This window comes from Curtobacterium sp. ME-Dv--P-122a, assembly GCF_030209645.1.
GTDB classification, from domain to species: Bacteria; Actinomycetota; Actinomycetes; order Actinomycetales; family Microbacteriaceae; genus Curtobacterium; species Curtobacterium flaccumfaciens.
In genome coordinates, this window is record NZ_JARVRO010000008.1 from 57,672 (window position 1) to 113,610 (window position 55,939).

General features: G+C 72.0%; 55 protein-coding genes (2 of these 55 only partly in view). 37 read left to right on the top strand and 18 right to left on the bottom strand.

What is annotated here, in order from left to right; translation table 11 throughout:
• Both QRN49_RS09475 and QRN49_RS09480 read left to right on the top strand, forming a co-directional pair.
• Window positions 1-40, top strand: the final stretch of a protein-coding gene (locus QRN49_RS09475; protein ID WP_017886377.1) for a DnaJ C-terminal domain-containing protein. The gene continues 965 nt to the left of window position 1, outside the view; the window shows 40 of its 1,005 coding nt (coding positions 966-1,005); its start codon lies off the left edge, out of view; its stop codon occupies window positions 38-40.
• A 126-nt stretch (window positions 41-166) separates the two neighbouring features.
• Entirely contained in the window at window positions 167-577 is a 411-nt protein-coding gene (locus QRN49_RS09480) for a heat shock protein transcriptional repressor HspR (RefSeq protein WP_027464889.1), read from the top strand.
• 63 nt (window positions 578-640) lie between these two features.
• Here the strand turns inward: QRN49_RS09480 and QRN49_RS09485 are convergent, their stop codons facing one another.
• A complete protein-coding gene (locus QRN49_RS09485) occupies window positions 641-2,563 on the bottom strand; it encodes a hypothetical protein (RefSeq protein WP_284755337.1) in 1,923 nt (640 codons plus the stop codon).
• Window positions 2,564-2,830: 267 nt separating this feature from the next.
• Between QRN49_RS09485 and QRN49_RS09490 the strand changes: the two genes are divergently transcribed.
• Window positions 2,831-4,147, top strand: a complete 1,317-nt coding sequence (locus QRN49_RS09490; protein ID WP_284755338.1) for a right-handed parallel beta-helix repeat-containing protein — start codon at window positions 2,831-2,833, stop codon at window positions 4,145-4,147.
• 78 nt (window positions 4,148-4,225) lie between these two features.
• On the opposite strand, the gene QRN49_RS09495 is transcribed toward QRN49_RS09490, so the two are convergent.
• A complete protein-coding gene (locus tag QRN49_RS09495) occupies window positions 4,226-6,280 on the bottom strand; it encodes a hypothetical protein (protein ID WP_284755340.1) in 2,055 nt (684 codons plus the stop codon).
• A gap of 120 nt (window positions 6,281-6,400) precedes the next feature.
• Here QRN49_RS09495 and QRN49_RS09500 point away from each other — a divergent pair, with 120 nt between their 5' ends.
• A complete protein-coding gene (locus QRN49_RS09500; RefSeq protein ID WP_071404391.1) occupies window positions 6,401-7,546 on the top strand; it encodes a class I SAM-dependent methyltransferase in 1,146 nt (381 codons plus the stop codon).
• Between the two features lie 118 nt (window positions 7,547-7,664).
• Here the strand turns inward: QRN49_RS09500 and QRN49_RS09505 are convergent, their stop codons facing one another.
• Both QRN49_RS09505 and QRN49_RS09510 read right to left on the bottom strand, forming a co-directional pair.
• On the bottom strand, window positions 7,665-8,495 hold the full coding sequence (locus QRN49_RS09505; RefSeq protein ID WP_284755344.1) for an aldo/keto reductase: 831 nt from the start codon (window positions 8,493-8,495) through the stop codon (window positions 7,665-7,667).
• A gap of 87 nt (window positions 8,496-8,582) precedes the next feature.
• A complete protein-coding gene (locus QRN49_RS09510; protein ID WP_284755346.1) occupies window positions 8,583-9,002 on the bottom strand; it encodes a pilus assembly protein CpaE in 420 nt (139 codons plus the stop codon).
• 239 nt (window positions 9,003-9,241) lie between these two features.
• On the opposite strand from QRN49_RS09510, the gene QRN49_RS09515 reads away from it, so the two are divergent.
• The 17 genes from QRN49_RS09515 (at window position 9,242) to QRN49_RS09595 (ending at window position 29,735) form a co-directional block, all read left to right on the top strand.
• The gene (locus tag QRN49_RS09515; RefSeq protein WP_284755348.1) at window positions 9,242-11,956 is read left to right on the top strand and encodes a glycoside hydrolase family 2 protein; all 2,715 of its coding nucleotides are present in this window, start codon (window positions 9,242-9,244) and stop codon (window positions 11,954-11,956) included.
• A 151-nt stretch (window positions 11,957-12,107) separates the two neighbouring features.
• On the top strand, window positions 12,108-12,392 hold the full coding sequence (tatA, locus tag QRN49_RS09520; protein ID WP_209049720.1) for a twin-arginine translocase TatA/TatE family subunit: 285 nt from the start codon (window positions 12,108-12,110) through the stop codon (window positions 12,390-12,392).
• Between the two features lie 104 nt (window positions 12,393-12,496).
• On the top strand, window positions 12,497-13,915 hold the full coding sequence (locus QRN49_RS09525; RefSeq protein ID WP_284755351.1) for an MFS transporter: 1,419 nt from the start codon (window positions 12,497-12,499) through the stop codon (window positions 13,913-13,915).
• Between the two features lie 53 nt (window positions 13,916-13,968).
• Window positions 13,969-16,137: an ATP-dependent Clp protease ATP-binding subunit gene (locus QRN49_RS09530; protein ID WP_084740532.1), complete on the top strand. Its 2,169-nt coding sequence runs from the start codon at window positions 13,969-13,971 to the stop codon at window positions 16,135-16,137.
• A gap of 74 nt (window positions 16,138-16,211) precedes the next feature.
• Window positions 16,212-16,766 (top strand): DUF2231 domain-containing protein, encoded by a 555-nt coding sequence (locus QRN49_RS09535; protein WP_071404319.1) that lies wholly within the window; start codon window positions 16,212-16,214, stop codon window positions 16,764-16,766.
• A 45-nt stretch (window positions 16,767-16,811) separates the two neighbouring features.
• Entirely contained in the window at window positions 16,812-17,465 is a 654-nt protein-coding gene (locus tag QRN49_RS09540; protein WP_111022742.1) for a response regulator transcription factor, read from the top strand.
• The gene (locus QRN49_RS09545; RefSeq protein ID WP_282820103.1) at window positions 17,462-18,670 is read left to right on the top strand and encodes a sensor histidine kinase; all 1,209 of its coding nucleotides are present in this window, start codon (window positions 17,462-17,464) and stop codon (window positions 18,668-18,670) included. The genes QRN49_RS09540 and QRN49_RS09545 overlap by 4 nt, the downstream gene beginning before the upstream one ends.
• Entirely contained in the window at window positions 18,667-19,185 is a 519-nt protein-coding gene (locus tag QRN49_RS09550) for a hypothetical protein (protein WP_284755353.1), read from the top strand. The genes QRN49_RS09545 and QRN49_RS09550 overlap by 4 nt, the downstream gene beginning before the upstream one ends.
• The gene (locus QRN49_RS09555) at window positions 19,182-20,294 is read left to right on the top strand and encodes a peptidoglycan-binding protein (RefSeq protein ID WP_284755356.1); all 1,113 of its coding nucleotides are present in this window, start codon (window positions 19,182-19,184) and stop codon (window positions 20,292-20,294) included. The genes QRN49_RS09550 and QRN49_RS09555 overlap by 4 nt, the downstream gene beginning before the upstream one ends.
• The gene (locus QRN49_RS09560; protein WP_284755358.1) at window positions 20,291-20,965 is read left to right on the top strand and encodes an ABC transporter ATP-binding protein; all 675 of its coding nucleotides are present in this window, start codon (window positions 20,291-20,293) and stop codon (window positions 20,963-20,965) included. Before QRN49_RS09555 ends, QRN49_RS09560 begins: the two co-directional genes overlap by 4 nt.
• Window positions 20,962-22,149: an ABC transporter permease gene (locus tag QRN49_RS09565; RefSeq protein ID WP_284755360.1), complete on the top strand. Its 1,188-nt coding sequence runs from the start codon at window positions 20,962-20,964 to the stop codon at window positions 22,147-22,149. Before QRN49_RS09560 ends, QRN49_RS09565 begins: the two co-directional genes overlap by 4 nt.
• A 287-nt stretch (window positions 22,150-22,436) precedes the next feature.
• Complete coding sequence (locus QRN49_RS09570) at window positions 22,437-23,762, top strand: sugar ABC transporter substrate-binding protein (RefSeq protein WP_284755362.1); 1,326 nt, start codon at window positions 22,437-22,439, stop codon at window positions 23,760-23,762.
• Between the two features lie 165 nt (window positions 23,763-23,927).
• A complete protein-coding gene (locus QRN49_RS09575) occupies window positions 23,928-24,791 on the top strand; it encodes a carbohydrate ABC transporter permease (protein WP_284755364.1) in 864 nt (287 codons plus the stop codon).
• Complete coding sequence (locus QRN49_RS09580; RefSeq protein WP_241660478.1) at window positions 24,788-25,675, top strand: carbohydrate ABC transporter permease; 888 nt, start codon at window positions 24,788-24,790, stop codon at window positions 25,673-25,675. Before QRN49_RS09575 ends, QRN49_RS09580 begins: the two co-directional genes overlap by 4 nt.
• 112 nt (window positions 25,676-25,787) lie before the next feature.
• Window positions 25,788-26,576, top strand: a complete 789-nt coding sequence (locus QRN49_RS09585; RefSeq protein ID WP_284755368.1) for a DeoR/GlpR family DNA-binding transcription regulator — start codon at window positions 25,788-25,790, stop codon at window positions 26,574-26,576.
• The gene (locus QRN49_RS09590; protein ID WP_111022750.1) at window positions 26,573-27,568 is read left to right on the top strand and encodes a 1-phosphofructokinase family hexose kinase; all 996 of its coding nucleotides are present in this window, start codon (window positions 26,573-26,575) and stop codon (window positions 27,566-27,568) included. Before QRN49_RS09585 ends, QRN49_RS09590 begins: the two co-directional genes overlap by 4 nt.
• Window positions 27,569-27,647: 79 nt before the next feature.
• The gene (locus tag QRN49_RS09595) at window positions 27,648-29,735 is read left to right on the top strand and encodes a PTS fructose transporter subunit IIABC (RefSeq protein WP_284755370.1); all 2,088 of its coding nucleotides are present in this window, start codon (window positions 27,648-27,650) and stop codon (window positions 29,733-29,735) included.
• Between the two features lie 96 nt (window positions 29,736-29,831).
• Here the strand turns inward: QRN49_RS09595 and QRN49_RS09600 are convergent, their stop codons facing one another.
• Entirely contained in the window at window positions 29,832-30,866 is a 1,035-nt protein-coding gene (locus QRN49_RS09600) for a UDP-N-acetylglucosamine 4,6-dehydratase family protein (RefSeq protein WP_110864239.1), read from the bottom strand.
• A gap of 61 nt (window positions 30,867-30,927) precedes the next feature.
• Entirely contained in the window at window positions 30,928-32,625 is a 1,698-nt protein-coding gene (locus tag QRN49_RS09605) for a beta-N-acetylhexosaminidase (protein WP_284755371.1), read from the bottom strand.
• Window positions 32,626-32,669: 44 nt separating this feature from the next.
• Here QRN49_RS09605 and QRN49_RS09610 point away from each other — a divergent pair, with 44 nt between their 5' ends.
• Complete coding sequence (locus QRN49_RS09610; protein WP_284755373.1) at window positions 32,670-33,824, top strand: ROK family transcriptional regulator; 1,155 nt, start codon at window positions 32,670-32,672, stop codon at window positions 33,822-33,824.
• Window positions 33,825-33,875: 51 nt separating this feature from the next.
• Window positions 33,876-34,646 (top strand): DedA family protein, encoded by a 771-nt coding sequence (locus QRN49_RS09615; RefSeq protein ID WP_284755375.1) that lies wholly within the window; start codon window positions 33,876-33,878, stop codon window positions 34,644-34,646.
• 3 nt (window positions 34,647-34,649) lie between these two features.
• Here the strand turns inward: QRN49_RS09615 and QRN49_RS09620 are convergent, their stop codons facing one another.
• Window positions 34,650-34,853, bottom strand: a complete 204-nt coding sequence (locus QRN49_RS09620) for a hypervirulence associated TUDOR domain-containing protein (RefSeq protein ID WP_071404335.1) — start codon at window positions 34,851-34,853, stop codon at window positions 34,650-34,652.
• A gap of 198 nt (window positions 34,854-35,051) precedes the next feature.
• Between QRN49_RS09620 and QRN49_RS09625 the strand changes: the two genes are divergently transcribed.
• Both QRN49_RS09625 and QRN49_RS09630 read left to right on the top strand, forming a co-directional pair.
• On the top strand, window positions 35,052-36,104 hold the full coding sequence (locus QRN49_RS09625; RefSeq protein WP_111224826.1) for a serine/threonine-protein kinase: 1,053 nt from the start codon (window positions 35,052-35,054) through the stop codon (window positions 36,102-36,104).
• A gap of 55 nt (window positions 36,105-36,159) precedes the next feature.
• Complete coding sequence (locus QRN49_RS09630) at window positions 36,160-36,780, top strand: phosphoribosylanthranilate isomerase (RefSeq protein WP_071404336.1); 621 nt, start codon at window positions 36,160-36,162, stop codon at window positions 36,778-36,780.
• Between the two features lie 104 nt (window positions 36,781-36,884).
• Here the strand turns inward: QRN49_RS09630 and QRN49_RS09635 are convergent, their stop codons facing one another.
• The 3 genes from QRN49_RS09635 to QRN49_RS09645 form a co-directional block, all read right to left on the bottom strand.
• Window positions 36,885-37,643, bottom strand: coding sequence for an HAD-IIB family hydrolase (locus tag QRN49_RS09635; protein ID WP_071404337.1), 759 nt, complete (start codon window positions 37,641-37,643; stop codon window positions 36,885-36,887).
• Window positions 37,644-37,725: 82 nt separating this feature from the next.
• Window positions 37,726-38,160, bottom strand: a complete 435-nt coding sequence (locus tag QRN49_RS09640) for an acyl-CoA thioesterase (RefSeq protein ID WP_017886352.1) — start codon at window positions 38,158-38,160, stop codon at window positions 37,726-37,728.
• 82 nt (window positions 38,161-38,242) lie between these two features.
• A complete protein-coding gene (locus QRN49_RS09645; protein ID WP_027464865.1) occupies window positions 38,243-38,839 on the bottom strand; it encodes a nitroreductase family protein in 597 nt (198 codons plus the stop codon).
• Between the two features lie 84 nt (window positions 38,840-38,923).
• Here QRN49_RS09645 and QRN49_RS09650 point away from each other — a divergent pair, with 84 nt between their 5' ends.
• The gene (locus QRN49_RS09650) at window positions 38,924-39,847 is read left to right on the top strand and encodes an AEC family transporter (protein WP_284755383.1); all 924 of its coding nucleotides are present in this window, start codon (window positions 38,924-38,926) and stop codon (window positions 39,845-39,847) included.
• A 139-nt stretch (window positions 39,848-39,986) separates the two neighbouring features.
• Here the strand turns inward: QRN49_RS09650 and QRN49_RS09655 are convergent, their stop codons facing one another.
• On the bottom strand, window positions 39,987-40,136 hold the full coding sequence (locus QRN49_RS09655) for a hypothetical protein (RefSeq protein WP_284755385.1): 150 nt from the start codon (window positions 40,134-40,136) through the stop codon (window positions 39,987-39,989).
• Between QRN49_RS09655 and QRN49_RS09660 the strand changes: the two genes are divergently transcribed.
• Window positions 40,135-40,482, top strand: coding sequence for a four-helix bundle copper-binding protein (locus tag QRN49_RS09660; RefSeq protein WP_284755387.1), 348 nt, complete (start codon window positions 40,135-40,137; stop codon window positions 40,480-40,482). The two genes, QRN49_RS09655 and QRN49_RS09660, sit on opposite strands and share 2 nt — an antisense overlap.
• Before the next feature lie 33 nt (window positions 40,483-40,515).
• Here the strand turns inward: QRN49_RS09660 and QRN49_RS09665 are convergent, their stop codons facing one another.
• Window positions 40,516-40,764 carry a hypothetical protein gene (locus QRN49_RS09665; protein WP_027464862.1) on the bottom strand — a complete coding sequence of 83 codons (249 nt, stop codon included), beginning with the start codon at window positions 40,762-40,764 and terminating at the stop codon, window positions 40,516-40,518.
• A gap of 152 nt (window positions 40,765-40,916) precedes the next feature.
• Window positions 40,917-41,753 carry an exodeoxyribonuclease III gene (locus tag QRN49_RS09670; RefSeq protein ID WP_110864246.1) on the bottom strand — a complete coding sequence of 279 codons (837 nt, stop codon included), beginning with the start codon at window positions 41,751-41,753 and terminating at the stop codon, window positions 40,917-40,919.
• 140 nt (window positions 41,754-41,893) lie between these two features.
• On the opposite strand from QRN49_RS09670, the gene QRN49_RS09675 reads away from it, so the two are divergent.
• From QRN49_RS09675 to QRN49_RS09700, 6 genes are read left to right on the top strand one after another with little or no spacing between them, the layout of a single operon-like run.
• On the top strand, window positions 41,894-42,400 hold the full coding sequence (locus QRN49_RS09675; RefSeq protein WP_209080385.1) for an Asp23/Gls24 family envelope stress response protein: 507 nt from the start codon (window positions 41,894-41,896) through the stop codon (window positions 42,398-42,400).
• A complete protein-coding gene (locus tag QRN49_RS09680) occupies window positions 42,397-42,588 on the top strand; it encodes a DUF2273 domain-containing protein (protein ID WP_027464859.1) in 192 nt (63 codons plus the stop codon). Before QRN49_RS09675 ends, QRN49_RS09680 begins: the two co-directional genes overlap by 4 nt.
• Window positions 42,585-42,956: a hypothetical protein gene (locus tag QRN49_RS09685; RefSeq protein WP_209080384.1), complete on the top strand. Its 372-nt coding sequence runs from the start codon at window positions 42,585-42,587 to the stop codon at window positions 42,954-42,956. The genes QRN49_RS09680 and QRN49_RS09685 overlap by 4 nt, the downstream gene beginning before the upstream one ends.
• Window positions 42,953-43,567: a hypothetical protein gene (locus QRN49_RS09690; protein ID WP_209080383.1), complete on the top strand. Its 615-nt coding sequence runs from the start codon at window positions 42,953-42,955 to the stop codon at window positions 43,565-43,567. The genes QRN49_RS09685 and QRN49_RS09690 overlap by 4 nt, the downstream gene beginning before the upstream one ends.
• On the top strand, window positions 43,564-44,166 hold the full coding sequence (locus tag QRN49_RS09695) for a hypothetical protein (RefSeq protein ID WP_071404345.1): 603 nt from the start codon (window positions 43,564-43,566) through the stop codon (window positions 44,164-44,166). The genes QRN49_RS09690 and QRN49_RS09695 overlap by 4 nt, the downstream gene beginning before the upstream one ends.
• Before the next feature lie 8 nt (window positions 44,167-44,174).
• Window positions 44,175-44,987, top strand: coding sequence for a phosphotransferase (locus QRN49_RS09700; protein WP_284755394.1), 813 nt, complete (start codon window positions 44,175-44,177; stop codon window positions 44,985-44,987).
• Here the strand turns inward: QRN49_RS09700 and QRN49_RS09705 are convergent.
• Window positions 44,984-46,336, bottom strand: coding sequence for a peptidoglycan DD-metalloendopeptidase family protein (locus QRN49_RS09705; protein WP_284755396.1), 1,353 nt, complete (start codon window positions 46,334-46,336; stop codon window positions 44,984-44,986). The genes QRN49_RS09700 and QRN49_RS09705 overlap by 4 nt on opposite strands.
• A gap of 74 nt (window positions 46,337-46,410) precedes the next feature.
• Entirely contained in the window at window positions 46,411-48,078 is a 1,668-nt protein-coding gene (locus QRN49_RS09710; RefSeq protein ID WP_284755397.1) for a hypothetical protein, read from the bottom strand.
• Between the two features lie 96 nt (window positions 48,079-48,174).
• On the opposite strand from QRN49_RS09710, the gene pyrE reads away from it, so the two are divergent.
• Complete coding sequence (gene pyrE / locus QRN49_RS09715) at window positions 48,175-48,726, top strand: orotate phosphoribosyltransferase (RefSeq protein ID WP_071404348.1); 552 nt, start codon at window positions 48,175-48,177, stop codon at window positions 48,724-48,726.
• Window positions 48,723-50,966: a septum formation family protein gene (locus QRN49_RS09720; protein ID WP_284755401.1), complete on the top strand. Its 2,244-nt coding sequence runs from the start codon at window positions 48,723-48,725 to the stop codon at window positions 50,964-50,966. The genes pyrE and QRN49_RS09720 overlap by 4 nt, the downstream gene beginning before the upstream one ends.
• 215 nt (window positions 50,967-51,181) lie before the next feature.
• On the opposite strand, the gene QRN49_RS09725 is transcribed toward QRN49_RS09720, so the two are convergent.
• A complete protein-coding gene (locus QRN49_RS09725; RefSeq protein WP_284755403.1) occupies window positions 51,182-52,135 on the bottom strand; it encodes an aldo/keto reductase in 954 nt (317 codons plus the stop codon).
• Between the two features lie 108 nt (window positions 52,136-52,243).
• On the opposite strand from QRN49_RS09725, the gene QRN49_RS09730 reads away from it, so the two are divergent.
• The gene (locus QRN49_RS09730) at window positions 52,244-52,888 is read left to right on the top strand and encodes a HEAT repeat domain-containing protein (protein ID WP_284755405.1); all 645 of its coding nucleotides are present in this window, start codon (window positions 52,244-52,246) and stop codon (window positions 52,886-52,888) included.
• A gap of 424 nt (window positions 52,889-53,312) precedes the next feature.
• Here the strand turns inward: QRN49_RS09730 and QRN49_RS09735 are convergent, their stop codons facing one another.
• On the bottom strand, window positions 53,313-54,002 hold the full coding sequence (locus QRN49_RS09735; protein WP_027464846.1) for a metal-dependent transcriptional regulator: 690 nt from the start codon (window positions 54,000-54,002) through the stop codon (window positions 53,313-53,315).
• Between the two features lie 37 nt (window positions 54,003-54,039).
• Between QRN49_RS09735 and QRN49_RS09740 the strand changes: the two genes are divergently transcribed.
• Complete coding sequence (locus QRN49_RS09740) at window positions 54,040-54,930, top strand: CPBP family intramembrane glutamic endopeptidase (protein ID WP_284755408.1); 891 nt, start codon at window positions 54,040-54,042, stop codon at window positions 54,928-54,930.
• A 205-nt stretch (window positions 54,931-55,135) separates the two neighbouring features.
• On the opposite strand, the gene QRN49_RS09745 is transcribed toward QRN49_RS09740, so the two are convergent.
• Window positions 55,136-55,939: the final stretch of an alkaline phosphatase family protein gene (locus QRN49_RS09745; RefSeq protein ID WP_284755410.1), read on the bottom strand. The gene runs 1,176 nt beyond the window's last position; the window shows 804 of its 1,980 coding nt (coding positions 1,177-1,980); the start codon falls outside the window, past its right edge; it ends in the stop codon at window positions 55,136-55,138.

Below are 55,939 nucleotides of genomic sequence, written 5' to 3' on the forward strand. Positions count from 1 at the left end.
GAACCCCCGCGAGGACCTCCTCGCCAAGGCGCGCGACTAGCGTCGCGCACGCAATGCAGTAGACCCGGCCTGGAGGAACGGCGCGGCTTCCTGACGGACGCTCGCTGAGCCTCCAGGCTGGTTTTCACCCCACGCGGACGACGGAAAGGAACGCGCCATGACCGACATGGACGAGAACTCGCCCGTCTTCGCGATCGCGGTCGCTGCGGAGCTCGCCGAGATGCACCCGCAGACGCTGCGGCAGTACGACCGGCTCGGCCTGGTCGTGCCGGGTCGCACCCGAGGTGGGTCGCGGCGGTACTCGATGCGTGATGTCGTGCAGTTGCGCGAGATCGCGCGCCTCGGCTCCGAGGGGGTGTCGCTGGAGGGCATCCGGCGGGTGCTCGACCTGGAGAACGAGAACAAGGCGCTGCGCGACCGGGTGCGCGAACTCGAGTCGGCGTTGGCCGACCAGCTCATCAACCGGCCCGGTGCGCGGGTCTTCGCCGCCACCGCGAGTGGTGCGGCGATCTCGCTCAAGGCGGGGTCGCGGCCGCAGCGGAACACACAGATCGTGCTGTACCGCGGGCCTCGCTGACGCGCCGACGAATCGATGCCCCCGGACCAAGTGGTCCGGGGGCATCGTCGTTGCAACCCGGCGTCACCGGGTGTTCGCGAACACTTCCGCCAGCGTCGTCTCGTAGGTCGTCCCCGAGATCGACACCTCGAACTTGAACTGGAACTTCGTGGCGCCGCTGGAGACGACACGCTCGAAGCTCCAGTTGCCCTCGGGGTCGACCGTGACGGTGCCGGGCACGATCTGTGTGCCCGATGCGTTGAGCACGACCATCGTCGCCCCGGCAGGTCCGGTGCCCTCGAACGTGTTCAGGACGCCGGGGTCGACGGCGCGCGTGGTGATCTCGACCGGCGCGAAGCCCTCGTTGGCAGCGATCGTGAAGAGCTCGGACGGCTCCGGTCCCTGTTCGCCCTTCGTCTGTTCGATGACGAACCGCAAGCTCTCGGCGCCGTTCGACACCACCCGGTCGAAGGACCAGTTGCCCTCGTCGTCGACCTGGCGCGTGCCGGGTACGAGCTCCGCGCCCGAGACGTTCAGGACGCGGTAGCTCGCGCCGGGTTCGCCGGTCCCGGAGATCCGGTTCGACACCCCGGGGGTGACGGTCGCCGGCCCCGAGAGTCGGACCTCGGTCAGACGGCCGGTCTCGCCGGGGTTGACCGTGACCTGCGCAGTGGTGGTGTTGTCACCCTTCGAGCCCTGGACCACGCGGAGGACGTGCTCGGCTCGGTCCAGCGAGTCCGTGTCGACGAACCAGCGGCCGCTGGGCAGGACCCCCTCGGTGCTGCGACCGACCGTGCGCTCGCCGTCGGCGGTCACCTCGACCACCTCGATGGTGGACCCCGGTTCGCCACTACCCGACATCGAGACCGAACCGCCGGCGTGGGCGGCGCCCTCGGCCGGCGTCGCGATGCTCACGGCGGCGCCGTAGTCGACGTCGCGGGTCACCTCGTTCGCGGTGTCGCGGACGCCGTCGACGAACTGTGCGGCAGTGATCCGGAGGACACCACCGGCATCGGGTGCGGGGATCGTCGTCTCCCACGCTCCGTCCGGACCTGCCGTGACCGTGTCGCCGAGCTGGTTCCCCGCGGCGTCGTAGAGGCGGACCGCGGACTCGGGCTGCGCGCTCCCGCTGGCCGTCACCGGATCGGACAGGGTGTCGGCGAAGGTCGTCTCGAACGTGAGCGGTGCCACCGTCAGCGTGATCTCGAGCTCGGCGACTCCGGTGCGTTCGGTGCCCTCGTACTGCTCGAGCTCGAGGGTGCTGGTGCCGAGGGGGAGGTTCGTGACGCGGGCCGTCCAGCGACCGTCGGGCCCGACGACCTGCGGGTTCCGACCGTCGATGAGGACCGTCGCGTCGGGTGTCCCCGTGCCGGAGACCTGGGCGCTCCGCGTCGTGACGTCGGTGGAGTCGACCCGTGCGGTGAACGAGGGCGTGAAGTCCTCGGTGTTCGGCAGCCGGTCGGCGACGTTCTGGGACTGCAGGCGCATCACCCGGTCGGTGTTGAACAGGCCGAGGAACCCGCGGTTGTAGGTCGACTGCAGGCCGGTGCCGATCGGGTTGTTCGAGCCGGTGTTCGCCGCGGTGCGGAACTGCTGCTTGGCGTCACCGTCGACGCACGTCTCGAGGGTGACGGGCGAGTAGCTCGTGATCGAGGCCGTGGCGGCCGTGAGGCACAGGTCGGGGTCCGACATCGGTCGCACGGTGGTGACCGCTCCGGGCTGCGGGATGGACCACCGCACGGCGGCCGCGCGGGCGGCCGCCAGTGTGCTGGCTCGGTTCGCCGGGATCTCCGCCCCGGCCGCGGCCGCCGAGGGTGCGCTGTACCGCGGGGTGGACGGGTCGCCGGCGAACGCCGAGGTCTCGGTGACGAGCGGGCCGACCAGGGTCAGCTCCGACTCGTCGAGCTCGGCCGCGGCGGCCGGGGACAGCCCGGCGGTCGCAGCGATCGTCAGGACCGTCAGGCCGGTTGCCGTGCGCGCGGTGGTCCTGCGGGAGTGTCTCGTCATCGATGGGTCTCTCTCGTCTCTGAGGGCGGACGGTCGGTACCGTCCGTGTCCGGTCGGGCCGGACGGAACGCAACATATCAGCACCCTCGAAGCCATCGACCATGCGGCAATGCGAGATACAGAATGACCCTCGTATGGTGGAATACCAGGACGTGGACGGTGCGACCGCGGCGCCGTACGGTTGCGCCGACACAGCGGGGCGATCGGCACGACGAGGGGGCAGGGATGGACGACCGAGGGCGACCGGAGGAACGTGTTCGACGTCGCGTGCTGATCGCTGCGGTGCTCGGCGGAGTCGGGCTGGCGGCGACCGTGGTCCTCGGGCGACGCCCGGGCTCGACCGAGGCGGCCGACGACCCGGACGGCGACCCGCTGCAGGCGGCACTGGACGCGGTGCCCTCCGGAGGGGAGTACGTGATCGACCGAGGCTGGGCGCGCTCGCGGAGTCTCGTCGTCCGGCGTCCGCTTCGACTGCGGTTCACCGGCGGCGGTGCCCTCCGCATGACGACTGCGTCGACCGCCCTCCTGGTGCAGGCGTCCGACGTCGAGGTCGTGGATGCCGTGATCACGGGAGCCGGTGCCGACAGTGGGGGCCTCGGTCACGGGATCGCGGTCATGGGACTCCGCGGCGGTCCGCTGCACGGGATCACCGTGCGACGCGGTCACTTCCGGGACATCCCGCACGACGGAGTGCACCTGGAGTACTGCGACCGATTCGAGATCACCGGGACGACGATGGAGCGCCTCGGCTACGCGGGCATCATCGGGGTCGGGGTCGTCGACGGGGCCATCGATGGCAACACGGTGCGGGACGTCCGGCAGCCCGCGCATCGGGTCAACTCGTACGGCATCTCCCTGACCCGCGACGCCCGGTACACCCCCTCGGAGGCCCGCCGGTCGGCTCGGGTCCGGGTGACGGGCAACCGGATCGACGGCGTCCCCGCGTGGGAAGGCATCGACACGCACGCCGGCGAGGACATCGAGATCCGCGGCAACGTCGTGACGGGCTGCCGGGTGGGCATCGCAGCCGTGCCGTCGAAGGACCCCGCCGATCGGGGGCAGACCAGCGTCGCGCCGATCGGACTGGTCATCGCGGACAACACCGTGACCAGGCCACCCGGGCTCGCGCCGGGGTCCGCCATCATCGTGAGCGGGGCCGGAACGACCGTCGGGTCCACCCGGCCGCGCGCGACCGGGGTGGTCTCGGGCAACGTCGTGACGGGCGGTGGCGGATCTTCCGGCGAGGCCGGCATCCTGCTCAAGCTGACACGGGGAATGGTGGTCGCCCGCAACCGGATCGAGGCGAGCGTCGAGAACGCCGTCTGCCTCGCGCACTCGAACGAGGCCGTCACCGTCCGCGCGAACCGCATCGTGGGTGTCGGTGGCGCCGGGATCGGGGTCAACGTCCGCGCCGGAGCGAACCACGGCGTGATCGCGCGGAACCACTTCGAGTCCGCACCGCACGCGCTGGCCGTGGCGGTCCGGTTCGGGGATGCGGACAACCGGTTCGCCGTCCGGCGCAACACATGGGGGACGGCGCGGGTCCGGATCGCCCACGGCGGAGCGACGGTGACGACCGGTTGACCTCATCCTCCCGACGCCACAGCACCCCCGGGCGCCGCGTGGGCCCGGGGGCGCTGTGGTTCACCGCTGGAGCGGCGATCAGCTCGCGGCGAGGGAGAAGGTGCCGGACTTCTTCGCGGTGCCGTTGACGGTCTGCTCGATGACGATGTCGAGCTTGGTGGCGCCCTTGGAGACGACGCGGTCGAACGACCAGGAGCCGTCGGTGGCGACCTGGTGGGTGCCGGGGACGATCTGGGTGCCGCTCGGGTTGAGGACGCGGACGGTCGCGCCAGGGGTCGCGGTGCCGGTGATGTGGTTCGACACGCCGGCCGTGACGGTCTTGGTCGTCACGGTGACGTTCCGCTCCGTGGACGCGGCGAGGGAGAAGGTGCCGGACTTCTTCGCGGTGCCGTTGACGGTCTGCTCGATGACGATGTCGAGCTTGGTGGCGCCCTTGGAGACGACGCGGTCGAACGACCAGGAGCCGTCTGTGGCGACCTGGTGGGTGCCGGGGACGATCTGGGTGCCGCTCGGGTTGAGGACCCGGAAGGTCGCGCCGGGGGTGGCGGTGCCGGCGACGTGGTTCGAGATGCCCGCGGTCACGGCCTTCGTGGTGACCGTGACCGGCTCGACGGTCTGCGCCTCGGCGTCGAACGCGATGTTCCGCATCACCGACGTCCGGCCGTCGACGGTCTTCTGCGTGAAGGTGAGCTCGTACCCGGCCGCGCTGGTCAGGTCGGCCGAGGCCTTCCAGGTCCCGACGCCGGAGCGCGTACCGGTCACCGGTGCCGTGAAGAGCTCACGGCCGCGCTGGTCGGTCGCAGTGATCGTCGCGCCGGCCTCGGCGGTGCCGGTGAACGCGCGTGCGCCCGGCGTGTAGGTGTTCTCGTCCGCGAGGCCGTCGACCTGCAGGAGGCGGGGGAGCGCCACCCGCTCGGACGTCCCGCTGAAGTCGCGGCCGTCGAAGACCAGGTTGACCATGTCGAGCTGCTTGCCGGTCGCGGCAGCGGCGATCGTGTAGCTCCACACTGCATCGGCGCTGGTGGCGTGCCCGACGACCCGGTCGCCGTCGAGGATCCAGAGCCCAGGAGCGTCATCGTGCTCCCCGACCACCTGGACGCGCCCGTCCGGGTGGACGAACACGGACCGGAGGGACGGTGCGGCAGCGGTGGGGTCGATCGGCAGCTGCTCGAGTGCGACGGGCACACGGGGCGACGGGGTGCCGTCGGCAGTGCGTCCGACGACGTAGACCGTGGAGCCGACGCGGTCCTGCGGGAGCCGAGCAGCGTAGCCGGTCTCGCCGAGGCGGGCGTCGGCGATGGTGGAGCCGGCTTCGTCCTGCACGACGACCGAGTCCACGTCCTCAGCGACGGAACCCGCCACGACGAACGACCCGTCGAGGACGCGCCCCTTCTGCACGACCGTCGGCGCTTGCGGCGCGTCCGACGCCGCCGGCGAGAACCGCACGTCGCGGAGCTCGTTCTTCCGGCCGTCGGTCGTCGTCTGCGTGAGGGTGATCACGTGGTCGGAGTCGGTGAGGTCGGCATCGGCGTTCCAGGTGCCGGTCCCGTTGCGTGCCCCGCTGACCTCGGTCGTGAACAGGGTGGCGCCCGAGGTGGTGTCCTTCGCGACGATCGTGGCACCGGCGGTCGCACTGCCGGCGAAGTGGGTGGTGCCGGGCGTGAACGTGTTCTGCTGCTGCAGTCCGTCGATCTTGATGGTGCGGGGGATCGGGGTGCGCTCGCCGCGGGTCTGGGTGCCGTCGGCGGCGGTGTGGACGCGGATCGCTTCGAGCGGTTCGTCCTTGTGGCGGTCCTGCACGACGAGGAAGAAGATGCCGGTGGTGCTCCGGTCGTACACCTGGTTGCCGCTGACGAGCCAGACGTCGTCGCCACCACCGGCTCGTCCGCCGACGATGCGGGATGACCACGGGGTGCTCCAGTCGATGGAGAAGCGCAGTGCCTCCAGCGAGGGATCGACGGGGATGGAATCGAAGTCCGGAAGAGTCTCCTGCACGGTGGAGTCCGACGACGAGGCGGCTGCGGGAGTGGCGGTGGCAGCGGTGGCGGCCGCGGGCGTCAGCAAGCCGAAGCCGAGGGAAGCGGTGAGGACGCCGCAGACGACCGCGGCGCTCCGGAACGAGGTGGATGCCATGAGGGCTCCTTCTGGTGGGGGACCTCCAGGGTACTGACATGTGAAATACACAGCCTGTTCACATCGTGAGTGCGATGACGACGTGCTCCGGCGCCGATCGCCGCCGGGTACGCTGACGCGGTGCCAGACTTCGCCGACCTCTTCCGCCGACGCGACGACGACGCGCCCGACCTCATCGCGATCGACGGCACCGACCGCTTCCTGCTCGACGAAGCACCGCACGTGCACGGCGACGCACTCCGACAGCCGGGCGAGGTCGCGGTCGTCGACGACCGGTACGGGGTGCTGACGCTCGGCCTCATCACGCAGTACGGGGCGAGCGACATCCGCGTCGTGCAGGACTCCCTGGTGGGGGAGCGGGCGCTCGAGGCCAACGCCGGCACGTTCGGGCTGCGCGGCTTCCACCACCCCGACTCACTCGAGGACGCCTTCCGCGACGTGCGGCTCGTGGTGCTGCGGCTCTCGAAGTCGCACGATCGCCTCGACGAGATCGCCCGCGCGGTCGCCCGGTTCGCGGCGCCCGACGTCGTGCTGCTCTGCGGCGGCAACGTGAAGTACATGCACGTGACGCAGAACGACGTGCTCCGGCGCTCGTTCGGCGAGGTCACGGCATCACGAGGCCGTGGCAAGTCGCGACTGCTCATCGCGCAGGACCCGCTCCGCGCACAGGCGAACCGCGCCGCGACGACGAACCCCTGGCCGCGGTCGGTGCACGTCGACGACCTCGGCATGACCCTGGTCGCCCACGGTGGCGTGTTCGCCGGGACGTCGCTCGACCAGGGCACGCGGGTGCTGCTCGACGCGATGGACCAGGCGGTCCCGACCGCGCGCACGATCGTGGACCTGGGGAGCGGCAACGGCGTCATCGCGGCTGCGGTCGCTCGTCGGCGACCGTCGGTGCGGGTGATCGCCACCGACGTGTCCCGGATCGCGGTGGAGTCGACGCGCGCGACCGCGGAGGCCAACGGTGTGGCCGACCGGGTGACGGTGCTGCGCACCGACGCGGGCGACGAGCTCGCGGAGGGGTCCGCGCAGCTCGTGCTCTGCAACCCGCCGTTCCACGCGGACACCACGGTGACCACGGACACCGCCGAGGCGATGTTCCGGAACGCGGCCACGATCCTCCAGGCCGGCGGTGAACTGTGGTGTGTCTGGAACACGCACCTGCGCTACCGGCCGGTGCTCTCGCGCCTGGTCGGTCCGACCCGGGAGGTCGTCCGGACCCCCAAGTTCACGGTCACGGCCTCGGTCGCGACCAACCGCTGACGGGCGGCGCGACCGACAGCCGACGGCCGGCGCGACCGACCACTGACCGGCCACGGACGGCGAGAGCCGCCCGGGCTGACCCGGACGGCTCTCGCGACGTGGTGCGGTGGGGGACCGATCAGGCCGGCACGTAGTCGAACGTGTCGGGGTCCGGACCCGTGCGGTGGCCCTTGTCGAGGCCGGTGATGTCCGTCATGTCCTCGTCCGAGAGCTCGAAGTCGAAGATCGCGAAGTTCTCCTCGACGCGGGCACGGGTGACCGACTTCGGGAACACGATGTCGCCGCGCTGGATGTGCCAGCGGAGGACGACCTGCGCCGGGGACTTGCCGACCGATGCGGCGATGCGGGTGATGGTCTCGTCGTCGAGGACGAGACCCTGCGCGATCGGGGACCACGCCTCGGTCGCGATGCCGTGCTCACGGTTGTAGGCGCGGAGCTCGTCCTGCGCCAGGTACGGGTGCACCTCGATCTGGTTCACCGCCGGGGTGATGGTCGTCTCGGCGGCGAGGCGGTTGAGGTGGTTGGTCTGGAAGTTCGAGACACCGATCGACCGCGCGGTACCGGCGGCGTAGAGCTCCTCGAAGGCCTTCCACGTCGGGACGAAGTCCGAGACGGTGGGCAGCGGCCAGTGGATGAGGAACAGGTCGGTGTAGCCGCCGAGCAGATCGGCCGACTTCTTGCCGTTCTCCAGCGCCGCCTCGGGGGCGTGGAGGCCGTTGTTGAGCTTGGAGGTGACGAAGATCTCGGAACGGTCGATGCCGGACTCTGCGATCGCCTCACCGACCTCCTTCTCGTTGCCGTACATCTCGGCGGTGTCGATGTGGCGGTAACCGACCTCGAGCGCGGCCAGTGTGGCGGCCTTCGTCTCGGAGGGGTCGATCTGGAAGACACCGAAGCCGAGCTGCGGGATGGTCTTGCCGTCGTTCAGGGTGATGTTCGGAACGGTCATGGACCCATGCAACCAAACGTCCCTCAGCGCGCATTCCGCCGACACCCAGGAACGGCGGCCCCGGGCGTGCCGCTCAGGCTGCGCAGCTCACGCGAGCGCAGCCGTGATGTACGCCTGGAGTGCCTGTCCGTACGCGACCGCCGGCACCTCGGACGCGAAGCTGCGGTCGGCCCCGCCGATCGTCGCCGTCACGGTGAAGACCACGCGACCGCCGACCTGCACCCGGGTGAGTCCGATGAACGACGGCCCGAGCAGGTCGCGCAGCTGGTCCTCGCGGGGCAGCCAGAGCGACTCGGTGGCGGTGACCGAGTCGAGCGCCCACTCGGTGGTGCCGTTGAAGCCGAGGATCGTGCCGGTGGGGGAATCGTGCCGTTCGACGGTCATCTCGGACACCGTGTAGACGTCGTCGTCGATGCCCGGCTTGTCGATCACGAACCGGTCCCCGGTCTCGGGGTGCCAGCGGAGGCCGGCGTCACGGAGGGACCTGGCGAGTTCGACGGTGATCACGTTCCCACCTTGCCCGCGGGACCCGCCCCCTGTCACCACCTAGGTTGCCGAAAGCATCCCGTACTAGCATCGCCGAGCACCCCTCGCGCGAGCGCAACCCGTTCGTGCGCGCGACGTGACGACGCCCGGGCAACCGGTGCCGAGCCTCCAGGCCGTGGGAACCGGCCGTGGGTCGGACCGCCGGTCGGCGTCCCCGACCGAGGCTGACGGACACCCTGCCGCCGAAGAGAAGGACCCGCATGACCCTCGAACGCGAGGAACTCCGCGACGACTGGACAGTGACCCTGGCCGGGGGAACCGGCGCGCCGGACGGCGTCGCGGGCCGCACCATCCCGGCGACGGTGCCGGGCCAGGTGCACACCGACCTGGAACGGGAGGGCCTGCTGCCGGACCCGACGTTCCACCTGAACGAGCAGCCCGCCAAGTGGGTCGGTCGCGCCGACTGGGCCTACCGCCGCACGGTCGACGTCGACCCGCGGGGCCACGAGCGCGTCGACCTGGTCTGCGACGGCCTGGACACGGTCGCGGAGCTCAGCCTGGACGGCGTCGTCGTGGGCACGACCCGCAACATGCACCGCCGGTACCGGTTCGACGCCCGCGTGCAGACGGGATCCGGCGGCACCACGAAGGACCTCGAGATCCTGTTCGAGTCGCCCTACCGCGAGGCCGGTCGGGTCGCTGCGAAGGCCGGCAGCATGCCCGGTCCGTACGACGAGCCGTTCCCGTACGTGCGCAAGATGGCGTCGAACTTCGGCTGGGACTGGGGCCTGACGGCGGTCACGAGCGGCCCCTGGCGGCCGGTCGCGATCGAGCGGTGGTCGACCGCGCGCCTGCGCGAGGTCCGTCCGCTCGTCGACGTCGAAGCCGGCGAGGGGGTGCTCGACGCGCACATCACCGTCGAGCGCTCGGGCATGAACGACCTGGACCAGGACGGTGAGGACGACGACCTCGTGCTCGTCGTCACCGTCAGCGGCGAGACCGAGGACGGCGGCACCACGCGCCAGCGGTCCCGCGCGCAGCTGACCCCGAAGGATGACGAGACCGTCGTGACCGTGCGCGTCCCCGAGGCGCGGCGCTGGTGGCCGCGCGGCTACGGCGCGCAGCCGCAGTACGACGTCGTGGTCGAGCTGCAGACGGTCGACGGCGAGGTGCTCGACCGCGACACGTTCCGCACCGGGTTCCGGTCGACCCGCATCGAGACCCAGGTCGACGGCATCGGCCGCCCCTTCGCCGTGCACGTCAACGGCACGCTCATCGACGTCCGGGGCGTCAACTGGATCCCCGACGACGTCATCGTCTCGCGCGTCGACCGCGCCCGACTCGAGTCCCGGCTGGGTGCCGCGGCCTCGCTCGGCACGAACCTCGTGCGCATCTGGGGCGGCGGCGTGTACGAATCGCGCGACTTCTACGAGGTCTGCGACGAACTCGGGCTGCTCGTCTGGCAGGACTTCCCGTTCGCGTGCTCGGCCTACCCGGAGGTCGAGCCGATCCGCAGCGAGGTCATCGCCGAGGCGCGGGACAACGTCGCCCGGCTGGCCCGCCACCCCTCGCTGGTGGTCTGGAACGGCAACAACGAGAACATCTGGCTGCACGACGCCGACGGCTGGGGCGAGGAGCTGGGCGATCGGGGTTGGGGACTCGACTACTACCTCGACCTGCTGCCGACCATCGTCGACGCGGTCGACCCGTCGCGCTTCTACACGGTCGCGTCGCCGTGGTCCGGCTCCGAGTCGCTGCCCGCGAACGAGGTCGACCACGAGACGCACCACTCGTGGGACGTCTGGAACCGGCTGCCCGACACCGCCTACCGCGAGTCGGTGCCGCGGTTCGTGTCGGAGTTCGGCTGGCAGGCGCCGCCCGCCTGGCGCACGCTGCGTGACGCGGTCACGGACGCGCCGCTCCGGGTCGACTCGCCCGGTGTGGTCCACCACCAGAAGGCGGCGGACGGGATGGCCAAGCTGGCCCGCGGGCTGGAGCCGCGCTTCGGCGCGGTCGACCCGGCCGCGTTCGACGCGTGGCACTACCTGACGCAGCTCCAGCAGGCGCGGGCGATCGCGACCGGCATCGAGCACTGGCGCACCCACTGGCCGCGCAACACCGGTGTCGTGGTGTGGCAGCTGAACGACCTGTGGCCGGTGTCGTCGTGGTCGGCGATCGACTCGGCGGGGCGGCTGAAGCCGCTGGCGCACGAGCTGCGCCGGCTCTACGACGACGTGCTGCTGACGATCCGTCCGGTGTCGTCGGTGGCGGTGACGCCGGGTGCGGCCAGTACCGCTGGTGCGGCCGGTACCGCTGGTGCGTCGGGTGCGGTCGCCGCGTCGGGCGCGGAGCGGACTGGAGGCCCGGATCACCCGGGTGCGTCGCCTGCGGTCGGCGAGACGGCTGACCTGGGCGAGCTCGCGGACACGCTCTCGCTGGGCGTCTCGCCCGGTGCGTTCGGGTCCTCGCCCGTCGAGGTGGCCGTCCGGTCGACCCGCACCGGGCACGACAGCGTGGTGCGGGTGCGCCGGATCACCACGGCCGGCACGATCCTGGCCGAAGCGTCGCTGCCGGTCCGGCTGTCGTCCGCCGGCGTCGCGGTCGTCGCCCTGCCCGAGTCGGTCGGTGTCGTCGACGACCCGGCCAACGAGCTCGTCATCGCGGACATGGACTGGCGCCGCGCGGTCTGGACTCCCGGTCCCGACGCCGAGATGCGGTGGGAGCCCGCGCGCTACCGGACCTCGTTCGCGGTGGTCGACGGTGGTCTGGACCTGACCGTCGAGGCCGACTCGCTCGTCCGCGACCTGCTGGTGCAGCCCGACCGGGTCGCGGCCGGTGGAACGGTCGACCGCGGGTTCATGACGCTGCTGCCCGGCGAGCGGGTGGTGTTCCGGCTCGGCGGTGTGACCGAGGCCGACATCCCGGCGCTCCGTGAGGCGCCGGTGCTGTGGAGCGTCGACGGCGTCCTGCGGTGACCGGAGCGCTTCCCTGGGCGAACGGTGTCCGTTCCGGGGACCGGCCTGGGCATCCGGGGGCGGGGGAGTTACCATGGGGGGACACGGACTTCCGCCGCGGTGATCGACGACGATCAGCGGACGGCGACCAGTTCCAGATCAAGGAGTCATGATGATTGGTAACCTGACCGGCCTTCACCTGCTGATCATCCTCGGGATCGTCATCCTGCTGTTCGGCGCGACCAAGCTCCCGGCGCTCGCCAAGGGCCTCGGCCAGTCGATCAACATCTTCAAGAAGGAGATGTCCGACGACGAGAAGAAGGCCCAGGCCAACGGCACGGCTCCGGACGGCACGGTGCAGAACAACACCGTCCAGAACGTCCCCGCCGAGCCCGCCGCCGGTCCGGTCCTGAACCCGGGGCCGACCGCGCAGCCGAACACCGACTCCCGGCGTTAGGACACCCAGCCCCGTCCTGTCGGCAGCCCCCGCGACCACTTCGGTCGCGGGGGCTTCGTCGTGCGGGATCGACCGCGGGGTACCCGGTGCCGCAGGATGAGCACATGACCGCTCCCGTTCCCGTTCCGGCCCCCGTGCCGCACGGTGTCGCGCCGCTCCGGGACGACCGGCGGATCGTGCTGGTGGTGGCGATCCTGGCGTCGTTCGTCGTCGGGCTCGACTCGAGCGTCGTGAACGTCGCACTCCCCGCGATCCGGCAGGAGCTCGGCGGCGGACTCGTCGTGCAGCAGTGGGTCGTCGACGCGTACCTGGTCACCCTCGGCTCGCTCATCCTGGTCGCCGGCAGCCTGTCCGACCTGTTCGGCCGCGTCCGGATCATCACGTGGGGGCTCGTGGTCTTCGGCATCGCGTCCGTGGTGTGCGCGATCGCCCCGACCGGCGAGGTGCTCATCGTCGCCCGGGCACTGCAGGGCGTCGGCGGGGCGCTCGTCATGCCGAGCGCGCTCGCCCTCATCGTCGCGGCGTTCCGCGGAGCGGCGCAGGCGAAGGCCATCGGCACGTGGACGGCGTGGTCGAGCGCGGCCACGATCCTCGGCCCCGTGGTCGGCGGGCTCGTGGTGGACGGCATCGGGTGGCGGTGGGTCTTCGTGCTCACCGCGGTGCCGATCGCCGTGACGATCCCGATGGTCCTGCGCATCACCGGTGACGTGCACCCCGCCGTCCGCCCGCGCATCGACGTCATCGGGGCCGTGCTCGCCGTGGTGGGTGTCGGTGGTGTCGTGCTCGGCCTCATCGAACAGGAGCGGTTGGGGTGGGGTGCGCCCGTGGTGGTCGGCGCGCTCGTGCTCGGTGCCGCCGCACTCGTGGCGTTCGTGCCGTGGGAACTGCGGGTGACGCGGACGACGGGGTCGCCGCTCGTGCCGCTCGAGCTGTTCCGGGCGCGGAACTTCACGGTCGGCAACCTCGCGACGCTGTCCATCTACGGGGCGCTCGGCATGGTGTTCTTCGTCGTCACCCTGTTCCTGCAGGAGGTCTGGCGGTTCCCGGCCTGGCTCGCCGGCCTCGCGACGCTGCCGCCGACGATCATGCTGCTCGCGCTGTCCACCGCCGTCGGGTCCTTCGCCGGTCGATACGGCCCGCGGTGGTTCATGGCCGCCGGGCCGGCGGTCGGCGCGGCCGGGGCACTCCTGCTGCTGCTCGCCGGCGACGACCCGAACGGCTACTGGTGGTCGGTGTTCCCCGGACTGGTGCTGATCGGCGTGGGCATCGCGCTGATGGTCACACCCCTGACGAGCGCGGTGCTCGGATCAGTCCCGCAGTCCGAGGCCGGGTCCGGTTCGGCCGTGAACAACGCGGTCGCGCGGATCGCCGGGCTCGTCACGGTGGCACTGGCCGGCGTGGTGCTCGGCGGCGAGGTGAGCGTCGACGGGCTGCACCGGGCCATGGTGGTGATGGCGCTCCTGCTGCTGGCCGGCGCCGTCGTCTGCGCGGTCGGGATCCGGAATACCCCCGCGCGGACATAAGTTGAGTGGAGTAGACTCAACTCCAGGACCACCGCAACGAAAGGACGGAACGCATGGCGAACCTCCAGGGCGCTCCTGACTCGCAAGAACGACAGAAGACCGCCCTCGAGCAGTACGGCATCGACCTCACGGCGATCGCCCGCAGCGGCAAGCTCGACCCCGTGATCGGCCGCGACTCCGAGATCCGGCGCGTCTCCCAGGTGCTGACGCGCCGCACCAAGAACAACCCCGTGCTCATCGGCGAGCCCGGCGTCGGCAAGACCGCCGTCGTCGAGGGGCTCGCGCAGCGCATCGTCGCCGGGGACGTCGCCGACTCCCTCAAGGACAAGCGGCTCATCTCGCTCGACATCTCCGCCCTCATCGCCGGCGCCAAGTACCGCGGCGAGTTCGAGGAGCGGCTCAAGGCCGTGCTCAAGGAGATCAACGACTCCGACGGGCAGGTCATCACGTTCATCGACGAGCTGCACACCCTGATGGGTGCTGGGGGCGGCGAGGGCTCCGTCGCGGCGTCGAACATGCTCAAGCCGATGCTCGCCCGCGGGGAGCTCCGGCTCATCGGCGCGACGACCCTCGACGAGTACCGCGAGTACATCGAGAAGGACGCCGCGCTCGAACGACGCTTCCAGCAGGTCTACGTGGGTGAGCCCAGCGTCGAGGACGCCGTGGCGATCCTCCGCGGGCTCAAGGAGCGCTACGAGGCGCACCACAAGGTGACGATCAACGACTCCGCGCTGGTCGCGGCCGCGAGCCTGTCGAACCGGTACATCTCCGGCCGGCAGCTGCCCGACAAGGCCATCGACCTGATCGACGAGGCCGCGAGCCGGCTCCGGATGGAGATCGACTCCAGCCCGGTCGAGATCGACGAGCTGAAGCGGAACGTCGACCGTCTGCGTGTCGAGGAGTTCGCGCTCAAGCAGGAGAAGGACGACGCCTCCAAGGCCCGCCTCGAGACCCTGCGCAACGAGCTGCGCACGCGCGAGGAACGGCTTGCCGAGCTCGAGCAGCGCTGGCAGGCCGAGCGCGCGAGCCTCAACCGCATCGGTGAACTCAAGCAGCAGCTCGACGACCTGAACATGCGGTCGCAGCGCGCCCAGCGCGAGGCCGACTACGAACTCGTCTCCCGCCTGGAGTACGGCGAGAAGCCCCGCATCGAGGCCGAGCTCGCCGCCGCCGAACAGGCCGAGAGCGCCGACCGGATGGTGAACGACAGCGTCACCGACGAGGACATCGCCGCCGTGATCGCGCAGTGGACGGGCATCCCGCTCGGCCGGCTGCTGCAGGGCGAGACCGAGAAGCTCCTGCACCTCGAGAGCGAACTCGGCCGCCGGATCATCGGGCAGCGCACCGCCGTGACCACCGTGTCCGAGGCGGTCCGTCGCACCCGCGCCGGCATCTCCGACCCCGACCGCCCGACCGGTTCGTTCCTGTTCCTCGGACCGACGGGCGTCGGCAAGACCGAGCTGGCCAAGGCGCTCGCCGAGTTCCTGTTCGACGACGAGAAGGCCCTCGTCCGCATCGACATGAGCGAGTACGGCGAGAAGCACTCCGTGGCCCGCCTGATCGGTGCCCCGCCCGGGTACGTCGGGTACGAGGCCGGTGGACAGCTCACCGAGGCGGTCCGCCGCCGTCCGTACTCGGTGATCCTGCTCGACGAGATCGAGAAGGCGCACCCCGAGGTGTTCGACGTGCTGCTGCAGGTGCTCGACGACGGGCGACTGACCGACGGCCAGGGGCGCACGGTCGACTTCCGGAACACGATCCTCGTGCTCACGTCGAACCTGGGGTCGCAGTTCATGACCGACCTGTCCCTGAGCGACGCGCAGCGGGAAGAGGCGGTCCGTGAGCTCGTGCAGCAGGCGTTCCGGCCGGAGTTCATCAACCGTCTCGACGACATCGTGGTGTTCCAGGCCCTGACGGCCGACGACCTCGGGCAGATCGTGTCGCTCTACGTCGACCGGCTGGCCCGTCGGCTGACCGACCGCCGGCTCGAGCTCGCCGTCACCCCCGAGGCGCGCGGCTGGCTGGCCGAGCGCGGGTACGACCCGCTCTACGGTGCGCGGCCGCTCCGCCGCCTGATGCAGCGGCAGATCGACGACCGGTTGGCCCGCGCGATCCTGTCGGGTGACGTCCGTGACGGCGACACCGTCCGGGTGGACGTCGCGGCGGACGGCGACGGCCTGACGGTCGAGCCCTTCGAGCTGGCCGAGATCGTCGAGGAGTAGTCCACCAAGACGGACGGGAGGCCCGTCACCGGTTCCTGGGACCGGTGGCGGGCCGGTCGTCTACCGTCCACGGCATGCCTGAGATCCGCGCGATCCGTCGCCTCACCGACGCCGTCGAGCACGCGAGCGTGCTCGACAAGGCCGTCGACATCGACCGTGCCGTCGTGAACGCCCTCGCCAAGCCGAAGGCCCTGCGCCAGCTGCTGCACGGCGTGCCGTTCGGCCACCCGATCCACCCGCTCATGGTGCAGGTGCCCCTCGGTGCCTGGATCTCCGCCGCGGTGCTCGACCTGGTCGGCGGGAAGGGCAACGCGAAGGCCGCCAAGACCCTGGTCGGCGTCGGGGTCGTGTCGGCGAGCAGTGCCTCGGTCGCCGGCTACGTCGACTGGTCCGAGCTGAACCGCGAGCAGCTCCGCACCGGATGGGTGCACCAGGCCGTGAACTGGACCGGCCTGTCGCTGTACGGCCTGTCGTGGCTGCAGCGGAAGCGCGGCAACCACGGCGCCGGCAAGCTGCTCGGCTTCGCGGGTCTCGCCGTCGTCAGTGTCGGCGGGTACCTCGGCGGACACCTGTCCTACCGGCAGCGCGCCGGCGTCAGTGACCACGGCGAGGTGCCGTTCGACGCCTGATACGCTTCCCAGGTCAGGCAAAGGTACGTCACATGTGATGTATCGATGCGCGTACTCGTGGTGGATGACGAACGAGCCCTCGCCGACTTGATCGCGACGGGCCTGACACGGCAGGACATGGCGGTGGACGTCACCTACCGGGGCGACGACGCCGACGAGCTGCTGGCGGTGCACGACTACGACGTCGTCGTGCTCGACCGTGACGTTCCCGGTCTGCACGGCGACGAGGTCGCACGGCGGCTCACCGCGCGCGGCGCACTCACGCGGATCCTCCTGCTCACCGCCGCGACGACGTTGAGCGACCGTGTGCACGGGCTCGAGCTCGGTGCCGACGACTACCTGACCAAGCCGTTCGAGTACCCGGAACTCGTCGCCCGGGTCCGCGCGCTCGGTCGACGGAGCGTCGCACCCGTCGCCCCGGTGCTCGAGCGTGCGGGGTTCGTCGTCGACACGAACCGGCGGATGGCCACACGCGACGGTCGCCCGCTCGACCTGACCTCGAAGGAACTCGGGGTGCTCGAGACCCTGCTCCGTGCGGACGGCAGGATCGTCTCCGCCGAGCACCTGCTCGAGAAGGTCTGGGACGTGAACACCGACCCGTTCACCGCCGCGGTCCGGGTGACGATGTCGAAGCTCCGCCGGAAGCTCGGGGACCCCGACCCGATCCGCACGGTGCCCGGCCAGGGCTACGCGCTGTGAGCCGGTGGGCCCGGGGCTGGAGCATCCGGACCCGGACTGCCCTGACGTTCGCGCTCGCGGCCATGGCGCTGGCGACCGGGGTCGTCGTCTTCACGAACACCATGTCGCTGGCCGGTGTCGGTGCCGGCCTCGACACCGCGGCCGTGCAGCGCCCGCCGTCCGGGTCGCAGAGCGCCAGGACCGATCCGGCCCCGATCGAGGTCGACGGAACCGACGACGACGGTGCGGTGGCGGTGATCCGGCTCGTGGCCGTGCAGCAGTGGCAGTGGTCCGCGATCGGCATCGCGGGCGCCGGGCTCGCGGCCGGGGGCATCGGTTGGCTCGTCAGCCGCCGGGTCCTCCGACCCATCGACCGGATCACCGCGACCACGAACCGCATCTCGGCGTCGAACCTGCACGAGCGCATCGCGCTGGACGGTCCCGACGACGAGCTCCGGCGGCTCTCGCGCACCGTCGACGACCTGCTGGCCCGCCTGGAGACCGCGTTCGAGAGCCAGCGCCGGTTCGTCGCCCAGGCGTCCCACGAACTCCGGACGCCCCTGGCGGTGCAGCGCGCGGCGGTGCAGATCGGTCTGCACGACGACGCCGACCCCGGAGACGTCCGAGCGGTCCGGGCCGAGCTGCTCGAGCAGAACCGCCGGACCGAGCGGTTGGTCGAGTCGTTGCTCGTGCTCGCCGAAGCCGATCGTGGCCTGGCGGGCGCGACGCGCGCGGTCGACCTCGACGAGGTGACCGCCGAGGTCGTCGCAGGGGCGGCCCGGGACGCGGCCGAGGCGGGGGTGACGCTGACCCACGAGTGCTGCACCGGGCCTCCCGGCCTGGTCGTCCCGGGGGAGCCGACGCTGCTGCGGCAGCTGCTCGGCAACCTGGTCGGCAACGCCGTCGAGTACAACGAACCCGGCGGCACCGTCCTGGTGACCACGGAGCCGGACGGGTTCGTCGTCGAGAACGGTGGGCCGGTGGTCGCGGCGGACGAGGCGGAGTTGCTCGTCGAACCGTTCCGCCGCGGCGGGACGGACGACGCACGCGGGCAGCACAGCGGACTGGGCCTGTCGATCGTGGCCGCCATCGTGCACGCGCACGGGTGGGAGCTGTCGATCACCGCACGGCCGACGGGCGGGCTGCTCGTCCGGGTCCGTGTTTCGTCGGTGCAACCCGACGTGCACGCGGGGCGAAACAGCTGTTCCGGTGTGCTGGAGGCATGAACCACACCACGAAGACGACCACCCGGCGCACCCGGTCCCTGATGAGCGCGGCCGCGGCCGTCGTGCTGCTGCCCCTGCTCCTGGGCGGCTGCTCGGACGCGTCACCGGACGCCGGCGGGACTGCGGCGTCCGGCGGTGCGGCACCCGGCGTCGCCCTCGCCGAGTGCATGCGGGACCGGGGCTACGACATGCCCGACCCGGGCACCGGCGGTGGGGCGATGCAGCTCAGCGCACCCGACGGCGTCGATCCCGAGCAGTACCAGGAGGACCTCACGGGCTGCCTCGACGACTCCGCAGCGGCCGGCGACGCGCAGGCCGCGCAACCGATGCCGGGCAGCGAGGAGATCGCGAGGAAGACGGCGGAGTGCCTGCGGGAGCAGGGGTTCCCGGACTTCCCGGACGACCAGGAGGCGCAGAACCGGTTCCAGCCCGACGACCAAGAGGCGTTCGACGAGGCCGCCCACACCTGCACCGACGCGGCCTTCGAGGCCGTCCAGGGCGGAGCCGGGTCGTGACCCACCGTCGCGTCCGTCGCCGGGTGATCGTGTCGGTGTGCCTCGTCGCGGCGGTGGCCGCGGGGGCCGGGACGTGGGCCCTCGCCACGGTGCCGAGTGGTCCGGGAGCCTCGGCCAGCAGCGGGTCGCGGGGCGGGACCGCGTCGAGCGGAGCCACCGCCACGGTCACGCGCGGCGACCTGACCGACTCGAAGGTGTTCGCCGGGACGCTCGGGTACGGCGCGGCGACGGGGGTCCCCGGTGCCGCCGCCGGCACGATCACCTGGCTGCCCCGCGCCGGCGACGTCGTCGAACGCGACGGGGCCCTGTACGCCGTCGACGAGCGGGACGTCCGGTCGATGTACGGCACCGTGCCGCTCTGGCGCGACCTGGAGCGTGGACTGCAGGGCGCCGACGTGCGGCAGCTCAACGAGAACCTGGCCGCGCTCGGGTACGACGTGTCGGTCGACGACCGGTTCGGTCCACGGACCGAGCGAGCCGTCCGGCAGTGGCAGCAGGACCGCGGACACGAGGTGACGGGGGTGCTGACGGCGGACGACGTCGCGTTCGTGGACGGCGCGGTCCGGGTCGCCTCGGTCGACGGTCGGCTCGGCGAACGGATCGCCGGCGGAGCGGGAGCGGGTGTCGGTGGCGCTGGTGCCGGCGCGGGTGCGGCGTCCGATGTGCTGCAGGTCACGAGCACCCGGCGCGTCGTCACGGCGACCGTTCCCCAGCGCGATGCGGAGCGGCTCGCGGTCGGCTCCGACGTCGAGGTCCGGGTGAACGGTGCCGGGGCGGCGATGCCGGGCTCGGTCGTCGGCGTGCAGCCGACGACGAGCGAGGACGGCGGCACGGCCGTCGACGTCTCGGTGTCGTTCGACCCGGGGAAGCGCACGCTGCCGGCGGCAGCGTCCGCGCAGGTGGACGCGGAGGGCACCACCGAGCACGACGTCCTGTCCGTGCCGGTCGCCGCACTCGTCGCGGGTGCCGGTGGCCGGTACGCCGTCGACGTCGTGCAGCGGGACGGCAGGACGGAGCGGGTCCGGGTCGAGCCCGGCTTCAGCGCGGACGGGCGGATCGCGGTCACGGGTGACCTGGCCGTCGGCGACCGCGTGGTGGTGCCCGGATGAGCGCCGCCGTGCTGTCGCTCCGGGACGTCACGAAGACCTACGGCGACGTCGGAGCCCTGCGCGGGGTGTCGCTCGAGGTCACCGCCGGTGAACTCGTCGCGGTCGTCGGTCCGTCGGGGTCGGGCAAGTCGACGATGCTCAACGTCGTCGGGACCCTCGACCGTCCGACGTCCGGCACGGTGACGATCGCCGGCAACGACGTCGCGACGATGTCCGACGACGCCCTGTCCGGACTCCGAGCCGACCACATCGGGTTCGTCTTCCAGCACTTCCACCTGCAGGCCGGCGCGACCGCCACCGAGAACGTCGCCGACGGCCTGCTCTACCAGGGCGTGCCCCGGCGCGAGCGGCACCGTCTGGCGGTCGAGGCCCTGGGGCGCGTGGGCCTGGCGCACCGGGTGGACCACCGACCGCACCAGCTCTCCGGCGGGGAACGCCAACGCGTCGCCATCGCTCGGGCCGTCGTGGGCGACCCGACGATCCTGCTCGCCGACGAACCGACGGGTGCACTCGACACGGCGTCCGGTTCCGCGGTCGTCGAACTCCTGCGCGAGCTCAACGCGGCGGGCACGACGGTCGTGGTCATCACGCACGACCTCGGCCTGGCGGCGTCGCTGCCCCGGCAGGTCCGGATGCGCGACGGCGTGATCGAGCCCGAGGCCGCCCGATGAGCCGGCGTCGGTCCGTGGGCGCGGTCGACCTGCTCCGCCTCGGCGTCTTCGGGCTGCGGACCCGTCCGGGTCGCGTCGTGCTGTCCGCGCTGGGCATCGCGATCGGCATCGCGGCGATGCTCGCGGTCGTCGGGATCTCGTCGTCGAGCAAGGCGAAGATCGACCAGGTGCTCGACACGCTCGGCACGAACGTGCTCACCCTCACCCAGGCGCAGGGCCTCGGCGAACCGGTCCCGCTGCCGTCCACCGCACTCGAGTCGGTGCTGCGGCAGGACGACGTCGAGTCGGCCGCGGCGGTCGGTACCGTGCCGGACACCGGTGTGTACCGGAACGACCACGTCCCGGCTCCCGAGACGAAGGGCCTCGGCGTGGTCGCCGCGTGGGGCGACGTCCCACGGGTCCTCGGCGGGCAGCTCGCAGCCGGGCGGTGGATCGACGATGCCGCCGGGGCGCCGCCGCAGGTCGTCCTGGGGGCACGGGCGGCCGCGATCCTCGGCATGGAGGACCTGCGTCCGGACAGCCGGGTCTGGATCGGCGGGCGGTGGGTGCAGGTGGTCGGGGTGCTCGACCCCGTCGCGCTCGCCGAGGACCTCGACTCGCGGGTGTTCGTGCCCCGCGGGTTCGCCGGGCAGCTGGGCTTCGACGGGGCCCCGACCGCGGTCTACACGCGTGTCGACCCGGCGCACGTCGAACGGTCGAGGGACCTGCTCGCCGGTGCGGTCCGACCCGGGGCACCGCAGGACGTCGGCGTGACCCGGCCGTCGGACGCATTGGCCGCGAAGGACGCCACGGACGACTCCTTCACCGGGCTGCTGGTCGGCATCGGCGGGGTGGCCCTGCTCGTCGGGGGCATCGGGGTGGCGAACACGATGGTGATCACCATCCTGGAACGCCGCGCCGAGGTCGGTGTCCGTCGTGCACTGGGCGCCCGTCGTCGGAACATCCGCGACCAGTTCCTGGTCGAGTCGCTGCTGCTGTCGTTCCTGGGCGGCTTGGCCGGTGTCGTGCTCGGCGTCGCGGTGACGGTGGTGTTCGCCGTCACGCAGGGGTGGCCAGTGGCTCTGCCGGTGTGGGCCGTCGTCGGGGGACTCGGTGCCACGGTCGTGATCGGCGGGGTCTCCGGGCTCTACCCGGCGGCACGCGCGGCGCGGATCCCGCCGACGTCCGCCCTGGCGGCCGTCTGACGCGTGCGGTGGACGCGTGCACGGGAGGCCCGGTGCCGGTCCGGCGGACCGGCACCGGGCCTCCAGGCGGTCCCTCCCAGGCGCCGGACGCGAGTCGCAGATCATGCCTGGTCATGACCACCTGGTCAAGCATCTGCGTCGATCTGTTCGACATCCGTGATGCCCCGGAAACACGCGGATCGAAAGCGGTCACAGGGACCGATCCAACGGTTGACAAGGGGCCGTGCAGGGTCTTCTATTGCGAATACGCAACGTCCTTTCATAAAGGTCGGACCAAGGGAGTCATCGTGACACGAACGCGTTTCGCCGCACTCGGTGCGCTCGCCCTCGCAGGCGCGCTCGCCCTCACCGGGTGCTCCGCCGGGAGCAACGCCGCTTCCGACGGCGGCACGAAGTCCATCGGCACACCCGATGGCACGGGCAAGACCATCACCGTCTGGATGATGAACGGCGACCTGAGCGACAAGGTGCTCGACGCCGCCGGCAAGCAGTTCACCGCCGACACCGGGGCGAAGGTGAAGATCCAGACCCAGCAGTGGGACGGGATCACCACCAAGCTCACCACGGCGCTCGCGCAGAGCGACGCCCCCGACGTCGTCGACCTCGGCAACACGCAGGTGCCGGTCTACGCGGCAGCCGGCGGGTTGACCGACCTGACGCCGTACCGCGACGAGCTCAAGGACGGCCAGACCTGGCTCACCGGGCTCGAGGGACCCGCCACCGTCGACGGCAAGCTCTACGGGGCGCCGCTGTTCGCCGGCAACCGGGCCGTGGTCTACGACAAGCAGGTCTGGAAGGACGCCGGTGTGACCGACGTGCCGACCACCTACGACGAGCTCACCGCTGACCTCGACAAGGTCAAGGCCGCCAACCCGGCCAGTGACTTCTCCGCCTTCTACATGCCCGGGCAGTACTGGTACGGCGGGCTGCAGTGGGTCTGGGACGCCGGCGGCGAGATCGCCACGGACAAGGGTGGCAAGTGGACCGGCACGCTCGACTCCGCGGACGCGGTGAAGGGGCTGACCGCCTGGAAGGACTTCCAGAACGCGTACTCGGCGAAGTCCACCCAGGACATCAACACCGACAAGCCCTCGCAGAGCGACGTCTTCGCACAGGGCAACACCTCGGCGTTCCTCGGGTCCGCCTGGGAGATCGGCTCGATCACCACGGCGAAGCCGGAGCTCGCCGACCGCATCGGCACGTTCCCGATGCCGTCGTCCACGGCGGGGAAGACGCAGCCGGTGTTCCTCGGCGGCTCCGACCTGGGGATCCCGGCCAAGGCGAAGAACCAGGAGCTCGCGCTGTACTACCTGAAGATCCTGACCTCGAAGGAGTTCCAGCAGGACCAGGTGTTCGGGGTCGACGGCTGGGAGCCGAACTCCACCGAGATGCTCGACGCGGTCGCCGGCGACGTCGACGAGCTGCACAAGCCGTACTTCGAGGCGGCCGGTACGAGCCGACCGACCCCGGCCACCCCGGGCTGGGCCACCATCGAGGGCGACGCCTCGTTCCAGTCGATGTTCGCCGACGTCGCCACCGGTCGGAAGTCGCCGGAGCAGGCCGCCGAGGGCTTCTCGAAGCACCTCACGACCGCGCTGAACGCGCAGCCGTAGGCGATGACGTCCACTGCGGAGCCGGTGACCGACGCGGAGCAGTCCGCGCCGGTCACCGGCGGGCGGGCGGGCGGACCGGTTCAGGGTCCGTCGCGGGGGTCCCGTCGAGGCGGGCGGGGCACGGGCCGTCGGTCGCCGGTCGGGTCGCGGGCGCCGCTCGTCCTGTTGGCCCCGGCGGCACTGCTGCTCCTGGCCCTCGTCGTCTACCCGCTCGTCCGGCTCGTCGTCATCTCGTTCCAGGACTACGGGCTGCGGGCGATCTTCACCGGGCAGGCCGGGTTCACCGGGCTGACGAACTACACGGACGTCCTGACCGACGCGTCGTTCTGGCCGGTCATCCTGCGCACCGTGCTCGTGACGGGTGCGATGGTGCTCGGCACGATCGTCATCGGCATGGGGGTGGCGCAGCTGCTCACCCGTCTCGGGGTCGCGATGCGCACGGTCGTCAGCGTCGTGCTCGTGCTGGCCTGGGCGATGCCGAACGTGGCCTCGAGCCTGGTCTGGCAGTGGCTCTTCCAGCCGTTCTACGGCGTGCTCAACTGGCTCATCACGCAGCTGCGGGTGTTCGGGGACCACACGCAGGACAACTGGGCCTCGCACCCGGGGCAGGCGTACACGATCGTGCTGACGCTCGTCATCTGGCAGGCCGTGCCGTTCGTGGCGCTGACGCTGTACGCCGCGCAGTCCCAGATCGCGCCGGAGTACTACGAGGCCGGGGCGCTCGACGGGGCCTCGGTCTGGACGATGTACCGCGCGATCACGCTGCCGGCCCTCGCACCGACGCTGCTGCTCGTGTCGATCCTGTCGGTGATCTGGGACTTCAACGTCTTCAACCAGATCTGGCTGCTCACCCGCGGCGGACCGGAGGAGGCCACGCTGACCCTCGGCATCTGGACCTTCGTGCAGTCGTTCGTGTCCAACGCCTACGGGCAGGGCGCGGCGATCGCCGTGATCTCGACCCTGATCCTCGGGGTGCTCACCAGCTACTACATCCGCCGGCTCGTCCGCAGCGGTGAGGAGGACCTGTGACCGTCTCGAGAACGGCGCCCCGTGCGGGCAGCGCATCCGCTCCGGGCCCCGTGCGGGTGCGCAAACGCAAGCCGCGCATCGTCGCGAACACCATCGCCGTGGTGTTCTGCCTGGTCTGGGTGTTCCCGATCTACTGGATGGTGAACACCGCCTTCAAGCCCGCGGACGAGGTCACCACGATGACCCCGATCTGGGCGCCGCTGCACCCGACGCTCGACAACTTCACGCGGGCGCTCACGCAGGAGGGCTTCCTGGTCTACCTGCGGAACTCCACCATCGTCGTGGTGGCGGCCGTGCTGCTGTCGATCGTCGTCGGGTTCCTGGCGTCGGCGGCACTGTCGCGGTTCCGGTTCCGCGGACGGCGGGCGATCCTGGTCGCGATCCTGTTCGTGCAGATGATCCCCTCGGGCGCACTGCTCATCCCGCTGTTCCTGTCGTTCCAGACCCTCGGGCTCCTGAACAGCTACGTCGGGCTGATCCTGGCGTACGTGGCGAGCGTGCTGCCGTTCTCGATCTGGGTGATGCGCGGCTTCTTCGTGGCCGTCCCCGTCGAGATCGAAGAGGCGGCGAAGGTGGACGGCGCCGGCACGTTCCGGATCCTGTGGAGCGTGCTGTTCCCGCTCGTCATGCCCGGGGTCATCGCCACGAGCGTGTTCGCGTTCATCGCGGCGTGGAACGACTACCTGATCGCGTACGTGATGCTCAAGGACCAGGGGATGTACACGCTGCCGGTCTGGCTCGCCGGGTTCTCGACGAACAAGGGCACGGACTTCGGTGGGCTGATGGCGGCGAGCGTGCTGTTCTCGATCCCGGTCGTGGTGTTCTTCCTCATCGTGCAGCGCCGGCTGGTCAGTGGCATGACAGCGGGTGCCGTGAAGGGGTAGCGCTCGGACGACCAGCACCTGTGGACGTGTTGGTTGCGTGACGGAACGGTTGCGTTCTTGTGGGTTTCAGACGTACAGTGCTCGAAACCCAACGGAACGAAGGAGTTCGGGCATGTACGCAACCGAGCGGCACACCGCCATCGCCGCCGAGCTGCAGTCCGTCGGTCGCGTGTCGGTCGCGGGTCTGGCCGAGCACTTCGACGTCACCACCGAGACCGTTCGCCGTGACCTCGACGCCCTCGAGTCCGCCGGGGTCCTGCGCCGGGTGCACGGGGGAGCGGTCCCCGTCGGCAGCTCGAGCGTCGTCGAACTCAGCGTCGCCGAGCGCGAGGGGCAGCACGGCACCGCGAAGTCCGCCATCGCCCGAGCCGCGATGCGCCTGGTACCGCCGACCTTCACCGGCTCGATCGCCCTCGACGCCGGCACCACATGCGCCGCCGTCGCCTCCGAGCTCGCCCGCTGGGAGCCCGAGGTCGCCGGCTCGACCATCACCGTCATCACGAACTCGGTGCCGATCGCCGCGACCCTGCAGCACAGCGAGCACCTCGAACTGCACCTGCTCGGCGGGCGCGTCCGTGGCGTGACGAGCGCGGCGGTCGGCACGGCCACCGTCGAGCAGATCGGTGCCCTCCGGCCCGACGTGGCGTTCATCGGCACGAACGGCCTGTCCGCCGGCTTCGGGCTGAGCACCCCGGACGAGTACGAGGCCGCCGTGAAGGGCGCCTACGTGCTCGCCGCCCGACGGGCCGTGGTGCTCGCCGACGCCGCCAAGCACGGCGTGGAGGCCCTGATGCGGTTCGCGCGCCTGGACGAGATCGACACGCTCGTCACGGACGAGCAGCCCCCGGCCGACCTCGCCGGCGCGCTCGCCGACGCCGACGTCGAGGTGGTCGTCGCATGAACGCCCGCATCGTCACGGTCACCCCGAACCCGTCGCTCGACCGCACGATCGAGCTCGCCGGCGAACTGCAGCGGGGCGCGGTCCAGCGTGCGACCCGCTCCACCGCGGAACCCGGCGGCAAGGGCGTCAACGTCTCCCGCGTGGTCGTCGCGAGCGGCGGGGACACCGTCGCCGTCCTGCCCGGCGACGAGCTCGACCCGGTCCTGCTCGGCCTGGCCACACGCGGCATCCCGACGGCCGCGCTGCCGATCGGTGCGCCCCTCCGCTCGAACGTCACCGTGACCGAGCCGACCGGCACCACGACGAAGCTCAACGAACCCGGCCCCTCGCTCGCCGGTCGCCTGGACGACCTCGCCGCGCTGGTGGCCGACACCGCCGCTGCAACGGCCACCGGCCCAGCCGCCCGCTGGGTCGTGGTCGCCGGGTCGCTGCCGCCCGGTCTGCCCGACGACGCGCTCGCCGTGCTCGTCCGGGCCGTCCGTGCCCGCCACGGTGCCGACGTCCGGATCGCCGTCGACTCGTCCGGGGTGCCGTTCACGGCGCTGCTGCAGTCGGGCGAACGGATCGACCTGGTGAAGCCGAACGCCGAGGAACTCGCCGAGGTCGTCGGCGGCGACCCCGAGGAGTACGAGCGTGACCTCGACGCCGCGGTGGCAGGAGCCCAGCGGCTGCGGCGGAAGAACGTCGGCACGGTCCTGCTCACCCTGGGCAGCGCCGGCGCCGTGCTGGTCTCCGACGAGGGCGCGTTCGCCGCCGCTGCACCGAAGATCGTCGCCCGGTCGACCGTCGGCGCGGGGGACTCCTCCCTCGCCGGGTACCTGCTCGCCGAGGTCGCCGGAGCCTCACCCGAGCAACGTCTCGCACAGGCCGTGGCCACCGGTGCCGCGGCCGCAGCCCTGCCCGGCAGCGACGTGCCGGCACTCGACCACACCGACCCGACGGCGGTCTCCGTCCGGGTGCTCGACACGCACCCGGCCCCCGAACCCGCCTGATCCCCTCTCCACCCCGCCCGACCACCCCACGAACACCTGCACCACCGCGCGATCAGCGCCATTGCGAAGGAGCAAGCACATGTCCGCAGACTCGAGTCCGCGCCTCATCAGCGCACAGCTCGTCGGCCTCGACGAGGACCTCGGTGCCACGTCGACCGACGTCATCCGGGTGCTCGCCGACCGCGTCGCCGCGACCGGCCGCGCCGCCGACGGTGCCACGCTCGCCGACGACGCCATCAAGCGCGAGGCGAGTGTCGGAACGGGCGTCCCCGGTGGCATCGCCATCCCGCACGCCCGGTCGGCGTCGGTGTCCGAGCCGACGCTGGCGTTCTCGCGCCTGGCCCGGAAGGTACCGTTCGGCGCCCCGGACGGCGACGCCGACATCGTCTTCATGATCGCCGTGCCCGAGGGGGCGGACAAGGACCACCTGACGGTCCTCTCGACCCTGGCCCGCGCGCTCATCCGCGAGGACTTCACCGCCGCGCTCCGTGCCGCGACCACCCCCGACGAGATCGTCCGGTTGGTCGACAACGAGGTGAGCGGCGAAGTGGCCGAGGCCGGCGTCGGGAAGGCGAGTGGTGCCTCCGAACCGGCCACCGCGCCGGAGGCGGGCCGCAAGGTCTTCGTCGGCGTCACTGCCTGCCCGACCGGCATCGCGCACACCTACATGGCGGCGGACGCCCTCGTCGCCGCAGCCCAGCGTGCCGGTGCCGAGATGCACATCGAGACGCAGGGGTCCTCGCAGGTCGAACCCCTCGACCCGGCCCTGATCGCCCGTGCCGACGCCGTCGTGTTCGCGGTCGACGTCGACGTCCGCGACCGCGGTCGGTTCGCCGGCAAGCCGCTCGTGTCCGGACCCGTCAAGCGCGGTGTCGACGAGCCCGACAAGATGATCGCCGAGGCCATCCGCGCCTCGGAGGACCCGCACGCCGCACGCGTGCAGGGTGGTGCCGCCGTCGAGGGCGAGCCCACCGCCAAGAACGAGCACTTCGGCCAGTCGCTCAAGCGCTGGCTCCTCACCGGCGTCAGCTACATGATCCCGTTCGTGGCCGGCGGCGGGCTGCTCATCGCGCTCGGCTTCCTGCTCTCCGGGTACGGCATCGCGCTGACCCACGGTGACTCGGGCATGAGCAACGCCGCATACACGCTGACGAACTCGACGCTGCTGAACCTGCCGCCGGAGGGCCTCGGGTACTACCTCGGCGCCGCCGCGTTCCAGATCGGACAGGTGTCGCTCGGGTTCCTGGTCGCAGCACTCGCCGGGTACATCGCCTACGCCATCGCCGACCGTCCGGGCATCGCCCCCGGATTCGTGGCCGGGTCGATCGCCGTGTTCATGAACGCCGGGTTCCTCGGCGGTCTGGTCGGTGGACTCATCGCCGGTGCCGCCGCGTACTGGATCGGGCGCATCCCGACCTGGCGCTGGCTGCGTGGCCTGATGCCGGTCGTGATCATCCCGCTGTTCGCGTCGATCATCGCCTCGGGCCTCATGCTGCTGGTGCTCGGCGGTCCGATCGCCTGGGTCATGACCGAGCTCACCGCCTGGCTGAACTCCCTGTCGGGTGCCTCGGCCGTCCTGCTCGGGATCATCCTCGGCCTGATGATGGCGTTCGACCTCGGTGGTCCGGTGAACAAGGTGGCGTACGCGTTCGCCGTCGCCGGGCTCGGTGCCGGGACCGCCACGAACGTGGTGCCGTTCGAGATCATGGCCGCCGTCATGGCGGCCGGCATGGTGCCGCCGCTCGCACTCGCGCTCGCCTCGACCGTGCTCTACCGCAAGGGCTTCACGAAGCCGGAGCGCGAGAACGGCAAGGCCGCGTGGCTCCTCGGTGCGTCCTTCATCTCCGAGGGTGCGATCCCGTTCGCCGCAGCCGACCCGCTGCGCGTCATCCCGGCGTCGATGGTCGGTGCCGCGATCACGGGTGCGATCTCGATGGCTGCCGGCGTGACCTCGCGAGCGCCGCACGGCGGGATCTTCGTCTTCTTCGCGATCGGCGACGTCCTGATGTTCGTCGTCGCGATCCTGGCGGGGACCGTGGTGTCCGCGCTGGTGCTCGTCGCCCTGAAGAAGTGGGTCCGTCGTCGCCCTGTCGACGAGGCCGCAGCGGGCAGCGAGGCTGCCGTGGCCGGCGAGACGGTGGGCCAGCGCGCACCGGTCGCCGCGTAGTCGACGCGACCCCGAGAACGACGGGAGGCCCGGTGCCAGCTGGCACCGGGCCTCCCGTCCGTCGTCCGGTCGCGTTGCAGGCCCCACGTGCGCCGGTCAGGCGGCCATCGCGAGCGCGGACGGGTCGACCTGACCGGGGACGCACTCGTCGACGTCGCACGGAGCGATCGGCGCGACCGAGGTGTGGGTGATCTTGGGGTGTACCGGGCGGCGTTCGGTCTCGCCGCGTCCGATGAGGTCCTCGTGGAGCTTCTCGCCCGCCCGCAGGCCCGTGAACACGATGTCGGAGGGGCTGCCGGTGGCCTGGAGCATGCGCCGTGCGATGTCGAGGATCCGGACCGGTGCCCCCATGTCGAGCACGAGGACCTCGCCGGGGTGGGCGATCGCTGCCGACTGGATCACGAGGTGGCACGCCTCGGGGATGGACATGAAGTAGCGGGTGGCGTCGGGGTGGGTGACGGTGAGGGGCCGTCCGGCACGGATGAGCTCCGCGAAGAGCGGGAGCATCGAGCCGCGGCTGCCGAGGACGTTGCCGAACCGGACCGACACGTAGTCGTGGCCCGTGTCGGCGGCGGTCCAGGCGGTCAACCGCTCCGCGATGCGCTTGGTCGATCCGAGCACGCTCGTCGGGTTCGCGGCCTTGTCGGTCGAGATGTTCACGAGCGTCCCCACGCCCGCGGCGGCAGCGGCGCGGAGGACGTTCAGGGTGCCGAGGACGTTCGTCTTCCAGCCTTCGTCCGGGTACTGCTCGAGCATCGGCAGGTGCTTCAGCGCCGCGGCGTGGAAGACGACGTCGGGCCGGCGGGTCAGCATGATGTCGCGGATGGCGTCGGCGTCGCGGATGTCGGCGAGGACGACGTTCTTCGTGTCGAGCAGCCCGTGACCGTCCACGGAGACCTGCACCTGCTGCAGGGCGGTCTCGTCGCGGTCGAGCATGATGATCTCCGCCGGCTCGAACCGGACGAGCTGTCGGCAGAGTTCACTACCGATCGAGCCGCCGGCGCCCGTGATCAGCACCGACCGCCCCCGGACGAAGTCGACGGTGATCTCGAGCTCGGCCTCGGGCTGTCGATCCCCGATCAGTGCGTCGATGTCGAGCCCGTCGAGGCCGGGGATGCTGCGCTGTGGCATGGGGGTCTCCTCCGTGAAGTCCTCCCCAGTGTGAACCTCTCACATGTGAAATGTCAACAGGTCAGTCGGCGATGTTCGCCGTCACCGCGTCGATGTACGCCGCACGCTCCTCACGCGAGTGCGGGCGCCCCGGGACGCCCGGTCGCTGCTCCCACGGGAACGGCCCGGCCTCGTGCCGGTACTCGATGCCCATGGCCTCGAGGCGGGCGGTGTGCTCGGCCAGGCGTCCGCGGAACTCGGTGAGGTCGCGCAGCCCGGTGACGTCGGCCGACCACAGTGCCTCGGCGAGGGCGGCGACGCGGGGGAAGAGCTGGTAGTCGAGCCGACGGGCGGTGTCGACGTGCTCCGTCCACATGTTGCCCTGGCCGCCGATGACGTGGGCGCGCTCGGCGTCGGTGAGCCCCGACGGCACCGGGTCGAAGGCGAAGACGTCGTCGACGGTGAGCACGATCGACACCGGGATCGGCTCGGTCGGCAGGTCGCTCTGGCGGTAGTCGAGGTACACCTGGTCGTCCGGCGACGAGATGACGTCGTGCCCGCGGCGGGCGGCGGTCCGTGCGCCGGTCAGCCCGCGCCACGAGACCACGGTGGCGGAGGGGTCGAGCGTGCCGCCCTCGAGGATCTCGTCCCAGCCGAACGCCCGCCGGCCGTGCGACTCGACGTGTGCGGCGAGCTGTCCGATGATCCAGGCCTGCAGTTGTTCCTCGTCCTGCAGCCCGAGCTCGCGGATGCGCTCCTGGGTGCGGGGGTCGGTCTCCCACTGCACCTTCGGGCACTCGTCGCCGCCGATGCCGATGTAGCCGGAGGGGAAGAGTGCGATGACCTCGTCGAGGACGTCCTTGAAGAAGTCGATCGTGGCGTCCTCGGCGTTCAGGACGTCGTCGGCGATGCCCCACTCCGTCCACACCTCGACCGGTTCGCCCGTGACGCCGAGCGACGGGTACGCCGCCAGCGCCGCACGGACGTGCCCGGGGGTCTCGATCTCGGGGACGACGGTGACGAACCGGTCGGCCGCGTACGCCACGATCTCGCGGACGTCGTCCTGCGTGTAGTACCCGCCGTGCGGGCGGCCGTCGAACCCGGCGACGACGAGTGTGCCGTCCGGCCCGGCGACGTGCGCGCCGACCTGGGACTCCCGACGCCAGGACCCGACCTCGGTCAGGCGCGGGTACTTCCGGATCTCGATGCGCCACCCCTGGTCCTCGGTGAGGTGGAAGTGCAGGCGGTTGATCCGGTGCGCGGCGAGCTGGTCGACCACCCGCATGACCTCGTGCTTCGTCCGGAAGTGCCGGGCGACGTCGAGCATCACGCCGCGCCAGGCGAAGGCGGGGGCGTCCTCGACGACCACGGCGGGGACGGACCACGGACCGGTCGCGACCCGGCCGCGGCGGTACACGTCCGGGGGCAGCAGCTGCAGCAGGGCCTGCACACCGTAGAAGACCCCGGCGGGCGAGCCGCCGACGACGTCGACGCCGTCCGGCGTCACCGTGAGGCGGAACGACTCCGCCCGGTCGCCCTCCGGCGTCGTCGGGCCAGCGGGCAGGGACGGGTCGTCGGCGACGCGCAGCGCGATCGTGCCGGGCCCCGGTGCCGTGTCGTCGAGGGCGTCCCGCACCGGCAGTCCGGTCGATCCCCGCAGGGTCTGCTGCAGGTACAGTCGGACGGACTCGCTCGCCGGGTCGGCGGCGATCCGGGTCGACGGGGTGATCTCGAAGGCCCCGACACCGGGAGCGGTGCGGCGCGGTCGTGGGACGAGCATGTCGGAGCCACCATTCCTCAATGATCTTTCGTAATGTGGAGGCTATGGCCGTGCAGCAGACCGTGTCAACGACCCCGGGCACCGTCGGGACGACCCCGGGGGTCCTGCGGCAGATGAACTCGCGGGCCATCCTCCACGAGCTCCTGCGCGACGACGTCTCCCGCACGGTCACCGAGCTCGGCCGCACGGTCGGACTCTCCCGCCCCACGGTCGAGGCGGCGCTCGCCGACCTGGTCGACGAGGGCTGGGTGACCGAGGCCGAGGCGATCGCCACCCCGAACAAGGCCGGTCGTCGCGCCAAGCGCTTCGCCGCGGACGCGTCGGCCGGCTCCGTGCTCGGCGTGGACCTCGGCCTGCACGGGATCGTCGGCGTGCGCGCGGACCTGCGCGGCGTCACGCTCGCCCGCGTCGAGGAGCGCTACACCGACCTCGCCGACGCCGAACAGGCCTGGTCGAGCGTGCAGGACGTGGTCCGTCGGCTGACGGCGCCTGTCGGCTCCGTCGGTGGTGCGCCCGTGCTCGGCGCCACCTTCGGGGTGCCGGCGGTCGTCGACCGCGACGGCGCGATCGACTACACGGTCGCGGTGCCGGAGTGGGTCGAGCGGCGGGTGCCCGGCCGGATCCAGGACCTCTTCCCCGGGGTCGCCACCTTCTTCGACAACGACGCCAAGCTGGCCGCCACGGCCGAGGCCCGGTGGGGGCGGTTCCACGGCGTCCGGGACGGCCTGTACCTGGTGATGGGTCGACAGATCGGTGCCGCCCTGGTGGTCGACGGCTCGCTGGCGCGCGGTGCGCGCGGTGCGGCCGGCGAGATGGGCGGCATCGCCTCGACCGGCTGGCCCGCCGCACCCGCCCGCCTGGAGGCCCGGATCCCGTCCGGCACGGACCTCGAGTCCGTCTTCGCGGCGGCGGCCCAGGGCTCGGTGTCGGCCGTCGAGACCGTCCGTACGTTCGCGGCCGACGTGGCACCCGGCGTCGTGCAGCTCGTGACGACGATCGACCCCGAGGTCGTCGTCGTCGGTGGCGAGGTCCTGCCGGCTGCCGAGGTGTTCTGCGCCGCGCTCGACGAGATCGTCACGCCACAGCTCCGGCACCCGGTGGTGTTCGCCCCGTCGACCGTCGGTCGCGACGCCGTCGCCCGGGGCGCGCTCGCCCGGTCGCTCGCGCACGTCCGCGCCACCCACATGGGACTCGGCTGACACCCAGGGAGCGTGCCGGGTCCTGACAGGGCGTTCAGGGATGCTGGGGGCATGACGACTGCCGTGACCGCCCGTGCCATGACCGTCGCCAGTGGCGACTCCACCGCCCCGTCGGACCTCGGCGGGCTCTCCGGGCTCGTGTTGCAGCTGATCGACGCCCTGGGGGAGTGGGGCGTCGGGCTGATGCTCTTCGTCGAGACGGTGTTCCCGCCCATCCCGTCCGAAGTCATCCTGCCGCTGGCCGGGTTCCTCGCGGGTGCCGGCCAGATGAACCTCGTGCTGGTCCTGGTGCTGGCGACGATCGGTTCGTACCTCGGGGCGCTCGTGCTCTACTGGCTCGGCGCGAAGATCGGGTTCGAACGCACCACACGGTGGTTCGGCAAACTGCCCCTCGTCGACGAGGACGACTTCCGCAAGGCGGCCGGCTGGTTCCACCGGCACGGCAAGAGCGCGGTGTTCTTCGGCCGGTTCGTCCCGATCGTCCGCAGCCTCATCTCGTTGCCGGCCGGCGCCGACCGCATGCACCTCGGCACGTTCTCGGTGTTCACGATCATCGCGAGCGGCATCTGGAACAGCGCACTCGTGCTGCTCGGTGCCGCGTTCGGGTCGCAGTACGACCAGGTCGAGGCGTACACCGAGTGGATCGACCGTGTGCTCTACGTCGCGATCGCCGTGGTCGTGGTGACCTTCGTGGTGCGCCGGGTCCGCCGTGTCCGCGCCGAGCGGCGTGCGGGCGGCCCCGATGACCACGACGACGAGGCCGGCAGCCCTGCCGTGGGCGGTGCCCGGGGTCGTCGTCGCGCCGAGCCCGCCCGCGACTGAGCCTCAGGCCTTCGTCAGCGCCGACTCCTTGTGGGCGGCCTGCTTGCCGCTCTTCTCCGACTCGACGATCCAGTACGGGTCGTCGTCGGTCGGCGTGAAGTGCTGCCCGTCGAACTCGAAGTCGCTCGTCCGCTTGCGCACGAGCGTGCCGGTCGTCCTGCCCTGCGAGGTGTTCCAGTGCACCTCGTCACCCTTCGACAACGCCATGCTGTCCTCCTTGCGCGATTCCTCGTCCTGGTGGAGGTCGGACTGTACCCCGTCGATCCCCGGGAACTCAGGGAAGTACGGCGATCACGATGTCGTAACGGCCATGCGGATCGAGAGTCGGACGCGTACCGTTTCCCCTGAGCCCACACGCCGGCAGCGGCCGCGGAACCACGGGCTCCGGACGGGACGACGGACACCATGACCCTGCTGGACAGCGCGCGGGCGGACACCGTCCTCTCTGCGCGGTACCGGCTCGTGAAGCTCATCGGCACCGGCGGCATGGGATCCGTCTACGAAGCCCGTGACGAGCACACGTACCGGGCCGTGGCCGTGAAGCTCTTCGCGACCCCGGACAAGATGACCACCGCCGACCGTGTCCGCCAGGAGCGTGAGATCCGGCTGCTCAGCATGCTCTCCCACCCGGGCCTCATCCCGCTGTACGACGCCGGGACCCACGAGTTCGAGGACGGCCCGCACCGGTTCATCGTGATGGAGCTCATCGCCGACACGACGCTGCTCCGCCGCCTGTCCGAGGGTGCCCTGCACAACTACGAGGTGGCCGACCTCGGTGCGCAGCTCGCCGACGCCCTGGCCTACGTGCACTCCCGCGGCATCGTGCACCGCGACGTCAAGCCCGCCAACATCCTGATCAGCGACGAGGGCTCGTCCGGGTTCGCCCGCACGGTCAAGCTCACCGACTTCGGCGTCGCCCACTTCGTCGACGGCTCCCGCCTGACGAACGACGGCACGGTCATCGGTACCGCCGCCTACCTCAGCCCGGAGCAGGTCGCCGGCGAACCGATCAGCTTCGCCACCGACGTGTACTCGCTCGGGCTCGTCCTGCTCGAGGCGCTGACCGGCAAGCAGGAGTACTCGGGCACCCTGATCGAGGCCGCACTCGCCCGGCTCCGCCGCGACCCCGAGATCCCGGATGACGTCGCCGACGAGTGGCGTGAGTTGCTCAGCCGGATGACGGCCCGCGACCCGGAGCGCCGGCCCACGGCGGTCGCCATCGCGAACGCGCTGCGCGGGGGGTCCACCCAGATCACCGGCCCGGTGCCGCTCGGTCCGGAACGCGTGAAGCACCAGCGCGACCACCGCATGCACCGTGCGGCACACCGGCACGCCAGGCGCGGCACGTTCTCGGCGGTGCGTCGCTGGCGTCGGCGGAACGTCCTGGTCGGGTCCTTCGCGGCCTTCGGCGTCACCGCGGCGTGCGTGGCCGCCTACGTCGCGGGCGCCCTGCACTGATCCCTCGGGCGGCGCCGTGCTCCGGGCACCGGAGCACCCTGGCAGGATGGACAGCATGACCGACCAGCGCTGGATCAAGATCTGTGGCCTGTCGACGCCCGACACCGTGGACGCCGCCGTCGACGCGGGTGCCGACGCCGTCGGGTTCGTCTTCGCGGCGGGCAGCCCCCGGACCGTCACCGCCGACCTGGCGAAGGAACTCGTCGAGCGCGTGCCGGACGGCATCGACGCCGTCGGGGTCTTCCGCGACCAGAAGATCGACGAGATCGTGGGCATCGCCTCCGAGGTCGGGCTCACCACGCTGCAGCTGCACGGTGGCGAGTCGGCGTCCGACTTCGCCCGCGCGCGCGACGCCGGCTTCTTCACCATCCGGGCCATCGCGGCCGAGGACTACCTGCGCGAGACGCCCGAACAGCGCGCCGCGTTCGACCACGACCTGCTGTTGCTCGACGCCGCCGTGCCCGGCAGCGGTCGCCTGATCGACCCGGCCACGATCGAGGGCGTGGACGAGGCCTGGATCCTCGCCGGCGGGCTGACCCCGGCCAACGTGGTCGCCGCGGTCGAAGCGCTCGACCCCGACGGCGTCGACGTGTCGAGCGGTGTCGAGTCCGAGCGTGGCGTCAAGGACCCCGCGAAGATCCGCGCCTTCGTCGAGGCCGTCCGCAGCCTGGGCTGAGCGCGCGACCGCACCGATCGGTCGCGCTCGCGGCTCCGGACGCGACCGAGGGCGGACAGGAGGCGCGGTGCGGGCCCGCCACGGGCCTCCCGTCCGCCGCGCGGTCAGCGCAGGGTGGGGATGAGCTCCGTCAGGAACGCGTCCGTGTCCTCCCAGCCCTGCACCGCGTGGCAGGGGACCCCGAGTGCCTTCACCGGGTAGTCGTTGCCCTCGGGGTCGAGCCGGTCGCCGACGAAGAGCATGTCGTCGAGTGCGATACCGGTGATCTCGGCCAGACGCTGCATGCCGTAGGCCTTGTCGATGCCCTTGCGGGTGATGTCGATGCTGGTGGAGCCGCCCGATCGGACCTCGAGGTCGGGCAGGTCCTGCTGCACCAGGCGGCGCAGGTGGTCCTTCTTCTCGCCGGTCGGGTCCCACTGCTTCTTGACGTCCACCGGGGCGGACTGGCCGAGGGCGGAGAACGTGATCTGCGACCCGCGGTCCTCGAGGATGGCGCCCCAGGTCTCGGACTCCCAGTACCCGGCTTCCTTCGCACGGGCCTCGACCGCGGCGAGGGCGCGGTCCTTCTGCTCGTCGGTGAGGTCCTCGGCGTACTGCAGCGCCCAGTCCTGGTCCTCCCAGCGGTAGTACCGGGTGCCGCAGGTCGGCAGCAGGTGCAGGGCGTCGAGCGTCAGGCCGTCGCGCTGCCGGAGCGGGGTGACGAGCTGCTGCTCGAACTGGGTGAAGTTGCCGCCGGAGATGACCGCGACCGGCACGACCTCGAGCAGGGACGCGAAGGTCTCGAGCATGCGGGGGTCGAGGGAGGACTTCGACGGGGCGAGCGTGTCGTCTAGGTCGAAGGCGACGAGGCGGGGCGTGGTCATGCCCCCGATCCTGCCAGAGCCCGCCGACCACGCGCAGGGTGCGACCGACAGGGTGCCCCGGTGCTGCGCGATGTCTGCGGGGTCACGCGCGGTGTGTGGCGGGGACCCGGTCGCGGGCGTAGGTGATGTCCGTGTAGCCGTGCGGGGCCGGGTTGCCGTCCTCGTCGAGGTTCACGAACACGACCTCGTCGATCGTCAGGATGCTGCGGTGCGTGAAGAGGTTGCGCGCCTCGGCCCGCATGGTCAGCGACGTCCGGCCGAACCGGGTGGCGACGAGGCCGATCTCGACGATGTCGCCCTCCTTCGCCGAGGACAGGAAGTTGATCTCCGACATGTACTTCGTGACGACCTTGCCGTTGCCGAGCTGGATGATCGCGTAGACGGCGGCTTCCTCGTCGATCCAGCGGAGCAGGCTGCCGCCGAACAGGGTGCCGTTGGCGTTGAGGTCCTCCGGTCGCACCCACTTCCGGGTGTAGAAGTTCATCTCCGGCGGGGCGTCGTCCTGGTGCTGATCCATGTCACGTCATGGTACGCCGACGGCCGCGCCCCCGCAGGGACGCGGCCGTCGTGGCGATCGGGGGCGGCGGTGCCGCCGGTGCTCACTCCTTGACGAGGACGACCTCGTCGAGGGGGATGCGGGTGCGCGGGGCGACCTCGCGCTCGGCGGCCTTGTCGTCGAGCTGCGACGGGTGCGCGACGGTGCCGACGGCCGTGACCGTGTACGGCAGGAAGCGCTCGGGCAGGTCGAACGCGGCACGGAGCCCGGCGGCGTCGATGCCCGCCATCTGGTGCACGTGCAGCCCCTCGGCGTGCGCCTGCACGGTCAGCGCGGCGAGCGACTGGCCGAGGTCGTACTGCGCGAAGGGGCGCTCCTCGCCGTCGGCGGTCACGGTCTCGAGCACGCCGACGACGAGGGCGCTGGCGCGGAAGGCCCAGGCGGCGTTGAAGCCGAGCAGGTTCTCGTTGATCTTCCGGAACGTCTCGGTGCCGCGGCGGCCGGCGATGAAGCGGCGGGGCTGGAAGTTCATGGCCGAGGGTGCCCAGCGAGCGGCCTCGAGGACGGCGTCGAGCTGGTCGTCCGAGATCGTCGCGGTCTCGTCGTAGGAGCGCGGGCTCCAGCGCTCCTCGAGCAGCGGCACGAGCGGCTGGCTGGAGTCGGTGGACCGGGTGAGGGTGTCGGCGTTCGTCGAGGTCATGGTGCGCTCAACGGTATTCGATGCGTCCGCATTTCCGACCTGAGTGACGTCACATCACCGCCGGCAGGTGCCAGGATGGACGGGATGGGTGGCGTGTTGACCGGCTTCGCGATCATCGGCGCGATCATCGCCGGTGGGTACGTCGTCGGACGCATCGGCCTGCTGGGCCCGCACGCGCAGTTCGTGATGAGTCGGCTCGCGTTCTTCGTGCTGATGCCGTGCCTGCTGTTCCACACCATCGCGACCGCCGACATCGCGTCGCTGCTGTCCTCGATGCTCTGGGTCTCGCTGCTGAGCGCCGCCGTGGTCGCCCTCGGTGCCGCCGCCGTGTTCCGCTTCGTGCTGCGCCGCCCCGTCACCACGACCACCGTCGGCGCCCTGGCCTCGAGCTACGTGAACGCGAACAACATCGGGCTGCCGGTGGCCGTGTACGTGCTCGGCCAGGCGACCGCGGTCGTGCCCGTCATCCTGCTGCAGCTCGTCGTGATGGCCCCGATCGCGCTGACGATCCTCGACGCTGCGACCGCGGGTGGCGGCGGGTGGGGACGACGGATCGCGGGGCCGTTCCGGAACCCGATCATCATTGCCTCGCTCGTCGGGCTCGTGTGCTCGGCGACGGGGACCACGCTGCCCGACCCGGTGCTCGAGCCGTTATCGCTCGTCGGCGCGGCCGCTGTGCCCGTCGTGCTGCTGTCGTTCGGGATGAGCCTGCACGGTGCGACCCCGCTGCGGGACCCGGCCATCCGCACCGACGTCATCGTGGCGTCGTCGATCAAGCTCGTGGTGATGCCGGCCGTGGCGTTCGTGTTCGCCCGGTTCGTGTTCGGGCTCGGCGACCAGGAGGTCTTCGTGCTCACCACCCTCGGCGCCCTGCCGGCGGCGCAGAACGTCTTCAACTACGCGCAGCGGTACGGGGCAGCGGTCCCGGTGGCGCGCGACGTCGTGCTCATCTCGACGCTCGGCTCGGTGCCCGTGCTCGTCGCGATCGCCGCCCTGCTGCACCCGTAGCGCGCCCTGGACGCGCCGCGGGGCGGACGGGAGGCCCGTGGCGGGCGCGCGCCGGGCCTCCCGTCCGGCCGTGGTGGCGACCACCGCGGATCGTGAGCAGGAACGGTCGGGCCGCGTCCGCCGACCCGACCTGTTCTGCTCACGAAGTGCGGACGGCACGCGCGTACCCTGGCGGGCACGCGGGGCGGACCGCCTCGTGACCGATGACCACGACGAGGAGACCGGCGATGGACACGATGGCGATGATGAAGAACATGTCGATGACGGACATGCCCATGGAGATGGACATGGACATGATGCAGGACACGATGATGGCGATGAACGCCGCGTCGATGGCCGCGACGATGTGCTCCGCGGCCGACATGCGGATGGGTGGCGAGATGGCCACCTGCGCCGCGATGTGCTCGAACACCGCGATGCTGGCCGACACCGGGATGCGGATGATGATGCGTCCGATGGGGATGGACGCCGCCGCGATGCAGGCGATGCTCATGGCCGTCGTCGCGATGGGCACCGCGTGTGCCGCCGAGTGCCGCCAGCACCAGGACATGGACGAGTCGTGCCGCTACTGCGCCATGGCCTGCGACGAGATGGTGTCGAAGTGCCAGGCGATGCTCGACTCGATGACGGCCTGACCCGCTCCGCCGGCGCTCTGCGACGCGTGCGCGCTACGCGACGCGCGCGGTGGTCTGTCGGCCGCCGGCGCTGAGGATCTCCGCGACCGGGTGGTGGGCGACCGGCTCGCCGACCGACAGGACGCCGTCGGCGTCCGCCACCCGCAGCTGGGTGATGCTCCCGTCGAGGAACAGCACCACGGCGTCGGCTGCGCGCGTCTCGACGACGATGCCGTCGCGCCACGCACCGGGGGCCGCGGTCGCCATGAGGCGCTGGATGGGAAGGATCGTCGTGCGGGACATGGCTTCACCTGCTCTCGAAGGGGTTCGGTGCAGGAAACCTACGTCGGCGTGACGGACGGCTCAATCACGGCGGTCGCCGGGCGTAACAGAGCCGGACGGGCGCTGCCGATCCGGGCTGGCTGGGCTGGGCTGGGCCGGAGACCCGACTCCGATCAGAAGATCATCGGGCGGTCGTCGTCGAGCGACGTGTCCAGGTCGAGGTCGACCACCACGGGCACGTGGTCACTCGGGGCGTCGCCCTTCCGCTCGTTCCGGTGGATCGAGGCGTCGGTGACGACGTCGGCGAAGGCCTGCGAACCGAGGACGAAGTCGATGCGCATGCCCTCGTTGCGCGGGAACCGCAGCTGCTTGTAGTCCCAGTAGGTGTAGCCGTCGGGCACGATCGGGCGGACGACGTCCTGCAGGCCCCGTGCCTCGAACTCGCGGAACGCTGCCCGCTCGGGCTCGCTGACGTGGGTCGACCCCTCGAAGACCCTCATGTCCCAGACGTCCTGGTCGAGCGGTGCGACGTTCCAGTCGCCCATCAGCGCGAGCGGGGTCTCCGGCGAGGCCTCGATCCACTCCGAGGTGCGGTCGGCCAGCTGGGCGAGCCAGTCGAGCTTGTACGTGTAGTGCGGGTCGCCGAGCTCGCGGCCGTTCGGGACGTAGAGGCTCCAGAGCCGCACACCGTCGACCGTGACGCCGATCGCGCGGGCCTCGACCGGCAGGTCCGGCCCCTCGTGGCCCTTCAGGAACCCGGGCTGGCCCGGGAAGTCGCGGGTGACGTCCTCCATCGGCAGCCGGCTGGCGAACGCGACGCCGTTCCACTGGTTCAGGCCGTGCGCCTCGACGTGGTACCCCGCGGCCTCGAACTGCTCGACCGGGAACTGCTCCGGCTTGCACTTGATCTCCTGCATGCCGAGGACGTCGACGTCCTCACGCACCAGCCAGTCGACGATCCGACCCACTCGGGTGCGGACGGAGTTCACGTTCCAGGTCGCCACGCGCATGGAACAAGAACCTACCGGTGTCGACTGACGACGAGGTCGGCGAGACCAGCGGTACGGGCGGGCGGGACGTGCGCCGCCTGTGCGGCGTACGGCACGATGGTGTTCGCTGGAGGCCAGCAATCGACCGCACGGAGGCAGCAATGGCATCGACGACCAACCGCGTCGACGGGACCCCGACCGGTACCACGACCGGGGCCACGCTCGGGGCCGGGGCCGGGAGCACCCAGCCCGCCGGCACCACCACGACGCAGGTCACCGCCAAGGGCAGGACCATCATCGACGACACGGTCGTCGCGAAGGTCGCGGGCATCGCCGCCCGAGACGTCCCCGGCGTCTTCGCGCTCGGCGGCAACGCCTCGCGGGCGTTCGGTGCCATCCGCGACGCCATCGGCTCGAGCGCGCTCGGTCAGGGTGTCCGCGTCGAGGTCGGCGAGACCCAGGTCGCCGTCGACCTGACCATCGTCGTCGACTACCCGACGCCGATGATGGAGGTCGCCTCCGCGGTCCGTGCCGCCGTGACGAACGCCGTCACCGAACTCGTCGGCCTCGAGGTCACCGAGGTCAACATCGCCATCAACGACGTGAACATCCCGGCGCTCAACGGCGTCGCGGACGAGCTCGACACCCGGGACGGTCGGGTCCGGTGAACGCCACCGTCGTCGGGATGGGCACCGGCGCCCTGCTCGCGATCGTCGCCGTGACGCTCGGGTTCTGGGCGTTCGTCGTCGTCGCCGTCTGCATGGCGGTCGGTGCACTGGTCGCCCGCATCGTCACGGGCGACGTCGACTTCCGTCGCCTGCTCGACGTGCTGCGCGGACGCCGGAGCTCGTCGTGAGCGACGCCGCCGTCGCCACGACCGGCGACAGCGGCGTCCGGCTCCGCGGCTCCGACCGCATCGGCACGTCGGCGCTGGTGCACACCGCCCAGGCGGTCGCCGCCGAAGCACTGCGGGTGGCCTTCCGGGAGGTCCGCGCCCGGGTCGCCGACGACGGTCGCGGCGCGCTGGCGGTCGAGATCACCGCCCCGCTCGCCCTGCCGGTGCTGGGCTTGCACGCACTCCCCGACGAACCGGTCGTCGCCACGGCGCACCGGGCTCGCAGCACGATCGCCGAGCGCTTCCGGACCATCACCGGCCGACAGGTCGCCCGCGTGACCGTGACCTTCGCCTCGTCGGTCGTGGACACCCCGCGGAGGGTCCGGTGACCGCCCCACCCCTCGTCGGCGCGCCCGCCGCGGACCACGCTGCCACCCACCGCCGCCTGCTGCGCCGCGAGACCCACGTCTCCCGCTCCGGTGCCGTCGTCGTCGCGATGCTCATCGCCCTGGTGCTCGCCGCCGCTGCGGTCTTCGCCGGTGCACTCGTCCTGCTCGACCAGAACGTGCTCGGCGTCGACCCCCGTGCCGTGGTCGACGCCGCGCTCGCCGCTCCGGACGACCTCGACACCACCATCGTGATCGGCATCGGCGCCGTCGTGGCCCTGATCGGCCTCGTCCTCCTGCTGCAGGGGATCCTGCCCCAGCGCCGTCCGCGGCACGTGATGTCGTCCGACCGGCTCGCAGTGGTCGTCGACGACGAGGTCCTGGCCTCCGCCGCGGCCCGCGCCGCCCGATCCGCGACCCGTCTGGGCGCCGACGCCGCCGTGGGCACCGTCGGTCGCCGCACGGTCGACGTCGTGCTCCGTCCCGCAGCCGGGGTGGACGTCCCAGCGGTCGCCGCGACCGAGGCCGTCGAGCGGGAGTTCGCCGCGATCGACGCGCAACCGCCACTCGCTGCACGGGTCCGGGTGCAGCCGACCGGACGGGTGGACGGATGAACGCCACGAACCGCGCGCTCGGCCGGACGGCGCTCGTCGTGCTCGGGCTCGTGCTGCTCGTCGCCGGGGTCGCCGCGATCCTGGTGCAGACCGCGCAGGGCCTGCCCCTCGTCGCCTCGTGGTGGCGCACGGTCGGCGATGCCCTCGCCGGACTCGGCACCGGGGCGTCGCGTGACGACTCGGTGTTCGCGTGGACCTGCGTGCTCGGCGGTGGCGTCGTGCTCGGCGTGCTCGCACTCGTCGTGCTGACGACGCTCGGCGGGGGCCGCGAGAGCACCGTCGTGGACAGCGACGGTTCGGCCGACGGCGTCGCCGGCTCGGTGCGCATCGAGTCCACCGCCGTGCAGCACGCGCTCTCCTCGGCCATCGGCGACATGCCCCAGGTCGGCTCGCTCGCCGTCGACGTCTACCGGGTCCGGGGTGGTCGGGCGATCCGGGTGCGGGTCCGTCCGCGCCGGGGTGCCGCGCCGCGGGAGATCACCGAACGGGTCGAGGCCGTGGTCGCCGACCTGGACGCCCTGCTCGGTGAGCGCCTGCCCGTGCTGCTCGAGATCGCCCGTGGTGGGTCGGGGTCCTCCCGCCCGGACCGCGTGCACTGAGGGTCGCCGTGGTGCGCTCGATCGGTGGACTGCCCCGGCCGGGTGAGACCGTCCCGGTGCCGCGCGTGGTCACCGACGTCGCCCGAGGACGTGAGGTCGCGCTCGTCTGGCACAACCAGATCGGCGGGACGACGTTCCGCATCGGGCCGGACGCGCACGCCGAGGAGTTCGTGAAGGTGCTGCCGCGCGCCTACGGTTCGTGGATCAGCGGCGAGGCCGCGCGGCTGACGTGGGCGTCCCGGTACGCGCGGGTCCCCGAGGTGCTCGACCACGGCGCCGACGACGACGGCGTCTGGCTGCACACCCGAGCGGTGCCCGGGTGGAGCGCCGTCGACCCGCGCTGGCACGACGAGCCCCGGACCGCGGTGGTCGCGGTGGGCGAGGGCCTGCGCGCGCTGCACGACACCCTGCCCGTCGACGAGTGCCCGTTCACGTGGGCGACAGCGGACCGGCTCGATCGCGCGCGTGGGGCTGCCGCCGACGCCGACGCCGTCCGCGGCCCGGGCGGTCTCGGTCCGGAGCCGCCGATCGACCGGATCGTCGTCTGTCACGGTGACCCGTGCACGCCGAACACGCTCATCGGTGCGGACCGGCGGTGGAGCGGGCACGTCGACCTGGACGCGATGGGCGTCGCGGACCGCTGGGCCGACATCGCGGTGGCGACGATGGCGCTCGGGTGGAACTACGGACCCGGGTGGGAGCCGCTGTTCCACCGGGCGTACGGGCTGCCGGACGATCCGGAGCGCACCGCGTGGTACCGGGCGCTGTGGAACGCCGGCGACGACGGGATCGACGAGCCGGAACCGGGGCCGATCGGCTAGAAGGCGACCCCGCGAGCGCCCATGAAGGGCACCGGGTCGGTGGTGGCGCCGTTGATGTGCACCTCGACGTGGCTGTGGCAGCCGGTCGACGCCCCGGTGGAGCCGACGAGCGCGATGAGCTGCCCCGCGGAGACCTGCTGCCCGGTGGCGACCCGGAAGCCGCCGTCGACGATGTGGCCGTACGCGGTCTGCACGCCGCCGCCGTGGTTGATGCGGACGTAGTTGCCGTAGCCGCCGTACCAGCCGACGTAGTCGACGGTGCCGGCCGAGGCCGCGACGATGGGCGTGTAGCAGCCGCTCGCCAGGTCGGTGCCCTCGTGCATGGTGACGACGCCGGTGATCGGGTGCACGCGGTACCCGTAGGGGCTGATGACGTAGCCGCTGGCCGGGCGGACCCAGCCGGTCCCGGAGCCCGCGCCGACGGAACCGCCGCCGCCCGAGCCGCTGCTGCCGGTCGAGCCACCGCCTGACGGCGCGCCCCCGCCGGAGTTCGCGGCGGCCTGTGCGGCAGCTGCTCGCTGCGCGGCGGCGGCGCGCTCTGCGGCTTCGCGTGCGGCCTTCTCCTCCGCCGCCTTGCGGACGCGCTCACCCTTGGCGAACTCGGCTTCGGTCCGGACGCGGCCGGAGGTCAGGGTCGCGAGCTGAGCGTCGAGTCGGGCCTTGTTCGACTGCTGCTCGTCGTAGGCGGCCTGCACGGCGTCGGACGCCGCCTGGGCTTCCTGCATGCGGTCTTCGGCTTCGGCGGCGAGGTCGCCCAGTGCTTCGGCGGCGCGGTCGGCCTGTGCCTCGAGCGAGCTGGCGACGGCGGCGTCAGCGCTCGCGGCGGCCTGGACACGCTCGGCCTGCTCGGAGAGCTTGCTCAGCGCACCGAGGTTGTACAGCAGGTCACTGGCGTCTTCGCCCTGGGTGATCACCGAGGTGGTGACGTCGGCGCCACCGGAGCGGGACATCTGCGCGGCGAACTGCCCGGCCTGCGCGGCGCTCTGGTCGGCGACCTTCGCGTGGTCCTTCGCGTCGGCGCGGAGCTGCTGTTCCTTCTCGGCCGCGGTCTGGGCCTTGCGCTGCGCCTTGTAGAACACGTCACCGAGCTTCTTGGCCTTGGCCTCAGCCGCGTCGACCTTGGCGTCGAGCTCGCTGATGATGCCCCGGATCTCGGTGATCTGCCCCTGCTTCGCGGATTCCTTGCCGCGGGCGGACTTCACTTCGTCCCACGTGGGGTAGGTCACCGCCTGAGCGGCCGGAGCGTCGGCGATGACCGTGCCGACGAGGCCCGCGAGTGCCAGGCCGGTGACGGCGAGGCGCAGGCGCACGGGGACACGGTGGGCGCGGAGGCTGGTGGGACGAGACATCGAGCACGAGCCTATACATCCGTACAGCGAGCATCGGACGGCAACGCGCCGCTGTGGACAACTTCAGCAGTGGATCAGAAGCCGCGGTCACGCCGGATGACGTCGGCGCTCCCGACGACGTCGCGCCGCAGGATCGCCTGCCCGGCGGTGCCGGCGTAGTCGTAGACGTCGAACCCGGTGCAGTGGGTGATCGTCGCCGGGGGGCCGAGGGAGTCCTCGACCGCGGTGGTCCACAGGTCGTGCGAGCCGACCACCACGAAGCTCGGGTCGGCGTCGCGGTACGCGCCGAGGTCGACGAGCCACGGGTACGTCTCGAAGGTGTCGCGGACCTGCAGCAGCCCGACGTTCGTCGCCGCGTAGGTGGCGAGGGGCCGGACCGTCCAGAACTGCCCGACGCCCGTGACCTGGCGCCCGTCGGCCCAGCGGTCCAGGCACGCGGCGGCCGGGTACCGCGCGGTCGACACGGCGTGGGCGGTGCCGGGGGCCACGGCGATCCCGGTCGCGAGCACGGCGGCCATCGCGACCGCCACCCCCGCCCGGACCCCGCGGTGCGGGCGGTGCACGCGGGTGCGACGGACCGCGGTGCGGGTGAGCTCGGCCACGGCGACGAGCGCGAGCAGCGGTGCCGTCACGATCGGCTGCAGGTAGCGCGGGGTCTCGGACCCGGCGACGACGACCCCGACGGACACGGCGACGACGGTCACCAGCGGCAGCAGCGTCGCGACCAGCACGGTGCGTGCGGTGCGGACCCGCCAGGCCCAGACCGTGCCGCCGACGGTGACGAGCACCCCGGCGAACAGCAGCAGGAGCCCGAGGTCGCCCGGTGCCGTGCCCGCCCGGTCGTCGGTCAGTGCCGCGAAGAACCGCAGGGTCTCGCCGGCCCGCGACGGCTGCACGTACGTCGCCGGGTCGAGGGAGACGAACGGCCGGAGTGGGATCCGCACCAGGTACCCGACGACCGATCCGACCGTCACGGCACCGGCGAGCAGCGCAGCGGGGCGCCACGGCACCCGCCGCGCCAGCACCAGGAGCCCGAGGGTGACGACGACGGGAGCGGCGGACCACGGCACGTACAGCGGGTTCGACGCGGTCGTGCACGCGGCGACGAGTCCGAGCACCACGAGCAGGGGCACCGACGCCCGACCGAGGCGCACCGCCCGCAGCACCAGCACCGCGGTGCCGAGCACCGCCAGCACGGCGCCGTAGTAGTAGGTCGTCGTGAGCAGCAGGGACGCCAGCTCGAGCGAGGTCGCGGTCGCCGACGACTCGGTCAGCACCAGCAGCGTGACCAGGCCGAGAGCCCCGGCCGACACCGCGATCCGGGCGGGGCGCCCGGCGGACGGCATCAGTTCGTTCGCGGCGGCCCGCACCAGCGCGTAGACCGCGAGGAGCACGAGCACCCCGTTCAGCGCCAGGGCCTGCTGCGGGGTCGCGGTCACCAGTGAGCAGAACAGGTACACGGGCAGCTCGGGGAAGAAGAACAGTGCGGGAGACATCGCCCACTCGAACGGCTGGCCGGCCTGCAGCGAGCGCTCGACGAGCGGCAGCAGCACCGAGTCGCCGTCGTACCAGAGCAGCGCCACCCGTTCCGTCGCGACGACGTGGCGCAGGGCGATGACGGCCAGGGCCAGCGCGACCAGGCCGCCCAGGGCCTCCCGTCCGATCGTGACGGCCACCCCACCGGTCCGGCGGCCGCCGGACGGAGCCGGCTCCACGGCGGGGCGACGCGGTGCTCGGGACATGCCCCGGAGCGTACCGAGGCCGCCTCGGTGCCGGTACGCACAGACCCACAGGCTGGGGGAGCGCGTTGCGGGCCCGACCGACTACCCTTGTGCGCTGTGACCGACGCGCGCGAACAGTTGATCCAGTACATCTCCTCCGAAGCGGTGTTCCACGGCGACTTCACCCTGACCAGCGGGAAGAAGGCGACGTACTACATCGACCTGCGGAAGGTCAGCCTGGACCACCGCGTCGCGCCGCTGATCGGCCAGGTCATGACCGAGCTCGTGCAGCAGGTGCCGGACGTCTCCGCCGTCGGTGGCCTGACCATGGGCGCCGACCCGATCGCCAGCGCCGTCCTGCACCAGGCCGCAGCCCAGGGCCTGACCTACGACGCCTTCGTCGTCCGCAAGGAGCCGAAGGACCACGGCCGCGGCAAGCAGGTCGAGGGACCGGACCTCAAGGGCAAGCGCGTCGTCGTGCTCGAGGACACCTCCACCACCGGGGGCTCACCGCTCAAGGCGGCCGAGGCGCTCGAGCGCGAGGGCGCGATCATCGCCGCCGTCGCGGTCGTCGTCGACCGGGACACCGGCGCCAAGGAGACGATCGAGGCGGCTGGCTACCCGTACTTCGCGGCCATCGGGTTGGCTGATCTGGGGCTGACCGCGTGACCGAGGAGCGTCCGGACGACGCACGCGAACCCGACGGCACCGCCGGCCCGGCAGACGGGGACGACGGCCTGGAGGCTCGGCGTGCGTCCGGATCGGACGCTCCGTTCCACGGTCTCCGCAGCGCTGCGGACATCTTCGGGGCTCCGCGCGGCGAGGAGGACTGGCCGTCGCGGCGGGAGCGCCGCGAGGCCGAGCGCACCGCCCGTGAGACGGGCGCGCCGCTGCCGGAGCCGTTCGTGGCCGAGGGGGAGGCGGAGGGCGCCGAGGCTGCTGCTCCTGCTGCGCCGGCTCCTGCCGCTTCTGCGCCGGCCGCTTCGGCTCCGGCGCTCGACGACGGCGCGACCCAGGCCATCTCGATGCCGCCCGAGCTGCTCGCGCCCTCCGAGAACCCCGACGCCGTCGTCGAGCACGAGCGCTCCACACTGCACGACCGGATCCCGGCCGCCGCCGACGTCGCACCGGACTCCACTGCACCGCACCCGTCGTCGATCGTGCTGCCGACGGCGCAGACCCACCGCGACGAACGAGCTGCCGCGTCGAAGGCCATCGAGGACGAGCGTCGCCGCGTCGACCCGTTCGGCGAGGGCCGCGCAGACGTCGACTGGCTCGGCCGTGCGACCGGGAACCACCCGGAGTCCGTGGCACCCGTTGCCCCCGTTGCCCCGCAGCCCCTCGGTGTCGAGAACGTGCTGCCGCCGACCGAGGAACCGCCGACCTTCACCGACCTGCTGCGCATCACCAGCACCGGGCCGGTCCCCACGCAGACCGGTGCCCACGACCGGCCGTTCGACTGGGCGATCGGCGACGACGACGAGCCCGGCGAGGTCCCGGCGACGCTGACCACCGACTCGTTCGACACCACCGCGCTGTCCGCCGGGTCCTGGTCGCTCGCCGACGAGTTGGACGACGAGGACGAGGTCGTGGCCGGCGAGGTCGACACCCCGGCCTCCGGGCTGCCGCAGGCACCGCGGACCTACCCGGTGCCCCCGGCGGTTCCCCCGGCGGTCCCGGCAGCTGGTGCCGCTCCGTCGGAGGCGACCGAGGCCGTGGACGTGCCCCGTGCGCCCGCCGGAGACGACGTGCCGGACGCGACCGAGGGCCTCCAGGCCGATGCGCCGACCACCGCGATGCCGGCGGCCGGGACGCCCTGGTGGTCCGAGCCCGACGCGACCGTGCCGCCGACCGCGGCACCGCCGCTCGTCGAGCCGGCTGCGGGTGCCCAGGAGTACCCGGCGCACCTGCCGCCGTCGGTGGGGCAGGACCTCGACGCCGTGCTCGGGCTGCGTGGGAACGACACCGGTCCGCAGCCGGAGTCCCTTCCTGCCGCGGCGCCGGACGACCTGGACCAGTCCGAGTGGGACGGCCGCGAGACCAGCGACACGAGCGCCATCAAGGACCTGTTCGGCACCGAGGCCGTCGGGCAGCTCGGCGGGACCGGCTACGACCCGGAGGACACCGGGACGCGGATGATGCCGGCGGCTGCGGTGCCAGCGGCTGCTGCTGCGCCTGCTGCTGCCCCCGCGCCGGCTGCTGCTGCTGGGCGGCCGGCCGGTGGTCCGGACCGGCAGTCCGGCGACCGCGACAACTTCATCAACGAGGGCTTCGCGCGGCTGCGGAACGAGGGCAAGCGCGGCAAGCAGCTGCTGATCTACGGGTCGATCGCGCTGATCCTCGTGCTCATCGTGCTGGTGTTCCTGCTGTCGAAGTGGATCCTCGGCAACAACATCGCCGACCAGGCCGTGCCGACGAAGTCGCCGGTGGCTGACTCGTCGGCGCCGGCGACACCGAGCGCTGCGGCGTCGGCGTCGGCCGCGCAGCCGAGTGATGCCGCAGCTCCGGCCGCCACGCTGCAGTTCGCCACGACCCCGGCTCTGCCGGGCGAGCACCCGTGGACCGACCTGGCCGGCGGGGAGTGCCTGTCGCCGTTCACGAACGCGTGGTCGCAGACCTTCACGGTGGTGGACTGCGCGACGCCGCACATCGGGCAGCTGACCGCACGGCTCGCGGTCGAGGGCGACACCTACCCCGGCGCCGAGGCCCTCGCGACCCAGGCGGCCGACCAGTGCCAGTCCGACACGGCGCTGAACGCCTCGGCCGCCGCTGCCGTGGGGGACGTGCAGGTGCAGGGTTCCTACGCCCCGGACCAGGCGACGTGGGACCAGGGTGACCGGTTCATCGCGTGCTTCGTGACGCGGTCGTCGGGGCAGCCGCTGACCGGGTCGTTGGCGCCGGGGGCGTAGGGGCGGGTCGGGCAGGCGGGCGGCGCGGGTCGGGCGGCCGGCGCGGGTCGGGCGGTCGACGTCCGACGTCGAACGACGATGTCGACGTCGTACGACAACGACACCGTCGTTCCTCGCGCCCCGGGACTGTCCGCGTGTGCAACGAACGACATCCCCGATGTCGTGCGACGTCGGGGATGTCATTCTGCGTCGGCGGTGGTGCGGGCCGCGCGGCGTCAGGCGCTCGCGGGCACCTTCGCCGACACGTCGGACAGCGTCTGCAGCTCGTCGGCCGTGAGCTCGAGCTCCGCCGAGGCCAGCAGCGCCGGCAGCTGCTCGGTGTTCCGGGCGCTGGCGATCGGCGCGACGACGTCGGGCTGCGCCTGCAGCCAGGCGAGTGCGACGGTGGCGATCTCGGAGCCGTGCGCGTCGGCGATCGAGGACAGGGCGTCCACGACGGCGAGCCCCTCGTCGGTGAAGTAGCCGGACACCTGGCCCTCGCGGTCCTTGCCGGCGAAGTCGTCCTTCGAGCGGTACTTGCCGGTCAGGAACCCCGCGGCGAGCGAGAAGTACGGCACGACGCCGAGTCCGTGCTCGTGCGCGAGCGGTGCGATCTCGGCCTCGTACGGCTGGCGGGTGACCAGGTTGTAGTGCGGCTGGATCGCGACGGGCTGGGCGAGGCCGTTCTCCGTCGCGATGCGGACCCACTCCGCGGCGCGGTCCTTCGAGTAGTTCGAGATCGCGGTGTAGCGGACCAGGCCGTCCTGCACGAGCTGGTCGAAGGCGCGGACGGTCTCCTCGAGCGGCGTCGACTGGTCGTCGAAGTGCGCGTAGTACAGGTCGATCCGGTCGGTGCCGAGGCGCTCGAGGCTCGCGCGGGCAGCGGCGGCGACGGTGTCCGCGGCGAGGCCCTGGAACTCCGGGTGCTGCGAGCCCTTCGTCGCGATGACGACGTCGTCCCGCTTGCCCGAGGCGCGCAGCCACGAACCGATGACCCGCTCGGACTCGCCGCCCGAGTTGCCCGGCGCCCAGGCCGAGTACACGTCCGCGGTGTCGATGAAGTCGCCACCGGCCGCGGTGTAGGCGTCGAGGACCTGGTGCGAGGTCGACTCGTCCGCCGTCCACCCGAAGACGTTGCCGCCGAGGGCGAGGGGGAACACGTGCAGGTCACTGGTACCGATGCGGGGCATGCGGAGGTCCTTTCGTGGTCGGAGGTGCGGTGGGAGCGAACCGCACGTCTCCCGACGCTATGCCCCGATGCTTGACACGGCCCCGGCGTGAGGGGCTTCGATGGAGGGATGACCACGCTCACCGATGCCCTCGCCGATCCGCGATCCTCCGCCCGGCTGCAGGCCGTGATGGCCGCGGGGACCACCCCGGACCCCGCGGACCTCGAGGTGCTCGTCGCGCAGTGCGCCGTCGAGCCGGACTTCTTCGTCCGCGACATGCTGACGTGGGCGCTCACCCGGCACCCCGCCGACGACGTCGTCGCCCGCGTGCTGCCCGAGCTCGAGCGCCCCGAGCCACAGGCCCGCAGCCAGGCGCTCCACACCCTGTCGAAGATCGGCGACCCGGAGGCGTGGCCCGCGGTGCGCCCGCTGCTCGAGGACCACGACGACGAGGTGCTCCGCGCCGCCTGGCGGACGGCCGTCGCACTGGTGCCGGACGACGAGCGGGCGTCGCTCGCGCGGACCCTCGCGGTGCAGCTCGGCATCGGCGACCGCGAGCGTCGGCTCAGCCTGTCGCGTGCCCTGGTGGGACTCGGCGAGGACACCGTCGGACCGGTCCTCGCCGCGGCCGCCGACCGGGGGACCGACGCCGTCCGGGAGCACGTGCGCGAGACCGAACGGCTGCTGCACGACGCCGGCGTCGCCTCCGAGTACGCGCTCGAACGGGCTCGGCGCGAGGTCGCCCTCGGCCGGACGCGCTCCGTGAAGGGCTAGGGCCGGCGGGCGCGCCCGGCCGGGCGGGTCGAGTGGTCGAGAACCGTCGCCGTCGCGGTGGTGGGGCGGGCGCGTCGCGCGGTCACGACACCCCGTGGCCGGGGTGCCGAGTGGTCGCGAACCGTCGGTTGCGGGGCTCCCGGGCGACAGGTGGTGACCGCTCGGCGGAGGTGAGCGGGGTGTCGTGACCGGCGGGGGCGCCGGACGGGAGGCGCGTGGCGGCGGGGCGCCGGGCCTCCCGTCCGTCGCCACGCGGGTTCGCGGGCCGCGGTGCGGTCACGACGCCTCGTGCGCTGGGTGCTGAGTGGTCGAGAACCGTCGGTTGCGGGGCTGCCGGGCGACAGGTGGTGACCGCTCGGCGGACGTGAGCGGGGTGTCGTGACCGGCAGACCACCCGACCATCCCGCCCGCGCGCGCCGTGCGGTCAGTCGCCGTCGGGCGCGAGCCAGATGGAGGACGCGGCGGCGGCCGGCAGGTCGACGAGGGACTCCGAACCGTCCGTCGCCCGCCGCGACACCGCGATGACGCCGGCGTAGTCCCGCACCCGCTCGACCCGCAGGTGCGTGCCCAGTCCCACCCCGAGCTCGTCGAAGTACCGCAGCAGCGAGGGGTCGTCGTCCGAGACGCGGTCGACGGTGCCGCACGCTCCCGGCTCGATCGCACCGAGGAGGGTGCCGGGGGAGTCCGGCACGATGCCGTCCGCACCGGGGATCGGGTCGCCGTGGGGGTCGTGCGTCGGGTGGCCGAGGTCGGCGTCGACCCGGTCGAGGAACTGCTCCGACACGGCGTGCTCCAGGGCCTCGGCCTCGGTGTGGACCTCGTCCCACGAGTAGCCGAGCCGCTCCACCAGGAACGTCTCGATCAGCCGGTGTCGCCGGACCATCGCCACCGCGACCTGCTGCCCGAGCGGGGTGAGCACGACGCCGTAGTACGGGGTGTGCTCGATCAGGCCGTCACGGTCGAGCTTCTTGAGGTTGCCCGACACCGTCGACGCCGACACCTTCAGCGACGCCGCGATGTCCCGCGTCGCCAAGCCGGGCCCGCCGCGCTCGCTGGCCTTCCAGATGAGCTTGACGTAGTCCTCTGCCATGGTGGACAGGGAGGGCAGGCGCATACCGCCAATCGTACGACCCGCCTGGTACAACCGGGAGGTGACCACCACCGCCCCCGCCCGAGTCCGCCGCCGTCGCTGGCCGGTGCCCCCGTCGCTGCTGCTCGGGCTCGCGCCGATCGTGGTCTTCGCGGCGATCAGCGCCTGGCGGTCACGGCCGAGCGACGACTACGCGACCCTCGGGCAGACGGTCGACAGCGTCGTGCACGCCCTGGTCATCCCCGAGGGCATCGCCGTCGTGGCACTCGCCCTGTTCGTCACGGCGCTCGGCTGGTGGCGGATCGCCACGGTCGACCCGGTCCGGACGCGGCTGCGGTGGACGATGCTCGCGCCGATCCTCGTGCTCGTGGTGTGCGTCGTCCGGCTGCCCCTGATCGACTGGACGGCGCTGCCGGCGCACTACTTCCTGCTGCTCGCCGTCGGGGTGCTGTTCGTCGGGGTCTTCGAGGAGCTGATGGCCCGCGGGACCCTGCTCGTCGGGCTGCGGCGGCGCCTGCCGGAGATGGGGGTCTGGGCCCTGTCGTGTGCGCTTTTCGGGCTGCTGCACCTGCTCAACGCGCTCGCCGGTGCCGGGATCGGGCCGACGCTCATCCAGGTCGTGTTCGCGGCGTCGTTCGGGTCGACGCTGTACGTCGCGCGTCGGCTGACCGGGTCGCTGCTCGCCCCGATGCTGCTGCACGCCTTCTGGGACTTCGGGTCCATCGGGTTCTCGGCGACCTCGGACCCTGGCGACTTCGGCAAGCTGACCCTGCTCGGCCTGATCGGGCTGTTCTCGTTCGGGGTGCTCGCGTTCGGCATCGTGGCCGGCGGGATCATCGCCTGGTACGACGACCGACCCCGTCGGCTCGCGAAGCGGTGGCGGACGGTACCGCCCATGGGGGCGGTCGTGGTGCCGGGAGGCGAGCCGCGCCTCCCGGCCGACGTGGTCTGAGGGACCGGACGCGACGGCCGCTGCACCGGCGAACGCTGTGCCGACCGGCGCGTGGCGACCCCGCGCGGACGCGACGGTGCCCCGGAGCGCAGCACGCTCCGGGGCACGGTTCGGTCGTGTCGGTCGACGCGACGCGACGCGACGCGACGCGACGCGACGTGTCAGTCGGCTCGGCGTGTCGTGTTGGTCGACCCGACGCTCCGTGTCAGTCGGCCCGACGCCGGAGCTGTCGACGGCGGACGACGACCAGCGCGATGCCGGCCATCAGGAACACGATCGCGGCGATGGTGACCCCGGTGAGCTGCACGCCGGTGAAGGCCAGGCGCGTCGCGGACGGGTCGGTCGCGGACGGGTCGGCGGCGACGGTCTGCCCCGCGGCCCCGGCCCCCGCTGCGGCGCTCGAGGCAGTCGTGGCCCCACTGCCCGTGCCGGCGCCCGTGCCTGCCGTGCCCGCCGTTCCGGCCGTTCCTGCCGTTCCGCCGGAACCGGCGCTCGCGCCCGTGCCGCTGCCGCCGGTCCCCGTGTGCGGCTTCGTCGTGGGCTTCGGGCTCGGCTTCGGCGTGACGGCCGTGGACACGATCCGCGAGACCGCACCGCTCTTCGTGTTCAGCAGTACCTCGCGGTGCTGCGGGTGCGTGAAGTCGAACATGCTCCGGATGGACCCGGCCCGGGCGTCGAACGACTGGTCACCGATCCGCCCGGTCGACCAGTTGTCCTCGATGAACTTCGTGGTCGAGGTCTGCTCGATGGCGGTGTGGTCGACGTGGTTCTGCTTGGCGAACGGCGAGATCACGAGGTACGGCAGCCGCTGCGAGGGGCCACAGCGGTCGAGGTACCCACCGGCGACACCGACCTTGGTCGCGGCCGTGGTGCAGACCGTGGTGTCGTTCGAGGAGTCCGTCGAGCCGTTCAGGATCGTCGGCGCGACGTGGTCGTACCAGCCGTCGGAGTCGTCGTAGTTGATGACGATGGCCGTGCTCGACCACTCCGGCGACCGCTCGATCTCGTT

Bases quoted from the DNA above. Each gene is read 5' to 3' on its own strand.
- QRN49_RS09480 (WP_027464889.1), top strand. From the start codon at position 167: ATGGACGAGAACTCGCCCGTCTTCGCGATCGCGGTCGCTGCGGAGCTC.
- QRN49_RS09485 (WP_284755337.1), bottom strand. From the start codon at position 2,563: ATGACGAGACACTCCCGCAGGACCACCGCGCGCACGGCAACCGGCCTG.
- QRN49_RS09495 (WP_284755340.1), bottom strand. From the start codon at position 6,280: ATGGCATCCACCTCGTTCCGGAGCGCCGCGGTCGTCTGCGGCGTCCTC.
- QRN49_RS09505 (WP_284755344.1), bottom strand. From the start codon at position 8,495: ATGACCGTTCCGAACATCACCCTGAACGACGGCAAGACCATCCCGCAG.
- QRN49_RS09515 (WP_284755348.1), top strand. From the start codon at position 9,242: ATGACCCTCGAACGCGAGGAACTCCGCGACGACTGGACAGTGACCCTG.
- tatA (WP_209049720.1), top strand. From the start codon at position 12,108: ATGATTGGTAACCTGACCGGCCTTCACCTGCTGATCATCCTCGGGATC.
- QRN49_RS09525 (WP_284755351.1), top strand. From the start codon at position 12,497: ATGACCGCTCCCGTTCCCGTTCCGGCCCCCGTGCCGCACGGTGTCGCG.
- QRN49_RS09530 (WP_084740532.1), top strand. From the start codon at position 13,969: ATGGCGAACCTCCAGGGCGCTCCTGACTCGCAAGAACGACAGAAGACC.
- QRN49_RS09535 (WP_071404319.1), top strand. From the start codon at position 16,212: ATGCCTGAGATCCGCGCGATCCGTCGCCTCACCGACGCCGTCGAGCAC.
- QRN49_RS09540 (WP_111022742.1), top strand. From the start codon at position 16,812: ATGCGCGTACTCGTGGTGGATGACGAACGAGCCCTCGCCGACTTGATC.
- QRN49_RS09550 (WP_284755353.1), top strand. From the start codon at position 18,667: ATGAACCACACCACGAAGACGACCACCCGGCGCACCCGGTCCCTGATG.
- QRN49_RS09560 (WP_284755358.1), top strand. From the start codon at position 20,291: ATGAGCGCCGCCGTGCTGTCGCTCCGGGACGTCACGAAGACCTACGGC.
- QRN49_RS09565 (WP_284755360.1), top strand. From the start codon at position 20,962: ATGAGCCGGCGTCGGTCCGTGGGCGCGGTCGACCTGCTCCGCCTCGGC.
- QRN49_RS09585 (WP_284755368.1), top strand. From the start codon at position 25,788: ATGTACGCAACCGAGCGGCACACCGCCATCGCCGCCGAGCTGCAGTCC.
- QRN49_RS09590 (WP_111022750.1), top strand. From the start codon at position 26,573: ATGAACGCCCGCATCGTCACGGTCACCCCGAACCCGTCGCTCGACCGC.
- QRN49_RS09595 (WP_284755370.1), top strand. From the start codon at position 27,648: ATGTCCGCAGACTCGAGTCCGCGCCTCATCAGCGCACAGCTCGTCGGC.
- QRN49_RS09600 (WP_110864239.1), bottom strand. From the start codon at position 30,866: ATGCCACAGCGCAGCATCCCCGGCCTCGACGGGCTCGACATCGACGCA.
- QRN49_RS09605 (WP_284755371.1), bottom strand. From the start codon at position 32,625: ATGCTCGTCCCACGACCGCGCCGCACCGCTCCCGGTGTCGGGGCCTTC.
- QRN49_RS09610 (WP_284755373.1), top strand. From the start codon at position 32,670: ATGGCCGTGCAGCAGACCGTGTCAACGACCCCGGGCACCGTCGGGACG.
- QRN49_RS09615 (WP_284755375.1), top strand. From the start codon at position 33,876: ATGACGACTGCCGTGACCGCCCGTGCCATGACCGTCGCCAGTGGCGAC.
- QRN49_RS09620 (WP_071404335.1), bottom strand. From the start codon at position 34,853: ATGGCGTTGTCGAAGGGTGACGAGGTGCACTGGAACACCTCGCAGGGC.
- QRN49_RS09625 (WP_111224826.1), top strand. From the start codon at position 35,052: ATGACCCTGCTGGACAGCGCGCGGGCGGACACCGTCCTCTCTGCGCGG.
- QRN49_RS09630 (WP_071404336.1), top strand. From the start codon at position 36,160: ATGACCGACCAGCGCTGGATCAAGATCTGTGGCCTGTCGACGCCCGAC.
- QRN49_RS09635 (WP_071404337.1), bottom strand. From the start codon at position 37,643: ATGACCACGCCCCGCCTCGTCGCCTTCGACCTAGACGACACGCTCGCC.
- QRN49_RS09640 (WP_017886352.1), bottom strand. From the start codon at position 38,160: ATGGATCAGCACCAGGACGACGCCCCGCCGGAGATGAACTTCTACACC.
- QRN49_RS09645 (WP_027464865.1), bottom strand. From the start codon at position 38,839: ATGACCTCGACGAACGCCGACACCCTCACCCGGTCCACCGACTCCAGC.
- QRN49_RS09650 (WP_284755383.1), top strand. From the start codon at position 38,924: ATGGGTGGCGTGTTGACCGGCTTCGCGATCATCGGCGCGATCATCGCC.
- QRN49_RS09660 (WP_284755387.1), top strand. From the start codon at position 40,135: ATGGACATGATGCAGGACACGATGATGGCGATGAACGCCGCGTCGATG.
- QRN49_RS09655 (WP_284755385.1), bottom strand. From the start codon at position 40,136: ATGTCCATCTCCATGGGCATGTCCGTCATCGACATGTTCTTCATCATC.
- QRN49_RS09665 (WP_027464862.1), bottom strand. From the start codon at position 40,764: ATGTCCCGCACGACGATCCTTCCCATCCAGCGCCTCATGGCGACCGCG.
- QRN49_RS09670 (WP_110864246.1), bottom strand. From the start codon at position 41,753: ATGCGCGTGGCGACCTGGAACGTGAACTCCGTCCGCACCCGAGTGGGT.
- QRN49_RS09675 (WP_209080385.1), top strand. From the start codon at position 41,894: ATGGCATCGACGACCAACCGCGTCGACGGGACCCCGACCGGTACCACG.
- QRN49_RS09695 (WP_071404345.1), top strand. From the start codon at position 43,564: ATGAACGCCACGAACCGCGCGCTCGGCCGGACGGCGCTCGTCGTGCTC.
- QRN49_RS09705 (WP_284755396.1), bottom strand. From the start codon at position 46,336: ATGTCTCGTCCCACCAGCCTCCGCGCCCACCGTGTCCCCGTGCGCCTG.
- QRN49_RS09710 (WP_284755397.1), bottom strand. From the start codon at position 48,078: ATGTCCCGAGCACCGCGTCGCCCCGCCGTGGAGCCGGCTCCGTCCGGC.
- QRN49_RS09725 (WP_284755403.1), bottom strand. From the start codon at position 52,135: ATGCCCCGCATCGGTACCAGTGACCTGCACGTGTTCCCCCTCGCCCTC.
- QRN49_RS09730 (WP_284755405.1), top strand. From the start codon at position 52,244: ATGACCACGCTCACCGATGCCCTCGCCGATCCGCGATCCTCCGCCCGG.
- QRN49_RS09735 (WP_027464846.1), bottom strand. From the start codon at position 54,002: ATGCGCCTGCCCTCCCTGTCCACCATGGCAGAGGACTACGTCAAGCTC.